The organism is Pseudovibrio sp. Tun.PSC04-5.I4, from assembly GCF_900104145.1.
Lineage (GTDB): Bacteria > Pseudomonadota > Alphaproteobacteria > Rhizobiales > Stappiaceae > Pseudovibrio.
On the sequence record NZ_FNLB01000006.1, the window covers coordinates 721,715 to 779,385 of the forward strand.

Annotated in this window: 50 protein-coding genes (1 of these 50 cut by a window edge); 26 read left to right on the top strand and 24 right to left on the bottom strand. The window is 50.0% G+C overall.

Translation table 11 applies throughout. The features are described 5' to 3' along the window. A protein-coding gene (locus BLS62_RS08395; protein WP_093179299.1) for a carboxymuconolactone decarboxylase family protein crosses the window boundary here: on the top strand, positions 1–259 show its 3' portion. Its footprint begins 62 nt before the window's first position; 259 of the gene's 321 nt are visible here — the last part of the coding sequence; its start codon lies beyond the left edge, outside the window; it ends in the stop codon at positions 257–259. A 143-nt stretch (positions 260–402) separates the two neighbouring features. Here the strand turns inward: BLS62_RS08395 and BLS62_RS08400 are convergent, their stop codons facing one another. Next, positions 403–2,223, bottom strand: coding sequence for an ABC-F family ATP-binding cassette domain-containing protein (locus BLS62_RS08400; RefSeq protein WP_093179302.1), 1,821 nt, complete (start codon positions 2,221–2,223; stop codon positions 403–405). Between the two features lie 386 nt (positions 2,224–2,609). On the opposite strand from BLS62_RS08400, the gene BLS62_RS08405 reads away from it, so the two are divergent. The 4 genes from BLS62_RS08405 to BLS62_RS08420 all read left to right on the top strand — a co-directional run bounded on the left by BLS62_RS08405 (position 2,610) and on the right by BLS62_RS08420 (position 7,984). Then, positions 2,610–4,196, top strand: a complete 1,587-nt coding sequence (locus BLS62_RS08405) for a peptide ABC transporter substrate-binding protein (protein ID WP_093179305.1) — start codon at positions 2,610–2,612, stop codon at positions 4,194–4,196. A 105-nt stretch (positions 4,197–4,301) separates the two neighbouring features. Next, positions 4,302–5,225 (top strand): oligopeptide ABC transporter permease OppB, encoded by a 924-nt coding sequence (gene oppB, locus BLS62_RS08410; protein WP_093179308.1) that lies wholly within the window; start codon positions 4,302–4,304, stop codon positions 5,223–5,225. An 11-nt stretch (positions 5,226–5,236) separates the two neighbouring features. Beyond that, complete coding sequence (locus tag BLS62_RS08415; RefSeq protein WP_093179311.1) at positions 5,237–6,364, top strand: ABC transporter permease subunit; 1,128 nt, start codon at positions 5,237–5,239, stop codon at positions 6,362–6,364. 9 nt (positions 6,365–6,373) lie between these two features. Then, on the top strand, positions 6,374–7,984 hold the full coding sequence (locus BLS62_RS08420) for an ABC transporter ATP-binding protein (RefSeq protein WP_093179313.1): 1,611 nt from the start codon (positions 6,374–6,376) through the stop codon (positions 7,982–7,984). Between the two features lie 79 nt (positions 7,985–8,063). On the opposite strand, the gene BLS62_RS08425 is transcribed toward BLS62_RS08420, so the two are convergent. Continuing rightward, the gene (locus BLS62_RS08425) at positions 8,064–9,131 is read right to left on the bottom strand and encodes a dipeptidase (RefSeq protein ID WP_093179315.1); all 1,068 of its coding nucleotides are present in this window, start codon (positions 9,129–9,131) and stop codon (positions 8,064–8,066) included. Between the two features lie 200 nt (positions 9,132–9,331). After that, complete coding sequence (locus tag BLS62_RS08430; RefSeq protein ID WP_093179317.1) at positions 9,332–9,976, bottom strand: PAQR family membrane homeostasis protein TrhA; 645 nt, start codon at positions 9,974–9,976, stop codon at positions 9,332–9,334. Positions 9,977–10,448: 472 nt separating this feature from the next. Here BLS62_RS08430 and BLS62_RS08435 point away from each other — a divergent pair, with 472 nt between their 5' ends. Further along, positions 10,449–11,915 carry a helicase HerA domain-containing protein gene (locus tag BLS62_RS08435; RefSeq protein WP_093179319.1) on the top strand — a complete coding sequence of 489 codons (1,467 nt, stop codon included), beginning with the start codon at positions 10,449–10,451 and terminating at the stop codon, positions 11,913–11,915. An 8-nt stretch (positions 11,916–11,923) separates the two neighbouring features. Here the strand turns inward: BLS62_RS08435 and BLS62_RS08440 are convergent, their stop codons facing one another. Continuing rightward, positions 11,924–12,793 carry a hypothetical protein gene (locus tag BLS62_RS08440; RefSeq protein WP_093179321.1) on the bottom strand — a complete coding sequence of 290 codons (870 nt, stop codon included), beginning with the start codon at positions 12,791–12,793 and terminating at the stop codon, positions 11,924–11,926. A gap of 177 nt (positions 12,794–12,970) precedes the next feature. Next, on the bottom strand, positions 12,971–13,888 hold the full coding sequence (locus BLS62_RS08445) for a DMT family transporter (protein WP_208990753.1): 918 nt from the start codon (positions 13,886–13,888) through the stop codon (positions 12,971–12,973). Between the two features lie 354 nt (positions 13,889–14,242). Between BLS62_RS08445 and BLS62_RS08450 the strand changes: the two genes are divergently transcribed. Beyond that, entirely contained in the window at positions 14,243–16,426 is a 2,184-nt protein-coding gene (locus BLS62_RS08450) for a malate synthase G (RefSeq protein ID WP_093179325.1), read from the top strand. A gap of 67 nt (positions 16,427–16,493) precedes the next feature. Here BLS62_RS08450 and BLS62_RS08455 read toward each other — a convergent pair whose 3' ends face one another. From BLS62_RS08455 to BLS62_RS08470, 4 genes are all read right to left on the bottom strand, one after another. Further along, positions 16,494–17,162 carry a DUF1906 domain-containing protein gene (locus tag BLS62_RS08455; protein ID WP_093179328.1) on the bottom strand — a complete coding sequence of 223 codons (669 nt, stop codon included), beginning with the start codon at positions 17,160–17,162 and terminating at the stop codon, positions 16,494–16,496. A 195-nt stretch (positions 17,163–17,357) separates the two neighbouring features. After that, the gene (locus BLS62_RS08460) at positions 17,358–18,017 is read right to left on the bottom strand and encodes a DUF1906 domain-containing protein (RefSeq protein ID WP_093179331.1); all 660 of its coding nucleotides are present in this window, start codon (positions 18,015–18,017) and stop codon (positions 17,358–17,360) included. A gap of 120 nt (positions 18,018–18,137) precedes the next feature. Beyond that, complete coding sequence (locus BLS62_RS08465; protein WP_093179334.1) at positions 18,138–19,595, bottom strand: ATP-binding protein; 1,458 nt, start codon at positions 19,593–19,595, stop codon at positions 18,138–18,140. Beyond that, the gene (locus tag BLS62_RS08470; protein ID WP_093179337.1) at positions 19,592–20,320 is read right to left on the bottom strand and encodes a response regulator; all 729 of its coding nucleotides are present in this window, start codon (positions 20,318–20,320) and stop codon (positions 19,592–19,594) included. The genes BLS62_RS08465 and BLS62_RS08470 overlap by 4 nt, the downstream gene beginning before the upstream one ends. Before the next feature lie 272 nt (positions 20,321–20,592). On the opposite strand from BLS62_RS08470, the gene BLS62_RS08475 reads away from it, so the two are divergent. Then, positions 20,593–21,567: an EF-hand domain-containing protein gene (locus tag BLS62_RS08475; RefSeq protein WP_093179340.1), complete on the top strand. Its 975-nt coding sequence runs from the start codon at positions 20,593–20,595 to the stop codon at positions 21,565–21,567. 79 nt (positions 21,568–21,646) lie between these two features. Here the strand turns inward: BLS62_RS08475 and BLS62_RS08480 are convergent, their stop codons facing one another. After that, positions 21,647–23,236, bottom strand: a complete 1,590-nt coding sequence (locus tag BLS62_RS08480) for a SulP family inorganic anion transporter (protein WP_093179343.1) — start codon at positions 23,234–23,236, stop codon at positions 21,647–21,649. A 1,085-nt stretch (positions 23,237–24,321) separates the two neighbouring features. On the opposite strand from BLS62_RS08480, the gene BLS62_RS08485 reads away from it, so the two are divergent. Both BLS62_RS08485 and BLS62_RS08490 read left to right on the top strand, forming a co-directional pair. Beyond that, a complete protein-coding gene (locus BLS62_RS08485) occupies positions 24,322–25,494 on the top strand; it encodes an aminotransferase (RefSeq protein WP_093179346.1) in 1,173 nt (390 codons plus the stop codon). Between the two features lie 55 nt (positions 25,495–25,549). Further along, positions 25,550–26,572, top strand: a complete 1,023-nt coding sequence (locus BLS62_RS08490) for an asparaginase (protein ID WP_093179349.1) — start codon at positions 25,550–25,552, stop codon at positions 26,570–26,572. 42 nt (positions 26,573–26,614) lie between these two features. Here the strand turns inward: BLS62_RS08490 and BLS62_RS08495 are convergent, their stop codons facing one another. The 6 genes from BLS62_RS08495 to BLS62_RS08520 form a co-directional block, all read right to left on the bottom strand. After that, on the bottom strand, positions 26,615–27,985 hold the full coding sequence (locus tag BLS62_RS08495; RefSeq protein WP_093179351.1) for a TIGR03808 family TAT-translocated repetitive protein: 1,371 nt from the start codon (positions 27,983–27,985) through the stop codon (positions 26,615–26,617). Positions 27,986–28,012: 27 nt separating this feature from the next. After that, on the bottom strand, positions 28,013–29,011 hold the full coding sequence (gene meaB / locus BLS62_RS08500; protein ID WP_093179353.1) for a methylmalonyl Co-A mutase-associated GTPase MeaB: 999 nt from the start codon (positions 29,009–29,011) through the stop codon (positions 28,013–28,015). Positions 29,012–29,122: 111 nt separating this feature from the next. Next, positions 29,123–29,443: a heavy metal-binding domain-containing protein gene (locus BLS62_RS08505; protein WP_093179356.1), complete on the bottom strand. Its 321-nt coding sequence runs from the start codon at positions 29,441–29,443 to the stop codon at positions 29,123–29,125. 142 nt (positions 29,444–29,585) lie between these two features. Continuing rightward, positions 29,586–30,344, bottom strand: coding sequence for an ion transporter (locus tag BLS62_RS08510; protein ID WP_093188635.1), 759 nt, complete (start codon positions 30,342–30,344; stop codon positions 29,586–29,588). 130 nt (positions 30,345–30,474) lie between these two features. Beyond that, a complete protein-coding gene (scpA, locus tag BLS62_RS08515) occupies positions 30,475–32,640 on the bottom strand; it encodes a methylmalonyl-CoA mutase (RefSeq protein WP_093179359.1) in 2,166 nt (721 codons plus the stop codon). Then, positions 32,640–34,634 carry a methylmalonyl-CoA mutase family protein gene (locus tag BLS62_RS08520; RefSeq protein ID WP_093188636.1) on the bottom strand — a complete coding sequence of 665 codons (1,995 nt, stop codon included), beginning with the start codon at positions 34,632–34,634 and terminating at the stop codon, positions 32,640–32,642. The genes scpA and BLS62_RS08520 overlap by 1 nt, the downstream gene beginning before the upstream one ends. Between BLS62_RS08520 and BLS62_RS08525 the strand changes: the two genes are divergently transcribed. Together BLS62_RS08525 and BLS62_RS32150 are read left to right on the top strand one after the other, a co-directional pair. Next, positions 34,629–34,955, top strand: coding sequence for a hypothetical protein (locus BLS62_RS08525; protein ID WP_143521532.1), 327 nt, complete (start codon positions 34,629–34,631; stop codon positions 34,953–34,955). The genes BLS62_RS08520 and BLS62_RS08525 overlap by 6 nt on opposite strands. A 440-nt stretch (positions 34,956–35,395) precedes the next feature. Beyond that, positions 35,396–36,097 (top strand): LuxR C-terminal-related transcriptional regulator, encoded by a 702-nt coding sequence (locus tag BLS62_RS32150; protein ID WP_093179365.1) that lies wholly within the window; start codon positions 35,396–35,398, stop codon positions 36,095–36,097. 85 nt (positions 36,098–36,182) lie between these two features. Here BLS62_RS32150 and BLS62_RS08535 read toward each other — a convergent pair whose 3' ends face one another. After that, on the bottom strand, positions 36,183–36,572 hold the full coding sequence (locus BLS62_RS08535; protein WP_208990754.1) for a hypothetical protein: 390 nt from the start codon (positions 36,570–36,572) through the stop codon (positions 36,183–36,185). Between the two features lie 386 nt (positions 36,573–36,958). Here BLS62_RS08535 and BLS62_RS08540 point away from each other — a divergent pair, with 386 nt between their 5' ends. After that, entirely contained in the window at positions 36,959–38,347 is a 1,389-nt protein-coding gene (locus tag BLS62_RS08540; protein ID WP_093179367.1) for a dipeptidase, read from the top strand. 111 nt (positions 38,348–38,458) lie between these two features. Beyond that, positions 38,459–39,040, top strand: coding sequence for an LOG family protein (locus BLS62_RS08545; RefSeq protein ID WP_093179370.1), 582 nt, complete (start codon positions 38,459–38,461; stop codon positions 39,038–39,040). Between the two features lie 31 nt (positions 39,041–39,071). Here the strand turns inward: BLS62_RS08545 and BLS62_RS08550 are convergent, their stop codons facing one another. Beyond that, the gene (locus tag BLS62_RS08550) at positions 39,072–39,977 is read right to left on the bottom strand and encodes a DMT family transporter (protein ID WP_093179373.1); all 906 of its coding nucleotides are present in this window, start codon (positions 39,975–39,977) and stop codon (positions 39,072–39,074) included. A gap of 202 nt (positions 39,978–40,179) precedes the next feature. Next, complete coding sequence (locus BLS62_RS08555; protein ID WP_093179375.1) at positions 40,180–40,842, bottom strand: haloacid dehalogenase type II; 663 nt, start codon at positions 40,840–40,842, stop codon at positions 40,180–40,182. Positions 40,843–41,397: 555 nt separating this feature from the next. Here BLS62_RS08555 and BLS62_RS08560 point away from each other — a divergent pair. After that, positions 41,398–42,270 (top strand): branched-chain amino acid aminotransferase, encoded by an 873-nt coding sequence (locus tag BLS62_RS08560; RefSeq protein ID WP_093179378.1) that lies wholly within the window; start codon positions 41,398–41,400, stop codon positions 42,268–42,270. A 53-nt stretch (positions 42,271–42,323) separates the two neighbouring features. Here the strand turns inward: BLS62_RS08560 and BLS62_RS08565 are convergent, their stop codons facing one another. Beyond that, a complete protein-coding gene (locus tag BLS62_RS08565; protein WP_208990755.1) occupies positions 42,324–43,544 on the bottom strand; it encodes a YbfB/YjiJ family MFS transporter in 1,221 nt (406 codons plus the stop codon). 237 nt (positions 43,545–43,781) lie between these two features. Between BLS62_RS08565 and BLS62_RS08570 the strand changes: the two genes are divergently transcribed. The 4 genes from BLS62_RS08570 (at position 43,782) to BLS62_RS08585 (ending at position 47,612) form a co-directional block, all read left to right on the top strand. Further along, complete coding sequence (locus tag BLS62_RS08570) at positions 43,782–44,381, top strand: superoxide dismutase (protein ID WP_093179383.1); 600 nt, start codon at positions 43,782–43,784, stop codon at positions 44,379–44,381. 141 nt (positions 44,382–44,522) lie between these two features. Continuing rightward, positions 44,523–45,119 (top strand): TetR/AcrR family transcriptional regulator, encoded by a 597-nt coding sequence (locus BLS62_RS08575; protein ID WP_093179386.1) that lies wholly within the window; start codon positions 44,523–44,525, stop codon positions 45,117–45,119. A gap of 278 nt (positions 45,120–45,397) precedes the next feature. After that, complete coding sequence (locus tag BLS62_RS08580) at positions 45,398–46,510, top strand: aromatic ring-hydroxylating oxygenase subunit alpha (RefSeq protein ID WP_208990756.1); 1,113 nt, start codon at positions 45,398–45,400, stop codon at positions 46,508–46,510. Between the two features lie 43 nt (positions 46,511–46,553). After that, positions 46,554–47,612 (top strand): ferredoxin--NADP reductase, encoded by a 1,059-nt coding sequence (locus BLS62_RS08585; RefSeq protein ID WP_093179389.1) that lies wholly within the window; start codon positions 46,554–46,556, stop codon positions 47,610–47,612. Here BLS62_RS08585 and BLS62_RS08590 read toward each other — a convergent pair whose 3' ends face one another. The 4 genes from BLS62_RS08590 to msrB all read right to left on the bottom strand — a co-directional run bounded on the left by BLS62_RS08590 (position 47,613) and on the right by msrB (position 51,439). After that, a complete protein-coding gene (locus BLS62_RS08590) occupies positions 47,613–47,996 on the bottom strand; it encodes a hypothetical protein (protein WP_093179392.1) in 384 nt (127 codons plus the stop codon). It abuts the gene before it with no gap. A gap of 53 nt (positions 47,997–48,049) precedes the next feature. Continuing rightward, positions 48,050–48,415: a hypothetical protein gene (locus BLS62_RS31655; RefSeq protein ID WP_208990757.1), complete on the bottom strand. Its 366-nt coding sequence runs from the start codon at positions 48,413–48,415 to the stop codon at positions 48,050–48,052. A 221-nt stretch (positions 48,416–48,636) separates the two neighbouring features. Then, positions 48,637–50,730 carry a S9 family peptidase gene (locus BLS62_RS08600; protein WP_093188641.1) on the bottom strand — a complete coding sequence of 698 codons (2,094 nt, stop codon included), beginning with the start codon at positions 50,728–50,730 and terminating at the stop codon, positions 48,637–48,639. Between the two features lie 301 nt (positions 50,731–51,031). Beyond that, the gene (gene msrB, locus BLS62_RS08605; protein ID WP_093179395.1) at positions 51,032–51,439 is read right to left on the bottom strand and encodes a peptide-methionine (R)-S-oxide reductase MsrB; all 408 of its coding nucleotides are present in this window, start codon (positions 51,437–51,439) and stop codon (positions 51,032–51,034) included. A 259-nt stretch (positions 51,440–51,698) separates the two neighbouring features. Between msrB and BLS62_RS08610 the strand changes: the two genes are divergently transcribed. Genes BLS62_RS08610 through mnhG form a run of 7 tightly spaced genes read left to right on the top strand, consistent with a single transcriptional unit; the run spans position 51,699 to position 57,619 of the window. Further along, positions 51,699–54,050 (top strand): putative monovalent cation/H+ antiporter subunit A, encoded by a 2,352-nt coding sequence (locus tag BLS62_RS08610; RefSeq protein ID WP_093179398.1) that lies wholly within the window; start codon positions 51,699–51,701, stop codon positions 54,048–54,050. Then, positions 54,047–54,466 (top strand): Na+/H+ antiporter subunit B, encoded by a 420-nt coding sequence (locus tag BLS62_RS08615; RefSeq protein ID WP_093179400.1) that lies wholly within the window; start codon positions 54,047–54,049, stop codon positions 54,464–54,466. The genes BLS62_RS08610 and BLS62_RS08615 overlap by 4 nt, the downstream gene beginning before the upstream one ends. Next, positions 54,466–54,843, top strand: a complete 378-nt coding sequence (locus tag BLS62_RS08620) for a Na+/H+ antiporter subunit C (RefSeq protein ID WP_093179403.1) — start codon at positions 54,466–54,468, stop codon at positions 54,841–54,843. The genes BLS62_RS08615 and BLS62_RS08620 overlap by 1 nt, the downstream gene beginning before the upstream one ends. Before the next feature lie 4 nt (positions 54,844–54,847). Then, positions 54,848–56,434, top strand: a complete 1,587-nt coding sequence (locus BLS62_RS08625; RefSeq protein ID WP_093179406.1) for a Na+/H+ antiporter subunit D — start codon at positions 54,848–54,850, stop codon at positions 56,432–56,434. Then, on the top strand, positions 56,431–56,910 hold the full coding sequence (locus BLS62_RS08630) for a Na+/H+ antiporter subunit E (protein WP_093179409.1): 480 nt from the start codon (positions 56,431–56,433) through the stop codon (positions 56,908–56,910). The genes BLS62_RS08625 and BLS62_RS08630 overlap by 4 nt, the downstream gene beginning before the upstream one ends. Then, a complete protein-coding gene (locus BLS62_RS08635) occupies positions 56,907–57,263 on the top strand; it encodes a cation:proton antiporter (protein WP_093179413.1) in 357 nt (118 codons plus the stop codon). Before BLS62_RS08630 ends, BLS62_RS08635 begins: the two co-directional genes overlap by 4 nt. Then, a complete protein-coding gene (mnhG, locus tag BLS62_RS08640; protein ID WP_093179416.1) occupies positions 57,260–57,619 on the top strand; it encodes a monovalent cation/H(+) antiporter subunit G in 360 nt (119 codons plus the stop codon). The genes BLS62_RS08635 and mnhG overlap by 4 nt, the downstream gene beginning before the upstream one ends. Positions 57,620–57,671: the final 52 nt, after the last annotated feature.

Below are 57,671 nucleotides of genomic sequence, written 5' to 3' on the forward strand. Positions count from 1 at the left end.
CAAAACCTGGAAAACGTTTATTGCCTTTAATACAGAGGCAATGGCAGAAGGTGCGATTTCCAAAAAGAACAAGCAGCTTATTTCACTGGCCGCAGCGCTCACCACACAATGCCCCTATACCATCGAAATTCATCGCGAGAATGCCAAGGTCTGCGGAGCAACAGATGCAGAGCTGTCAGAGGTGGTCTTCATCGCGGCCGCAATTCGCGCCAGCAGCGCAATCACCCACGGCACACATCTGCTTGATGGTGATGAATAGCGGGAAGCGTGGGTCCTCATAGGAACGCAACATTTCCGTAATCCTTGCAAAACAACGCAAACATCAACGCAAATGCAAAAACGCAAAAAGGGCTCTCCTTCGGGAAGGAGAACCCTTTGAAATTCTAAAGCATATAGAGTGCGTTAGCTCTCATCGGCCAGAATTGCCAGCTCCATCCACTCTTCTTCCAGTGTCTCCAGGTCCTTTTGGAAATCCCCAATGGCATTGGAAATTTTGTGGAACCGATCCGGATTGGAGATGAAAAGTCTCGGATCTTCCATCTCCTTCTGATGCTTAACGATTTTGGCTTCAACCTTCTCCATTTCACCGGGAATGGCTTTCAGGCGGTGCTTTTGGGTAAAGTTCAGGCCAGACTTCTTATCCTCCTGCTTGGGAGCAGCCTTCGCAGGCTTATCCCCCTTAGCAGCAGTGGAAGCTTTCTCTGCTTTGGCTGACTTACGCGCCTGCACACCTTCACCGCGCTGGCGCACCATGTCGGTGTAACCACCCGCATATTCGCCCCATTTACCAATGTCATCTTCGTTGGTGATGATGCTGGTGCAGATCCGGTCAAGGAAGTCACGATCATGGCTCACCAGCAAGACAGTGCCGGGGTAATCGGAAATCAGCTCTTGCAACAGATCCAGCGTTTCAAGGTCCAGATCGTTGGTCGGCTCATCGAGTACCATCAAATTGGAAGGCGAGGCGAGGGCGCGGGCCAGTAAAAGGCGGCCTCGTTCACCGCCAGAAAGCACACGCACAGGAGTGCGCGCTTGTTCCGGTGTAAACAGGAAGTCCCTGAGATAACTCATAACATGCTTGGAAGTGTCGCCAAGAATGACCGTGTCACCGCTGCCGCCTGTCATGGCGTTGACGAGATTGTCATTCGGGTTCAGCTTCTCGCGCTTCTGATCCAGTGTGATCATCTGGATGTTGGCGCCAAGGCGTATCGTACCTGAATCTGCCGCAAGCTCGCCGGTCAACATCTTCAAAAGCGTGGTTTTGCCGGCACCGTTCGGGCCAACAAAGCCAATCCGGTCTCCGCGCAAAATACGGGTGGAGAAATCCTTGACGATCGGCCGCTCTTCATAAGACTTGCTGATGCCTTTGGCTTCAGAGACCATCTTGCCAGAGACATCCCCCTCAGTGGCGGCCATCTTCACGGTGCCTTGCGGACCTTTATGATCGCGGCGTTGCTGACGAAGATCACCAAGTTCCCGCACACGGCGCATGTTCCGCTTACGGCGCGCAGTCACGCCATAAACCATCCAATGCTCTTCCTGACGAATTTTCTCGTTCAGCCGCGATTGCTCTTTTTCCTCTTCCTCAAAAACCTTATCACGCCACTCTTCAAACTTGGCAAAGCCTTGGTCCATCCGGCGTGATGTTCCCCTATCAATCCAATAGGTTACGCGAGAGAGGTTCTCCAGAAAACGACGATCATGCGAAATCAGAACAATGGCCGATCTCATTTGTTTGAGCTCAGATTCGAGCCATTCGATCACAGGAAGGTCCAAATGGTTGGTCGGCTCATCCAGCAAGAGAATGTCAGGCTCCGGAGCAAGAGCACGGGCAATAGCTGCGCGCTTACCTTCGCCGCCAGAAAGGGTTTCCGGGTCTTCCTCACCAGTTAACCCAAGGATTTCCAATAGGTATTTTGCCCGGTATTGATCATCGCCCGGCGCTAGTCCAGCTTCAACATACGCAAGCACTGTGGGATAACCTGCAAGATCGGGCTCTTGCGGTAGGTAGCGGATTGTACGTCCTGGTTGTAAAAAATAGTCACCCTTGTCCGGCTCCGCTAATCCCGCTGCAATTTTCAACAGTGTCGACTTGCCAGACCCGTTTCGACCAACTAAGCAGATTCGCTCACCTTCTCCGACCTGTAGCTCTGCGCCATTAAGGAGTGGTGTCGTCCCAAAGTTAAGATGTATGTCTCGCACATGAAGAAGCGGTGGTGCCATGTAAGTCCGTCTTTCCAGAATCCCAAAATAACGTTTTTCAACGCTCAGATTAAATTTGTCGCTAGTGCTCTACCACAAATGAGCTTGCGTTAAAGTTTTTTGCAAACCCTGTGAAAAAACGCCCTTCAAATACGACAAGCGTCATTGTGACGCGATTTGAAAAGATTTAGTGCTCTATTTTGAAATAATTGTTCTTATTTTTGATGAAAATAGAAATTTTACGTCTCCAATCGTCTATTCAGCAAACAGCTTGATACGATATTGTTCGATTGTGGGGAAAATTTGGTCGAGCGCTACTTGCCATATAAACACAACAATGAAATGTTGCTGCCAACTGCCAGCTTCCAAATCTGGCGGAACGTAACTTGAGGAGAGGGGAAATCTGAATGATTAAGTCAATTCGTATGTCGGCCTTAGCTGCTGCTCTTATTACTGCAACATCACTTTCTGCAATGGCTGAAACTGTATACAACCGTGGTAACTCTGCTGACCCAGAAACTCTTGACCAGCACAAGACATCTACAACCTATGAAGCTCATATTCTGCGCGACCTTTACGAAGGTCTGGTAACATACAACGCAAAAGGTGAGATCATTCCAGGTGTAGCTGAAAGCTGGACTGTTTCTGACGATGGTTTGACCTACATCTTCAAATTCCGCGATAACGCTCAGTGGTCCAACGGTGATCCAGTACTTGCAGGAGATTTTGTTTATTCCCTGCGTCGTATCATGGATCCGATGACTGGTGCGAAGTACGCAAACGTTCTTTACCCAATCCTCAATGCAGAAGCCGTGAACAAAGGTGATATGGAAGGCGACAAGCTTGCTGTTAAAGCGCTTGATGATCGCACCCTTGAAATTAAACTCAAGGCTCCAACCCCTTACTTCATCCAGCTGCTGGGCCACCAGTCAGCTCTGCCAGTACATCCAGCATCTGTTGAGAAATACGGCTCTGACTTCGTGAAGCCAGAAAACATCGTAACCAACGGTGCATTCGTGCTGTCCAGCTTCATTCCAAATGATGCTGTAACTGTAGTTAAGAACCCATACTTCCACGATGCCGCTAATGTAGCGCTCGACAAAGTTAAGTTCTACCCAACTGAAGATCGTGGTGCTGCTCTTCGCCGCTTCCAAGCTGGCGAACTCGACACCAACAACGATGCACCGCTGGAACAGATTGAATTCATTCGCAAAGAACTCGGTTCCCAGTTCAAAGTTGCTCCGTACCTGGGTACTTACTACTACGCGTTGAACCACGAATCTGAATCCATGAAAGACCCTGAAATACGTCAGGCTCTCTCAATGGCAATCGACCGTGATTTCCTCGCAGAAGACATCTGGGGCGGCACCATGGTTGCTGCTTACTCACTGGTTCCTCCTGGAATCGGTAACTACGGTGAGCCAGCGTACTCCGAATGGGCAGACATGGATCTCTTGGATCGCGAAGATGCGGCCAAAAAAATTCTTGAGTCCAAAGGGTACAACGAGAGCAATCCGCTTAAAGTTGAAATCCGCTACAACACCTCAGAAAACCACAAGAACACAGCAGTTGCGATTGCTGACATGTGGAAGCCTCTCGGTGTTGAAGTTTCCATGTTGAACACAGATACAAAAACACATTACGCAAACCTGCGTGACCGTGGTGACTTTGACGTGGCACGTGCTGGCTGGATCGGTGACTACTCTGACCCGCAGAACTTCCTGTTTATGGCAGAAAGTGACAATGACGGTTTCAACTACGCTCGCTACAATAATCCTGAGTACGATGCACTCATGGATGAAGCAGCGGTAACAGTTGATCTGGAAGCGCGCGCGGTCACCTTGAAGAAAGCTGAAACAATCTTCATGCGGGATCTGCCATTTGTGCCTTTGATGTACTACGGATCCAAAAATCTTGTTTCCGACAAGATTTCTGGTTTTGAGACCAACCTTTTGGATATACATCCAAGTCGCTTCGTCAAGATTAGCAAATAGTCTTTAACTCTACTTAAAATGCCAGTCATGCAAACTGTGGTGTGACTGGCATTTTTGTGAACTATCGGCAAATAAAAACGATAAACAGCTGGAGAAGCAAGGCCCATGTTACGCTATGTCCTGAGCAGATTGCTCAGCGCGATACCGACCTTGTTCTTGATTATTACCATTTCCTTCTTCCTGATGCGCGTTGCGCCGGGTGGTCCGTTCGATTTGGAACGTCCGTTGGAAGCAAAGGTTATGGAAAACCTGAACAAGATATACAATTTGGATAAATCTCTTTGGGAACAGTACTTTATCTACCTAAAGAGCGTGTTGTCCGGTGATTTTGGCCCGAGTTTCTTCTTCCGAGATTTCTCGATAAATGAACTGTTCGCTCAAAGTCTTCCAATTTCCATTCAGCTCGGCATGTCTGCTCTTGCTCTTGCGTTGGCTGTTGGTGGGTTTTTGGGGGTCATCGCAGCGTTGCGCCAAAACAAAAGCGTCGACTACTCCGTTATGGCAGCGGCGACCTTGGGCGTTACGATTCCTAACTTTGTGGTCGCTCCAATCTTGACCCTCATTTTTGGGGTTTACTTTGGGTGGTTGCCAGTTGGTGGCTGGAATGGTGGTGCCTTCGTCAACATGGTTCTGCCTGTTGTGACCTTGGCTTTGCCTCAGATCGCAGTTGTTGCCCGTTTGACCCGTGGTTCTATGATTGAAGCTTTGCGCTCCAACCATGTTCGCACCGCTCGCGCTTATGGCCTGTCCGGTTACACCGTTGTTGTCGTTCACGCATTGCGTGGGGCCGTGCTGCCGGTTGTATCCTACCTCGGCCCTGCCGCTGCAGCGTTGCTGACTGGTTCCGTTGTTATCGAGACTATCTTCGGTATTCCGGGCATTGGTCGCTACTTCGTACAAGGTGCTCTGAACCGCGACTACACTCTGGTAATGGGTACCGTCGTCGTGGTTGCGTGCTTCGTAATTATTTTCAACCTCATAGTGGATCTGCTTTACGCATTGCTCGATCCGCGTGTGCGTTTTGATTGAGGACTCGTGTAATGAGTGTTTCCTCCGACCAGCTGACAGAAGCCCCAAAAATGGGCCGCTCGCTGTGGGATGACGCCCGTGATCGTCTTCTTGCAAACAAAGCAGCGGTAACCTCGCTCATCGTGCTGGCAGTGATTACGCTGCTATCCGTAGTGGGGCCAATGCTTACTCCGCATCCGTACGATCAGGTTTTCCGCGACTACGTTAAAGTACCAGCAAGCCTGGAAGCATACCCAAAGCAGGATCAGATCGAGCCTGTTTTTGCGACCATTGCAAAACGTGCGCGGATGAAGGTTGCGAGCTATGAGCTAAAAGACGATCAGGTCGTTGCAACAATAACGTCCCGCCGCAAAGTGGATGAGCGTTACGCACGTTATTTTGATCGTTCAGACCTGTTTGAAAATGCTGCAATCAGCGCCATTTCTGCAGACAAGAAGAGCGCAACAATAACCGCAGACGTGCAGTACATGCATTTCTTCTTCGGTACTGATGCAAACGGACGCGACATGCTGAGCCGTACTTTGATTGCTGGCCGCGTGTCCTTGACCATTGGTCTGCTGGCAACGTTTGTGGCGATCAGCATCGGTGTGTTCTGGGGCGCGGCTTCAGGTTACTTCGGTGGCAAGGTTGACCTTCTGATGATGCGTATCGTGGATATCTTGTATTCACTGCCATTCATCTTCTTCGTGATCATGCTTGTTGTGTTCTTTGGCCGTAACTTCGTTTTGATGTTTATTGCCGTTGGTGCTGTTGAGTGGCTTGATATGGCGCGTATTGTTCGCGGCCAGACCCTTTCCATCAAACGTCAGGAATACGTGCAGGCTGCGGAAGCTATGGGTGTTGAGGGGCTTGGCATTGTTAAACGCCATATCATTCCAAACACTCTTGGCCCGGTTGTGATTTACATGACCCTGCTGGTTCCAAAAGTTATCCTGCTGGAGAGCTTCCTTTCCTTCCTGGGGCTGGGTGTTCAAGAACCAATGACCTCTTGGGGTGTGTTGATCTCTGAAGGCGCGCGTAACCTGCAAGGTTCGGCTTGGATGCTGATATTCCCGGCGATCTTCCTCACCTCAACGCTGTTTGCGTTGAACTTCATCGGCGACGGTCTGCGCGATGCGCTTGACCCTAAGGATCGATAAGAGGACAGAATGAGCAAGATTAACAAAAATACTGTTCTTGAAATTGACGGCCTCAAAGTTGATTTCCAAACCAACTCTGGAATGGTTCATGCTGTTAAAGGCGTGAATATCCATGTGGATTCTGGCGAAACCGTCGCAATCGTTGGTGAATCTGGTTCTGGTAAATCCCAGACCATGATGGCAGCCATGGGGCTTTTGGCGGGTAACGGCATCACCACTGGTGAAGTTCGCTACCGTGGTCAAAACATCCTCGGCTCGTCCATCAGTCAGCTCAACAAGGTCCGTGGCGCGAAAGTGACCATGATCTTCCAGGAGCCGATGACCTCACTGGATCCGCTGTACACTGTAGAGCGTCAGCTCTGTGAGCCAATGGTTGAGCACGGTGAGTACACATGGGCAGCGGCGAAGAAACGCGCAGTTGAACTGCTGGAGCTTGTTGGTATTCCTGAGCCTGCTCGTAAGGTAAAAGCACACCCCTATGAGATGTCCGGCGGCCAACGTCAGCGTGTGATGATCGCGATGGCTCTTGCCAACGATCCTGACATTTTGATTGCAGATGAACCAACCACCGCTCTGGATGTGACCACACAGGCGCAGATCCTTGAGCTGATGGCTGATCTTCAAAAGCGCCTCGGTATGGCTATTGTATTCATTACCCATGATCTGGGTATCGTTGAGCGCAATTCCGACCGCGTGTACGTGATGAAGTCTGGTGAAGTTGTTGAAGAAGGCCCGACCAAAGAGATCTTTGGTAACCCGAAAAACGACTACACCAAGATGCTTCTGGATGCTGAACCAACCGGTTCAAAGAGCATGGTTCCGCTCAGTAATCCGATTGTTCTGGATGCAGACAAGGTGCGGGTTGAGTTTGAGACCGAGGGCGGCTTCTGGAAGCCAAACCATGTTCTGCGTGCTGTCGACGACATTTCTTTGGAAGTACGCGAAGGTCAGACACTTGGCATCGTGGGTGAATCCGGTTCTGGGAAATCCACTCTAGGTCGTGCTGTTCTGCAGCTTTTGCCAAACGCCAGTGGTCGCGTCGTCTATCAGGGCAACGATATCACGGGTGCAAGCGCAAAGAAGATGCGTCCTCTTCGTAAAGAGATGCAGTTGATCTTCCAGGATCCATTTGGGTCTTTGTCGCCGCGTATGACAGTTGGTCAGATCATCACAGAAGGTCTGTTGGTTCACGAACCGCAACTTTCTGCGAAGGAACGCGACCAACGTGCATGTCAGGCGCTTGAAGAAGTGTCCATGGACTCTGCGATGCGCAATCGCTACCCGCACGAGTTCTCTGGTGGTCAGCGTCAGCGTATCGCAATTGCTCGGACCATGATCTTAAATCCTAAGCTGGTGGTGCTAGACGAGCCAACCTCAGCATTGGACCGTACGGTTCAAAAGCAGGTGATTGAGCTTCTGCGCAATCTGCAAAAAGATCATGGGCTGACGTATTTGTTCATCTCACACGATTTGGCTGTTGTACGCGCAATGTCCGATACTGTGATCGTGATGCAAAAAGGTGTTGTTGTTGAGAAGGGTCTTGCAGATGAGATCTTCAACAATCCGAAAGAAGCTTACACCAAGGAACTTATTTCAGCGGCTGCTTTGAAGCCTGAATAAGATCCACCAAATGGTGAGAAATAGAAAAAACCCCGGAGCAAGCGCTTCGGGGTTTTGTTTTTTAAATTTGGAACAGGCTCTAAATACCAGCACGCTCCAGAACATTGATCCAGTTTTTGTGAGCTATCTTGGAAATCAATTCCTCTCCAAAATCTGCTTTGCGGAAGACTTCAATTAAATTCGGAAGGCCCGCAACATCCTTGATGTCATTGGCAACCAGACACCCATCGAAATCTGACCCGATCGCAACTCCGTCTTCACCCAGTTTGTTGATCAGGTGGTCCGCATGACGCAGGATGACATCCAACGGCATATCCGGGTCCATCTTGCCATCCGGGCGCAGGAAGAAGACAGCAAAGTTGATACCCACAAGCCCCTTCGTTTCGGCAATCGCATCAAGCTGCTTCTCGGTTAAGTTCCGAGACATTGGGCAGATATTGTAAACATTGGAGTGGCTGGCAACAATCGGCTTCTCGGTGATTTTGGCCAGATCCCAAAACCCTTTTTCGTTGAGGTGAGACACGTCAAGTTGAATGCCGCGCTGATTACACTGACGCACAAGTTCCTTGCCAAGGTCCGTGAGGCCGGGGCCGATATCAGGCGTTTGCTGGTATTCCATGGGAACACCATACCCAAAGATCGTCTCACGGCTCCATACGGGCCCTAAAGACCGCAGGCCGCGATTGTAAAGCAACTCCAGCGCTTCAAAGTCTTTGTCGATACACTCTGCGCCCTCAACATGGAGCATCATTGCCAGCTTGTCGGCAGCCATCGCTGATTTGATGTCTGAGGTGCTTCGGCAAATCCGAACTTCACCCTCTGAGGTGGCTTCTATCTCATAAGCGATATCGGTCAGCTTCAGTGTGTAATCCAATGCGATAGGCTGGGTTACTTCCACAAAGTGTTCAGGGCTTTTGAAATCAACTTCCTTGCCTTCCGCCGGCTTTTTCTGCTGAGAGGGAGTGAACATGGCAAACAATCCGCCTGCAAAACCACCTTTACGGGCGCGGGGCAAATCGATGTGATCGTAACCAGCTTCCTCAAAGAAACTGCGTTCTTTGGGAGTGTTGGAGCGTCGCTCTAGTGAAAGCAGCGTATCGTTGTGTCCATCAAAAACAGGAACAAGGTTGGGCGTGGTCTCGGTCATGATGTACTCCGAAATGGGATAGGGAGCGCTGGAAACACATATCGCGCCCAAAAAAATACGAGATTATAATACCTAGTGAGGGTTCGGGTGCTTTGCAATTCGCTGAGGGATAAAGATTTCTCAACAATCACGTTGACGAACGGTCAATAAAAAAGCGCAGATCAGTTTCCGCGCTTTTCATTGCGAGAGTTAGGGGCTGGCTAAACCAGACCGGGCAGGGCAACATCCACCATGATCATCGCAAAGTGACAGGCCGCCGCTGAAAGCACAAAACCATGCCAGATCGCATTTTGAAAGGGCAGGCTCTTCCAGATGTAAAACAGGGTGCCAACAGTATAAAGGCCACCACCTGTTGCCAGAAGCGTAAAGCCTGATATGGAAAGTTCATTGTAGATCGGAACAATCGCAAAAAAGCTCACCCAACCCATAGCCAGGTAAATCGGGACGGCTAATTTGTCCATCTTGTTGATATGCAAAATCTTAATTGCAGCACCAGCGATCGCACAGATCCAGATGCCGACCAGCATCAAGGTTCCAAGCCATCCGCCAAGAACCATCAGACATAAAGGCGTATAGGTACCTGCAATCAGGAAATAGATCGCAGAATGATCAAGACGGCGCAAAAGACCAATCTTATTGTCTTTTTCCAAAATGTTGTAGGTTGCAGAGCAGATCAGCATAGCCAGAAGTGTACCTACATAAATGTAGATACTGAGTTGCCGTGCAAAATCATTGGCCGCCCACAAAACCATAATAAAGGCTGTTGTTGCAGCTGCTCCAAATGCAATCCCCAAAATGTGGATGACGCCGTCAGCCACTCTCTCTGCGTAAGTTTCTTGCCTCATCCGCGCACAATCCCCCCAACTTTCCCAAACTGTGTTCGACCACATAATGCAGGGCGCGGCCTTTGAACTCAACTATAACTAAGTTGAAATTTGGACATTTACTGGGCAAATTTAAAAACGATAGGCCTTGCCCCTTGGAAATCGGGCATATCCAATTGCCAGTTTCATTCAGATGTGGCATTGCCTCTTATAGTTCCTCATAAGGAGCTGCTCTGGTTTGAAATACCTGCTGGGGCTTGTGGGAAAGAGCAGTCGGGTGATGTGTGCCTTTGCTATTTTCGCAAGAATCGGAGATTTTGCGCTTTCTTCCCAAGGAGCAGACGGAGACATTCATCAGGTTTGGCGTGATTGGCTTGTGCCAACATAATGGATCTGAAGGATGAAACGTCCGCGTAGCGCAGTTGTTAGAGTTAGTAGTGCCGGAACCTCGGTCAATCCCCTGCCTCTCAGGAGGCACAACAAGAGATTTTGAATGACGGTCAGCATCGAAATGGGTGTCAAACCTAATGGCACCTCCTCTGTTGTCGATCTTGAAGAATTGCTTGCAACACGCCTTCTTGTGCAGGGAAACTCAGGGTCGGGTAAATCCCACCTTTTGCGCAGGCTCATGGAGCAGAGCGCACCCTGGGTACAGCAGGTGGTGATTGACCCGGAAGGCGATTTTGTATCGCTGGCAGATGAATTTGGGCATGTGGTGATCGAGGCGACGATGAATGATCGCGAACTCACCATGATTGCTGCACGTGTGCGCCAACACCGCATTTCCGTTATCCTGAATCTGGAACAACTTGAGCCGGACAAACAGCTTAAAGCTGCCGCTGCGTTCATGAATGGCCTGTTCGATTCAGAGCGCCAGTACTGGTATCCAGTTTTGGTTGTGGTTGATGAAGCCCAGCTGTTTGCACCTGCCGCCTCGGGTGATTTTGGCGAAGAAGCCCGACGCTTGTCCCTGATGGCAATGACCAACTTGATGTGCCGTGGCCGTAAGCGTGGTCTTGCTGGCATCATCGCGACGCAGCGCCTTGCAAAGCTGGCAAAGAACGTGGCCGCCGAAGCCTCCAACTTCCTCATGGGACGTACGTTCCTTGATATTGATATGGCCCGCGCCTCTGACTTGCTTGGTATGGATCGCCGTCAGGCAGAGCAGTTCCGTAACCTGGAACGGGGCCAATTCATCTCGCTCGGCCCTGCAATGACACGCCGCCCGCAAAAAGTGATCATCGGAGACGTTGTGACCGGCAGTCGCGGTGGATCTCCCAAGTTGATGCCGATGCCAAGTCAGCCGGTAGAAACTGCAGCAGAGCTGATCTTCACAGCGACTGAAAACGATCCTGTACTGAACAACAACCGGATCGCTGCACCTTCTGCAAAAGATGTGATGATGCAACTGTCTCATACAGCCGCAAGCAACATGCAGGCGCAGCACAAGGAAGTCGTGGAAGCTGAGCCGGAAGATCTTTTCAATCTGGAAGAGAAAAACCAGCAATATAAAGAAATCATTGGTAAAATTCTGGAGGACCCAGAAGCCTCCTTCGCGCCTGTCTCACAGCTCTATCAGGATTTTCAGGTTCGTTGCCGTATTGACCGTCTGAAATCGCAGGACCTTGCCAAGTTCCGCAAACTCCTCTCTGTCGCCCGGGCTGGTGTCGGCAAAAAGGAAGTCGAAGACGTTGACTGGCAGCAGGCTGAAGTCGTTGCCGCCCAACTTCCTGAAGAGATGCGTGGTGTCTATCTCCTGCTCGCAAAAGCTGCAATGGCAGGGGAAGCGTGTCCGGCGGATCTGGATATCGCAAAAGCGTATGGTACGCGCTCACCGGGCAGGGCTCGTTGGTTGCTCACCCATATGGAAGAGCGTGGTTTCATTATCTGTGCCAGTGACTTGCGCGGAAATCGCATTGTGACCTTGCCAGATATCGGCAAGCAGACCGCCACCAAGTAGAGACGCCTCTAGCGGCCATCTGGTAAGGAATGGCCGCCCACAGGTCCTTTGATCTCATCAAAGAACGTCGTTTCTGTGCTGCGTGAGCAGGTTGAGCAAAGGTGCGGCTTGTGAGGCAATGCATACTTCAGACAGCAAGCCTTGCGCCGGGGCGCATACTCAAGTCGGCCTTCATGGTTACGTTGCCGCCAAATAATGCCGCCACTGATCTTCTTTCCCAAACTCGCCAGATAAGCTCGCATCAAACCCGCAACGGCTGCTGGTTTTGCACCATGGCGACGTAACACCAGCATTGGCGAAATGATGGAAACGGCAACCGTGGAATAGAACACGGAGGGCGGCACTTTTCTCTTGCCCAGCTCACGGTTAAACACCTCGATGATCTCTTCAAAACAGATGGATAGCGCGAACAGTTCCGAAGGTCCCTGTGCTGGATCCAGTTCAACATCCTCCAGCATCAGCCGGGGGTCGTAATAGAGCTCTACCCATGGCGACTTGCTATGCAGGATAAAGCGCAGCTCACTGGATCGTGGTGCACGGCCTGAAAGCAGATAGGTGATGGAAAGCCTGTTTAAAATAGCTTGGCTGATGGACTTCATCGCCAGACTTGCTGCAATCTTGGTTGTTTGCGCGCCCTTATCCTCTTTGAAAAAGTGAATAAGATGCTCTGCAACAAGAGAAAAATTGCCATCAAAACCTGAAAAATCACGAAGCTCGGCAACCACCACATTGTGAGTGGGGTGCGTAATTGCTCGTGCAGAAACCAGCTTTCCTCCATCTGGATGAGCAGAGGTAAGCAGACCTGAAAACCGTGCGGGAATCCCGGCGTTTTCAGAGGTTGGAATATTTGGAAGCGGTTGGCTCGACGAACCTGCCAATGCAAAACCTCAGATGCAGGAGTATCGGTAACGAGGCGTGCACGTCTGGCTAATGAGCTGGCTGAACATTACACAACAACACTTGTGCGCTTCTTAGCACAAAAACAAAGTCTACTGGAATGGTAGACTTTGCGCGCTGTGAGTAATGCACCTATTAGTTTCATTGCTTCGTTCGCATCAGGTTTTTTTGAACCGCTTTTCCCAAGCAAATTTCTCAGCAATCCAGATACCACCAAGCACGAGCGTGAGGGCAACACCGTGGTAAAGCGCGAACACTTCGCCCAGTAATAGGATTGCCATGGCTGATGCAAAGACAGGAACGAGGTTGACAAAAACCCCGGCTCTGCTTGGACCAATCAGCTCGACGCCACGCATGAAAGACAACTGCGCAAGGAAAGAGGGGCACAGGGCAATATACAAAATAACCAGCCACCCCTGCGAGGTTGGCCAGGAAAGGGTTTCCTGACTGTATTCAACGCCGAGCATTGGAATGGATACCAGAGCAGCAACGAACGCCATAACCGCAAAGAAGGCGAGGGCTGGAACCTTAGGGCGGTTTCGCAGGGCCAGAGTATACCCGGCATAAAGGACTGCCGCGATCAACATGAGACCATCACCGGGATTGATCTGCATATTGAGCAGAATTGCGAGGCTTCCTTGGCAAGCGACCACAAGAACGCCGACCAGTGTAAGAACAATTCCAAACAACTGAACCAACGTGACCCGTGAACCAAATAGGAAAAATGCCCCGATCACCACGATCATTGGGATGGAGCCCTGCAAAATGCCCATGTTCAGAGCCGTGGTGTTGTGAGCTGCCAGATAAAACAATCCGTTGAAACCGGAAAAGCCAAAAGCTGCCATGAGTGCGATGCTGATCAGGTGAGGCCTGATGTTGGCCCAATGTTCAATCAGGTCTCGCCACGCGATGAAGCCCATCAAAACAGCAACAATCGTCCATCTCAAAAAGACAATAACCATCGGCGACACGTGCCCGACAGCAAGCTGGCTCGCCACGGCGTTTCCGCTCCACATAAGCGTGGTCAACACCAAAAGCAGCATAGGTCTGCTGTAGAGGCCTGTGAAAAATGGCATGAAGTTTGTCCGTTAATGATCCGGCAGAGGAAGAGGCGATGCCAGAATGATGCGTACACAGTTCGCTCCGTTCACGATATTTTGCAAGGTTAATTTCCGCAAGCGCTGTAGAGGTTTCATCAATAAAGCTCAAAATTTTGCCTAAAACCTGCTGAAATTCCATCAAATTGACCAAAACATAGGCTCTGCTGGCAAAAACTCGGGAGGCTTTGAATTTTCATAGCGTTTCGCACTGGTGAGAACCGAATTGATGCATTGAAACTTGAGATTGAATTTGCGAGGGTCTGTGCTGAATGAATTGAATTGCAGGATGTGACGGCTAATCCTGCACAAAAAGATAATATGAGGGGACCCATGTCGCAGAGAGTTAGCGTTGCATCGCTTCAAGTTGCACCTGAACTGTTTAAGTTCATTGAAAAGGAAGCTCTGCCTGGAACAGGTGTGAGCTCTGATCAGTTTTGGGACGGCTTTTCCAAGATCATTAAAGATCTGACGCCAAAAAACCGCGAACTTCTGGAAACCCGTGAAACCCTGCAGACGCAGATTGACGAATGGCACAAAGCCAATCCGGGTGCTATCGATCTGGAAGCCTATAAGGCGTTCCTGAAGGAAATCGGATACCTCCAGGAAGAAGGCGAAAGCTTTGATGTAGATTCCGACAATGTAGATCCGGAAATCGCAGAACTTGCCGGACCACAGCTTGTCGTTCCAGTCATGAACGCCCGTTACGCACTCAACGCCGCAAACGCACGCTGGGGCTCACTTTATGATGCGCTCTACGGCACGGATGCCATGGGCAGCTCCCCACAGGCTGGCGGATACAATGCGCAGCGTGGCGCAGAAGTTATCGCCTTTGCGCGTAAAAAGCTCGACGAAGCTTTGCCGCTGGATGAAGGCAGTTGGGTTGATGTCACCGAATTCGCCATTTTAGGCGGATCATTGGCTTTGACGCTGGTGAATGAAGATATGGCTGGCCTTCAGGATCCACTTGGCTTTGTGGGATACACCGGAAGTAAAGACGAACCTAAATCCATTCTGCTTCAGAAAAACGGTCTGCACTTTGATGTGTTGTTTGACCGATCCAGCCCCATTGGATCAGTAGATAAAGCAGGCATCAGCGACATCATTCTTGAATCCGCAGTCTCCACCATTGTGGACTGTGAGGATTCTGTTGCAGCCGTAGACGGTGAAGACAAAGCACTCGCCTACCACAACTGGCTCGGCCTTATGAGCGGCAACCTCAAAGAGACCGTTAAAAAGGGCGAGCGCACAATTACGCGGCAACTTAATGCTGATCGCATCTATACCGATGCGCAAGGAGACCAACTGGCACTTAAAGGCCGTTCTCTCATGCTGGTGCGCAACGTTGGTCATCTCATGACCAACCCGGCCATATTAGATGAAGACGGCAATGAGGTCTTTGAGGGCCTGATGGATGCCATGGTGACGTCCCTGTGCGCGATCCACGACATTGGCCTGCGGGAAGGTGCTACGGTTCGTAACATGAACTCCGTTTCAGGGTCCGTTTACATCGTAAAACCGAAGATGCACGGACCAGAGGAAGTTGCCTTCGCAAACACACTGTTTGAGCGTGTTGAAGATGTGCTGGAGCTTCCGCGCAATACCCTCAAAATGGGTATTATGGATGAAGAGCGCCGCACCACAATCAACCTCAAAGAGTGTATCCGCGCTGCAAAGTCTCGTGTTTGCTTCATCAACACCGGCTTCCTCGACAGAACCGGCGATGAGATGCATACATCCATGGAAGCGGGCCCAATGATCCGCAAAGCGGACATGAAGCAGTCCGCATGGATCACCGCCTATGAGAACCACAACGTAGATACCGGTCTTGCGTGCGGTCTGCGTGAGCATGCGCAAATCGGCAAAGGCATGTGGGCCATGCCAGATCTGATGCATGCTATGTTGGAGCAAAAGATAGGTCACCCGAAAGCCGGTGCTAACACCGCTTGGGTTCCCTCTCCAACAGCGGCAACGCTGCATGCACTGCATTACCATCAGATCTGCGTGCCTGCGGTTCAGGAAGAACTGTCCACCCGCACACCTGCCAAGCTGGATGATATTCTGTCCATTCCGGTTGCAACCAATCCAAACTGGACACCGGAAGATATTCAGGCTGAGATCGACAACAACGCGCAGGGCATCCTCGGCTACGTTGTTCGTTGGGTGGAGCAGGGCATCGGTTGTTCCAAGGTTCCAGACATCAACAATGTGGAACTGATGGAAGATCGCGCGACCTGCCGCATTTCCTCTCAGCACATTGCCAACTGGCTGCATCACAACGTCTGCTCACGAGAGCAAGCGATGGAAACCATGAAGCGCATGGCAGCTGTGGTGGATAGTCAAAATGCTGGTGACGCTGCCTACCACAACATGGCTCCTGACTTTGAAAACTCGGTCGCCTTCCAAGCAGCCTGTGATCTTGTGTTCAAAGGACGCGTTCAGCCAAGTGGCTACACAGAACCTGTTCTGCACAAGCGCCGCTTGGAAGCAAAAGCTAAGTTTGCGGTTTCTGCATAATTAATTAGGGTCTTGCGCAACTCACAAAAGCTGCGCAAGACCCTCGAGTACGTCTCTGCTTTTCGCATTAAGTTGAAGTGTTCTCCTGCGGCACAAGATGCGTAAAGCCGCCAAAATCTCCATTACTGAGATTGATTGTATTGCTATCAAATTCAGTCCCTGAAATTTTGACCGGTGAGCCTTGGAGAATGTTCCACTTTCTGGAAGCTCTGAACTCCTGATAATTGTGGAAGCCCTGTGACTGGCTCAACCACGTGAAATCCACCAGTCCATCCTTCAACGCGTTTTCACAGATCAAACCATTGGCGTAAACGCCGATCTTGTAAGGATTTCCTGCTGCTTTGAAGACAGCCATAATTGCCTGCAAATAGGGGGCGATGGAGTGGACATAATCGTAGTAGGACGCATCATAATCGACAGTAAAGTAGATGCCTGACCCCTCCGGCTGCGAGATGATTGTCTGTGCTTGACGAAGAGCTTCGCGAGCTTGCTGCTTGCCAGCAGCTTCAGTAAAGGCGGAGGGCTTGTCATTGCTGTCTTCATAAATCGTAATCACGGACAATCCGGCAGAGATGAGTTGCTGTGCCTCGGTCCGTTGCAGCCGTTTCCATTTGGAAAAGGAGTAGTAGCGCCCAACGGCCTTATAGCCCTTTTTTGCGATCGCGCTGGCAAGCACTTCCACATTTGCAGCTGTATCAACGGCAGGTTCGGTCTTGATGCCAAGTTCATCGGTCATTTTTTCTCTGCTTTTTCTTGTTGTTTGCAGAGGTGACGCATGAGGGAAAACGACTGTGAGAGATCGCGATCCGCTATAGTTAGCAAAACGCTACATATTGATTTGAAGTGGGATGGGGAAGTTCACACCCGTGCGCAGCTTTAATCTGACTGCACACGAATGCCCTAAACGGTTAGGCTGACCTCAACAGCAATATCAACATTTCCCAGAGGAAAGCCTGTCAAAGCCGCCATAACTGCCCAAGCTGCTATTCAGGGTATCATTGTCAAATTGAGTGCCGGAAAGGGTGACAGGGGAACCTTGAAGGATATTCCAAAATCCGGCGTCTTTGTATTGCTGATACCCATAGTAGCTTGTTGACTGGCTCAACCAAGTGAGACTGGCCAACCCTTCAAGTTTGGCTGCGGCACATACCAAACCATTACCGTAAATACCGATTTTGTAAGGGTTACCAAAGTCAGAGAAGACCTCGTTGATTGCAGCAAAATAGGGTCGAATGTAATGGGTGAAATCATACATTGATGCGTTGTAGTCAACGGCAAAATAGATGCCGGAGCCTTTGGGTTGAGATATGACTGCATCAGCTTGGTACAAAGCCCGCAAGGCCTGCTGCTCACCGCTAGTGGCGGAAAAATCGTCAGAACTGTCATTGCTGTCCTGATAGACCACAAAAATGGAAAGCCCGGCCGCGATCAATTGTTCAGCTTCAGTTGACGTAAGCTGTTTCCATGTGGACTTTGAGTAATACCGGCCAATGGCGGAATATCCATCCTGAGCAAGGGTCGTGGCCATATCTCCAACGTCACTCGCAGTATCTAGGCCAGCCAGAAAATTTGAGTTTGTTTTATCTGTCATTGCTTCTCTGCTTTTTATTGTTTCTGCAGAGCAATGACGTGACAGAGGAAAAGACCGTGAGAGATGGGCCGTCCCTATGGTTAGGGAAGGATTACGCCTCTCACACTCTGATTGGAGTAGTTAGAGCGGAAGTCGGACGATAGCGATCAAACCTTTTTCCGGTGCGTTCTCAAGGCGAATGGTGCCGCCCTGTGCATGAATAATGCTTCGAGTAATGGCAAGTCCAAGGCCAATACCACCTGTCTGCACATTCCTCGATTCCTCAAGGCGTACAAACGGTTCAAAGACATCTTCTAAGCGGTTCTCGGGGATGCCGGGGCCTTTGTCTGCGATGCGCACTTCAGCATGGTCATCATCAAGGCAAATGAACACTTCAACCTCGCCGCCATAGCGGATTGCATTACCAATCAAATTGCGGAAGGCACGTTTCAGGGAACCCGGGCGGCATTTCAAGACAACGCGGCTTTCGCTTTCCACGCCAACATGGTCGCCCATATCTTCATGGTCGTTGGCAATGCTCTCTAAAAGTCCTCCCAGATCAACAGACCGCGCCTCTTCCTGTGTCGAGGCATCCCGTGTGAAGGAGAGGGTCTCCTCCACCATGGCCTGCATCTCGTCCAGCGTGGCGATCATGCGTTCGCGATCTTCCTCATCCTCCACAAATTCTGCACGAATGCGGAGTGAGGTAATTGGTGTTCGCAGATCGTGACTGATCGCGGCAAGCATACGCGTTCTGTCAGCAATGAAGCGGGTTAAACGCTCCTGCATCTCATTAAAGGAGCGCGTCGCAGCCCTCACTTCAGCAGGACCCGCTTCGGGCAGTGGTTGAACCTCAGCGCCCCGGCCCAGATCATTGGCAGCGGCTGCCAGAGTCCGCAAAGGTTTCGTCAGGCGGTTGATTGTAAACCAGACGATAAAAATGATGAGCAATGCCATGATGATCATCGGCACAACAACAGGGGTGAGAGACCGTTGCGGGAGCTTGAAATTACTCTCGATATTCAGCCATTTGCCATTCATCAGCTCGATAGAGGCAAAAAGCTGAACGCCCTCTAAAGAGAGCCAGCGATAATTCTTAAAATAACTATTTTTGCGGTCATGCATGGCTTCCATGGGGCTGCGCGGTGCTTTGGCATGGTCCTCATTGGGTGAGCCATTCCGGTCACGGCTCTTCATCCAGCGATCCGGTTGGTCGCGTTGATTGTAAAGGACAGAAACACGGGTCCGACGTTGGTTATCAAAGCGCTGCTTCAGAAAGTTGGAGAGCATTTTTTCCATCCGCTCGTCGCCACTACTTTCGGTGACCACTGGCGTTTTGCCGATGGAGAAGTCTGTGCGGTTGTTAGAGACCGTGCGCAGCACTTGTCTCTGTAATTTGGGCGGTGTGGATTCGAGTAATCTGACGACTGCGGCAGTTCTCCAAAGAACGTTGTCACGGGCAACATTTGCCAGAGCCAGCTGCCGCTCTCTTCCCAACAGCATAAAGCTGGCTAACTGAGCAAATATGAGGGCTGCAAGCAGAAGGAGGATGAGCTGCGGAGCTAGACGACGTGGCAGGAGATAGCCGAGGATTTTCATAGAGTGTTTTCCGTGACTTCCCCGGTAAATGTATAGCCACCTCCCCAGACGGTCTTTATCAACTCAGGATTTCTTGGATCTGTTTCAACCTTCCGGCGCAGGCGTGACACCTGATTGTCAATAGAACGGTCAAAAACACCAAGCGAGCGACCTGAAGTCAGATCAAGCAACTGCTCGCGGGAAAGCACAACACGAGGACGTTTCAAAAACGCTGAAAGAAGCTGAAACTCTCCAGATGATAACGGCACGCTGACCTGACCGGGATCAATGAGTTCCCGGCGCGCGATATCAAGCACCCATCCATTAAAGGCGAGCTTTTCTGATTCAATAGGGTCACGCTCGCGCGGCGTACTGCTGGAACGACGCAAAACAGCGCGGATGCGGGCAAGCAACTCTCGCGGATTGAACGGCTTGGTGACATAATCATCAGCACCCATCTCAAGGCCAACGACGCGGTCCGTATCCTCAGCCATCGCAGTCAGAAGAATAACAGGGGCTTGGTTGGTCTCCACTAGATGCCTGCAAAGCGACAGTCCATCTTCACCGGGCATCATGATATCCAAAACAACCAGATCTATGGACGAGTTCTTCAAGGTCTTGCGCGCAGCAGCAGCGCTATCAGCCACAGTCGCACGCATATTGTTCTTCGTTAGATAACGAGCAAGGCTCTCGCGAATATCGCGATGGTCATCAACAATCAGAATATGCGCACTACTATAAGACATTAGTTCTCGCTGCTAACTTGGCTGCTTACGCCAAAAGGGGAGGCACCTAAAATTTCCTGACTAACTTATGCCGCATTCTGGCTAAGCGGAAAAGAGGAAGGCCTATGGAAAATGTATCAAAGTGTCACCACTGCGGTCTCTGCCAGACTCTGCGACAAAACAAGGGGTTTTCTGGTGTAGTTTTGCGACAGATAGCACCTAAGTTCATTTTATCGAAACTCACTCACACATTCCTCCCTTGGCAAGGGTTTTGAATTTACGGAGAATAAGACATGTTGAAGATGAAATCTATTTTTGTAGGGACTATGGCCGTTTTGATTGCAGGTACAGCTCTGGCTCCTTCTGTAATGGCAGCCCCTGGCGCAGGCGGACGCTCTGGCGACAAGATGGGCACTCAGTTCTTTTCCAATTTCGACACCGATAAAAACGGCACAGTCACACAGGCAGAAATTGACGCAGCCCGCACCGCAGATTTCAAAAGAGCAGACGCTGCTGGCAATGGCAATATTGGCCTCGAAGAATGGAAAGCATTCGCAGCAACACGCTCCACCGAGCGCGGAAATGACCGCTCCATCCGTATGTTCCAGCGCTTTGACGTTGATGGCAACGGTCAGGTCACCCGCGATGAGTTTGTCAATCAGACAGACCGCATGACAGCACGCATGGGCCAGATGAAACAGCGGATGGCTGATCGCGGTGCCAAAATGAAAGACGGCAAGGGCAGCTGGGGGCAGGGCTCCCGCGATGGGAAACAAGGCAAGGGCGGTTACGGTCACCACGGCATGCGCGGTGATGGTCCTCGCGAACAGGGTATGTTCGGCAAGGGCATGCACGGCGGTAAAGGCATGCGCGGTGAGATGATGGGCGCAATGAGGGCTCAGATTGATCTGGATCGTGACGGCAAGATCTCAAAAGATGAGATGACCAAACTTGCAGATAAACTCTTTGCAAATGGCCCGGTTGATCTTGCGGCATTCCAGAAAATCGCGACACAATTCAAACAGCCGATGTTTGTTCGTTCATTCCAGCGTCTTGATACAGATGGCAGCCTGACTGTGACACAGGAAGAATTCTTCGCTCCAACTGCAAAAATGCTGGATCGCATGGATCGGAACAATGATGGTGTGATTACATCAGCTGATTTTAACAAGATGAAGAAGCAGTGGCACAAAGGCCAGAAAGACCGCAAAGGTGGCCGTGATGGCCAGCGTCAGGGTCAGGGTCAGGGACAAGGCCAGCGCGGCTAAGCATCAAGCTTAAGCAGAACCTAACAAAAAAAGGCGGAGCTGGTTGGCTCCGCCTTCTCTATTCATATCTCAATTCGTATCACGCGTTATGCGGTTTAACTTCGGTATGCATCTCAGCATCATAGTCAACAGCAATACCGTAGTGCGGATCTTCCATGACAGCGACTTCAACCATGCCGCCAGCTTTGTGCAGCAAGTCTTTACAATCTGGAGACAGGTGACGCAGATGAAGGGTTTTACCAACCTGCTCATACCGTGTTGCAAGCGCATCAATGGCTTGCAGACCGGAGTGATCCACCACGCGCGAATTGATGAAATCAACAATCACGTCATCTGGATCAGACTGCGGATCAAAGATCTCCTGAAAACCAGCGGCAGAACCGAAGAACAACGGGCCTTCCAGCTTGTAAATCTTCTGGCCCTCAGAGTTGACTGTTTTGTGCGCATCAATGCGCTTGGACGCATTCCATGCGTAGGCAAGTGCGGAGACAATCACACCAACCACAACAGCGATAGCAAGGTCAGAATACACAGTCACGCCAGTCACCAATGCAATCACGATTGCATCGATACGTGGGATTTTGTGTAAGATCTTGAAGGTGTTCCAAGCAAAGGTGCCAATAACAACCATGAACATCACACCAACCAGCGCTGCCAGTGGGATCTGCTCAATCAATGAGGACGCAAACAGGATAAAGCTCAGCAAGAACAACGATGCAGCAATCGCTGCAAGGCGTGTTCGGCCACCTGATTTCACGTTGATCATAGACTGACCAATCATTGCACAACCGCCCATGCCGCCAAAGAAGCCAGTCACAACGTTTGCAGCGCCCTGAGCAAGACACTCTTTAGAAGCGCCGCCGCGTGTATCTGTCATTTCAGAAACAAGGTTGAGCGTCAAAAGGCTCTCGATGAGGCCAATAGCTGCAAGAATGACAGAGTACGGCAGGATGATCATGAAAGTTTCAAAGGTCAACGGAACCATCGGGATATGAAACTCTGGCAAACCGCCTGCGATAGGAGCCAGATCACCAACAGTTTGAACGTTAAGACCAAGGCCAATCACGATCACAGAAACAAGAACAATAGCTGCCAGCGGAGCAGGAATTGCGTTGGTCAGCTTTGGCAGGTACCAGATCACAACCATGGTGAGCGCAACAAGACCCAGCATCAGCATCATGTCCATGCCAGCCAGCCAGCTGGTAACGCCGGTTGCAGCATCAACGCTTTGGAACTGACCCATCTGCGCAAGGAAGATCACGATCGCAAGACCGTTTACAAACCCAAGCATCACTGGATGAGGAACCATGCGGATGAACTTACCCCAGCGTAAAACCCCGAAGATGAGCTGAAGAATACCCATCAGCACAACAGTGGCAAAAAGATATTCCACACCGTATGTGACAACAAGAGACACCATAACAACGGCAAGCGCACCGGTCGCGCCAGAAATCATGCCCGGACGACCACCGAAAACCGCGGTGATAATGCCGACGATAAAGGCTGCGTACAAACCAACGAGCGGTTCTACCTGAGCAACAAATGCAAAAGCGACAGCTTCTGGAACCAACGCAAGAGCAACTGTGAGGCCAGAGAGTATCTCAACTTTAATAATATTGGCTGTAAAGCCAGAGTTTTCGGGCGCGGGCGCCTTCGTGGACGAATGCAAGTAGCACCTCCAATGGGGTTATGGGTACTTTTTTGAATACGGGGCAAATCCTAGGCACGCACTGTGAAGCCCGTGTGAAAACAAGTCGTTTTCTGGTTAAGGACAAGAGCGATTAAGCTAGGACACCGCTGAAAAATGAGCGGTCTAAGTCTCCCTTTTGCGGCGCTTATACGTGACTATCGACAAAAAGGCTATCCCATCAACGTATAATAGCTATGCGTTTGAGGAGAGGGAGTGCGCCATGTATTCGTGGAGGATTGAACTCCTGCCTCTGGATCCCGCATCAAGTGCGGGAAGACGCTGAAGAGGATGACATAGTTTTGTTATTCTCTCAGTGTCAACCAAACTACCGCATCAACCAACCCTCCGCTGTCATCCCGGCCCCCGAGCCGGGACCTAGAGCCAAGAGTGCAATCCCTTCGGTCGCGAAAGAGCCCAAGCCGCCGCCATCTAAGCGATCCTAACAAAACCTTATCCCCCTTACCAAAACCTCCGCTAATCTAAATCCTGTGCCCACGAACACGGGCCGTGGCGGGCCGTCAGTTGCGAGTCGTGGGCCGGGTGGGGCTACTGATAAGAGGTAACGTATCTTTTCAGCTGGTCCTGTGAAGCAAACCTTAGGTGAGACTGCATGGCCTGAGGGGTGGGGACCAACCTGTTTGGCGTCTAGTGGTGAAAGTTAACCTCTCTTAGCGGTTAGCTGTCATGACAAGGAGATTTGCCTCGGCAAGAGGACTTGTCGGTCGCGTCTTACAGGATAAGGTCGAGTGCTTCATACCAAAAGCCCGGGCAAGGCGTGACAGCTGCTGCCGAAGACTCACATAATAAACATTGCGCAGGCAACACCTGCACGCCTTGCCACACTCGTTTATCGGGTTCATCGCTCCACACTGCACGGCTTGCCCTGCGGTGGTCTCAGTGCTTGCAGCTCCCAAACAAAAACCACACAAGCACGCATTGACCGCACCGCCGTCATTCCATGTGGAAATACGTGAAATATCCTCCCAATGCAGGCTTTGCAGGCGCAAAGCAAATCGTTAGCTTGTCGGGACGCAAAAGAGCGCCGCAGGCGAGGGAGAGCCCAGATGAAACCGACAAATTCCATATTTAGCGGGTTGGAAACAACGGTGTTTGAGCGAATGTCACGTCTGGCGATGGAACATAAGGCCATCAATCTGGGGCAAGGGTTTCCAGATGTTGACGGTCCGCAAGATATTCGTCAGGTCGCAGCTGATGCCCTGATGGAAGGCCCGAACCAGTACCCGCCTATGCTCGGTGTGCCGACGCTCCGCCAAGCCGTGGCAGACAACAACAAGCGCTTCTATGATCTGGATGTTAATTGGCAGACTGAGGTGATGGTCACCTCGGGCGCCACGGAAGCCTTGGCGGATTCCATATTTGCGCTGGTGGAACCGGGGGATGAGGTGATCCTCATTGAACCGCTCTACGATTGTTATCTGTCACTGGTAAAGCGGGCAGGCGCAACGCCGGTCTTCGTTCAGGTGCGACCACCAGAATGGAAACTGCCGGAGGAAGAGCTCCGCAAAGCATTCACCAGCAAGACCAAAGCGATCCTGCTCAACAACCCGATGAACCCCAGTGCAAAGGTGTTTAGCAAGGCAGAGCTGCAACTCATCGCAGACCTTTGCATTGAACATGACTGCTACGCCATTTGTGATGAGGTGTATGAACACATCGTCTTTTCCGATGAAAAACACACCCCATTGATGACTTTCCCGGGCATGCGGGATCGGTGTATTCGTATTGGATCTGCGGGCAAAACCTTTTCGCTGACGGGCTGGAAGGTGGGCTACATTACAGCTGCACCAAACCTGTTGGAACCGATTGCGAAGGCCCACCAATTCATCACATTTACAACACCGCCAAACCTGCAAAAAGCAGTCGCATATGGCTTGAACAAAGAAGATAACTACTACGCCTCCCTTGAAAGCGAGTTGAAAGCAAAACGCGAATTGATCTCAAAACCACTGCAAGACATGGGTTTCGATGTGCTGCCCTGTGAAGGAACATACTTCGTCACCTGCGATTTTTCTCCGTTGGGTTTTGATTGTGATGATGTGGAGTTCTGCCAGAAACTGGTGGAAGAAGCCGGTGTTGCAGCCGTGCCGATATCTGCATTTTACGGGACAGAGGGTCCACGCACGTTTCTTCGGTTTTGTTTTTGCAAAAAGAACAGTGTATTGGAAGAAGCACTGGGGCGCCTCCGAAAGTGGATGGGCGAAATGGCAATTTCCTGAAGAGGGAACAGCCAGAACCTTTGATTGCTAATCCAGCCTTTGGAAGTGAAAACTGATGGATAATCCTGTACTCGTTGAAGTAACACGCGGCAATGTTGTCGAGAGCCGCCATCGTGGGTCAATCGCGATCGTTGATGCCGATGGCAAGCTGGCCTACAGCGCGGGTGATGTTGAGCAGGGTATCTTTGCTCGCTCCGCGATTAAGGCCCTTCAGGCCATTCCAATGGTGGAATCTGGCGCAGCAGAAGCGCTTGCGTTTGAAGATGCGGAACTGGCTCTTGCGTGTGCTTCCCATAATGGCGAGCATGTCCATGCTAGTTCTGCACGCGTCATGCTTTTCAAGGCAGGTTTGACGGAGGACGACCTGATGTGCGGCACCCAATGGCCAAAGCACATGGACGACAGCGAAAAGCTCATTAAATCTGACGAGAGCCCATGTGCGTTGCATAACAACTGTTCCGGTAAACATGCTGGCTTCCTTGGTATGGCCAAGGTTCTTGGTGTTCCAACTCAGAATTACACAGATTATGACCACCCGGTGCAGCAGGAAGTACGCAATGTTCTTGAGCAAATGAGCGGCGGCATCATTGGCCGCGACACCTGCGGAACGGATGGGTGTTCCATTCCAACCTATGCCATGGAGCAGCAGAAAACCGCTCTGGCATTTGCTCGCTTTGCAACAGGCGTTGGCCTTGATCCAGTGCGCGCTAATGCGGCCGAAACCTTGTATGAGGCATGTGTAAACGAGCCCTACATGGTGGCCGGTAAAAACCGGTTCTGTACGGAGATCATGGACATTTTCAAAGGCCGTGTGTTTGTAAAGACCGGTGCAGAAGGCGTGTTCTGCGCAGCACTGCCAGAGCTTGGCTTCGGCGTGACGTTGAAGTGTGATGATGGGGCGGTACGCGGCGCTGAAGTGATGATGGCCTCTGTTATCAGATCCTTGCTGGTTCTTTCCGATGAGGAAGAAAAAGGCCTGCATACATGGGAGCACCAGCAACTCAAAAATCTTCGCGATATTCTCGTTGGAGAAGTCCGTCCGGTAGAAGACATCAAACGCCATCTGAAAGCGCTATAAAATCTCTGATAAGGCAGGGGAACCTCTCCTGCCTTGTTGCCTCTAACGAGAGCTTACCAGATTGTTGGAGACAACAATCGTTTCAGGCAAGCTATCCGCCAAAAGGGCCAAATCGCCACTTACTTGCTCATCCCAAGCATAACCCGCGATATTCACGTTGCAGTTTGCCAGCATATTTTGAGAGATCAGAGCTGATTGCTCTTTGGCTGCAAAGCTGACGGCAATTCCAATCGGCGCATTTCGGATCGTGTTCTGGCAGGCAATCAGGTTCCGCATATACGGCCCCCATCCAAGGTTGATGCCAGTTACGCGAGCATCTTCGATCACATTACCGGTTACGCTCGTATCCGCTTCAACACCAATCGCCACGCCAAAAGTTGGATTATCTACAGCATAAGGACCGGTGCCAGTAATATCGCGAAGCACATTGTTTGAGCACACAGCGAGGCGTCCACCCTCGCGGAAATTGGTAATGGAGATGCCATTGGCTGCGGTCTCAATCAGATTATTGCTGACAATGGCCCCTTGAAAGCCAAACTCGACAAACAGCGCAACTTCGCCGGACCGCTGGCAGGAGTTGCCCAATATCTGAACATTAGACGCTGCATTGGCCCGTATGGCAGAAAACGCGCAATCGCTGACTTTGTTGTTGGAGATGGTGATATCACCCGCACGAAACACATTGATGCCATTTCCGTTTTGGCCAGTACCACCGCTCTTGGCTGCTATGTTTGCAATACGGTTATTGGAAATGATCGTGCCATCGTGCCCGTCAGACCAGCGGTAGACGAGTATACCCCCGTCACCGCAATCATGGATGTTGTTCCCCTCAATGCTGAGCCCTGTAGCATTGTAGCTGAGGATCGCGGCCTCACTGATCGTGTTGATCTGATTTCCTGAGATGGACCCCGAGCACTGTTCCAGCACGAGACCAGACTTGGAGCTGCCGGTAATTGCGCAGGAGATCACCTCAAGCTCTTTACATTGTGAGAACTGGACTAACCCGGAAGTATCCTCTGAGAGTTTGGACTGGGCACCATCAAGCGTCAGATCTTGGAGGCGTATTGTATGAGCGTTATGGGCAGTGATCAGCTGCTTGTTGCCTGAAAGAATAAGGCGTGTATGCCCGCGAACGCCTTGAACCGTCAAATTGCTGGGGCACTTGAGGCCAGAGCAAAAGTACTCGCCAGCGCCAAGCTGAAGAATAGTCCCACTCGCAGCAGCGTTGTTCATCGCAGCTTGAAGCTCAGCTGTTATGTCACGCGGAGATAAAGGCGCAGGAAACTCCCTCACGACCGGACGCTGAGAAGGGGACGCATGTGCCTGCTTAGAGGCTATGAGAGAGCCCGCACCGGCAACAACACCTGCACCCAATACAGCCCGTCTGGAAAGAGTTTCATGTTCTGATGTCATAGTATCCCCGAGCGATCTTTAAGCCCCTTATATACCGAAGAGACTGGCGAGCTTACTGGCTGCTGCAGTTGCGGGCAGTCTGCCTGATTTAACGGCGGCTTCAACATCCGGCAGTGCAGATTTAATCTCTGGGTTTGCTTTCAAAGCTGTCTGAAGCTTCTCATTGAGCAGGCCCCACATCCACGAAAGCTGCTGCTCAGCGCGTTTTTTATCCCAGTCTCCGTTAGCCTGCATCCGTTCCTTGAAGATGTTGAGTTGGCTCCAGAGATCATCAAGACCTACATTGGCCAAACCGGAAATGGTAACAACAGGCGGAGACCAATGTTTGGAACGAGGTGTTAAAATGTGCAGCGCGGTCCTATATTGCGACGCGGCAAGGCGCGCGCGAGTAAGCCCATCCCCTTCAGCTTTATTGACGGCGATGAGGTCAGCAATTTCCAGAACGCCTTTCTTGATACCCTGCAATTCATCACCCGCACCGGGAAGCATCAGGGCGAGGAAAAAATCAACCATCTGCGCAACCGTTGTTTCCGATTGGCCAATGCCAACAGTCTCAACAAGGATCACATCAAACCCGGCCGCTTCGCACAGCAGCATACTTTCTCGGGTTTTAGCGGCAACCCCGCCCAATGTGCCAGCCGTGGGGGAAGGGCGGATATAGGCATTCCGGTCAACAGCCAGCTGTGCCATGCGGGTCTTGTCACCCAGAATAGAGCCGCCAGTACGGGTGGAAGAGGGATCAACAGCCAGAACAGCAACCTTGTGTCCGGCAGCTGTCAGGTTGGAGCCAAAGGTATCGATAGTCGTGGATTTTCCAACACCGGGAACACCGGTAATGCCAATGCGATAGGCCTTGCCTGTCGCATCCATCACCTTGGTCAGGAGCGCTTCAGCGTATTCGCGGTGCTCGCCCTTTTTGGATTCAACAAGCGTAATCCCGCGAGCAAGCGCAGCACGGTGCCCATTCAGCAATTGCTCAGCAAGAGTGTCAATGTTGTATCGAGGGGAAACGAGGGGTGCGCTCATTAAGGTCAGTCCACTAAGAAGAATCTCTCCTGCCAACCTTGAACAGATAGCGCTCCTTTGCAAGTCAGCGACTTGGAGAAGTTGTGGGGCAGAGACTGCCCCTTCAATCTCTTAGCGATAGGAAACTGCCGTACCAGTCGCCGTCACCATCAACATGGAGCCCTTGCCGCCAACGGTTTCATAATCAATGTCGATGCCAACCACAGCATTAGCTCCCAAACGCTCAGCTTCCTCGGTCATCTCATGAAGGGCAATTTTACGGGCTTTCTGCAACTCTTGCTCATAGGCACCCGAGCGACCACCAACAATATCGCGAATACCGGCAAACAGGTCTTTAAAGATGTTCGCGCCCAGAATTGCCTCACCATGAACAATACCTTTGTAATCGGTAATCTCTTTGCCCTGAATGGTGTTCGTTGTCGTCGTAAGCATATGTAATCCTCTAATGCATCTTCCCGAAAAGCAATAAGCTTTAATCGAACAGCCCGAGCCTATGAAACTCATAGACGCTGAGATTGATGTAAGGAGTTATCTGGCAAATTCCAGAGCATGTGGGAAGCCTTATGGGGGTTGTTTAACTATCAATGGAATCTTTTTGAAGCTGTATTTCGTGTTTTAGCTCTATGATTTCAGCGTGCAGGCCGTCGATTTTCTCAAGCAGGAGTGTAAATTCACGAGGGTCATGAGCTTCGTCACCCTTTAGAAAGAAATTTGCAACAATGGCACCTGTAAGCGAGGCGAAAAGACCAACTCCTATCGTCATCACAAAAGAAGCTATAATACGCCCTTCAAAAGAGACCGGATAAAAATCTCCATAACCGACGGTCGTGATTGTAACAAATGACCACCAGATAGCGTCTTTTAAATTGAGAATATTTGCTCCGCCTACGCCTTTTTCGGCCTGCAGTATCGCAATCGCTGCGAGGATGATCATAAGGATAGAGCTAATGAAAACCAGCGTGAGCATACTGTTTGTCTGACTATTAAAGAGGCTTCTTGCGATCGTGCGTGATGCCCGCAAAGCTCTGAAAATTCTAATGAGCCGGATGATGCGTCCATAGCGAAACGGACCAATGAGCGGAATACTGGAGATGAGGTCTATCCAACCCCACTTCATGAACTCAGCCTTGCTTTCTGATTTCATGAGACGAACGAAAAAGTCGATCAGGAATATGCCGCATACGAGGGTGTCGGCGTACACTAATAAAAGTACTGTTTCAGAATCCAGCGCCATGCTCTCTTGAATTAAAAGAGCTGTTAGAACATAAACTGACAAAATAAGCACAAAAACATCAAACAGATGACTTTTGCTTTTGTTAGTTTTTTTCATCATCGAAAAGTCACCAGAATTGAAGAATACAGTTCTGGACATACATCAATATAAACTGCAATCATACGTAGAATGCAGGAATGTTCCCCAGCTACTCCAGTAGGATGCAACTGGGGATCGGCCTAAGTATTGATCACTCAGCAGCCTTTTGTGGTCCGTATCCAAGCTTTTGGTTGAGCTCGTGGATCAGCCCTTCAGCTGCCTCTGAAATAACCGTTCCCGGAGGGAAGATCGCTGAGGCGCCGGAGGCATAAAGTGCATCGTAATCGTGCGGTGGCACAACTCCGCCAACCACAATCATAATGTCTTCACGTCCCTCATCCGCCAGAGCCGTCTTCAGCGCCGGGACGAGAGTGAGATGCCCGGCTGCAAGAGAGGAGACACCGACGATATGAACATCGTTTTCAACCGCCTGACGAGCTGCCTCTTCTGGAGTTGCAAACAATGGCCCGATATCAACGTCAAAGCCCAAATCCGCAAAAGCAGAGGCAATCACCTTCTGACCGCGGTCATGTCCATCCTGTCCCATCTTAGCAACGAGAATGCGTGGGCGGCGACCCTCATCCTCTTCAAAGGCCTCGACAAGGTTCTCGATTCTGGAAATGTTTTCAGACATTGCACCAACCTCGCGTTTGTAAACGCCAGCAATGGATTTTATCTCTGCTTTATGGCGACCAAAAGCGTTTTCCATCGCCAGAGACATTTCGCCAACAGAGGCTTTTGCACGAGCTGCCTTGACACAAAGATCAAGCAAATTGCCGTCACCAGAGCGCGCCGCGTCTTCCAATGCTTTCAACGCTGCCTGAGTATCTGCCTCAATGCGCTCCTCACGCAAGCGCTCAAGCTTCTCAATTTGTTTGGCTCGAACGTCAGCATTGTTGACTTTCAAAACCTCAAGCTCTTCTTCGCGATCAGGGCGAAATTTGTTCACGCCAATAACGCTTTGGGTCCCGCTGTCGATGCGAGCCTGCGTTTTGGCAGCAGCCTCTTCAATGCGGAGTTTGGGAATACCCTTCTCAATCGCCTTCGCCATACCGCCAAGGCTTTCGATTTCTTCAATATGAGCAAGAGCTTTTTGAGCGAGATCAGCCGTCAAGCGTTCCACATAGTAAGACCCGCCCCACGGATCGATGGTCTGTGTGGTTCCAGTTTCCTGTTGCAGGAACAACTGCGTGTTCCTTGCAATGCGAGCTGAGAAGTCTGTCGGGAGAGCAAGAGCCTCATCCAGCGCATTGGTATGCAGTGACTGCGTATGCCCCTGTGTGGCCGCCATAGCCTCAACAGTGGTGCGAACAACGTTGTTGAACACATCCTGTGCGGTCAAAGACCAACCAGAGGTCTGTGAGTGTGTCCGCAGGGACAAGCTCTTTGCATTCTTCGGTTGGAAGTTTTCCTGCATCAACTTTGCCCAGATCAACCGGGCAGCGCGCAACTTGGCAACTTCCATAAAGAAGTTCATGCCAATCGCCCAAAAGAAGGACAGACGAGGCGCAAATGAATCAATATCCATTCCAGCAGCAACACCAGCTCGGGCATACTCGATGCCGTCAGCAATGGTGAAAGCCAGTTCCAGGTCTGCCGTCGCACCCGCTTCCTGCATATGATAGCCGGAGATGGAAATAGAGTTGAATTTCGGCATATGCTGGGAGGTATATGCAAAAATGTCAGAGATGATGCGCATGGAAGGAGCTGGCGGATAAATATAGGTGTTGCGAACCATGAACTCTTTTAAAATGTCGTTCTGAATAGTCCCCGAGAGCTTTTCGGAGGGAACACCTTGCTCTTCAGCAGCCACAATATAAAGCGCCATAACGGGCAGAACCGCACCGTTCATAGTCATGGAAACGCTCATCTTATCCAGTGGAATGCCGGAGAACAGCGTGCGCATATCGTAGATGGAGTCAATCGCCACGCCAGCCATGCCAACGTCACCAGCAACACGGGGATGGTCACTGTCATACCCGCGGTGTGTCGCCAGATCGAAGGCAATGGAGAGACCTTTCTGGCCGCCCGCTAGATTACGCCGATAAAATGCGTTGGAATCCTCAGCTGTTGAGAACCCAGCATACTGCCGAACAGTCCAGGGCTGTTGAACATACATGGTTGGATAGGGACCGCGCATATACGGCGGCATTCCCGGCCATGTTTTCAGATGGGTCAGCCCTTCTATATCCTGAGGACCATACGCTGGTTTTACAGCAATATCCTCTGGTGTCTTCCAAACCGGTTGCGCGTCAGTTGCAGCAAAAGCAGCACAGTCCTTGTAATCAATCTTGGTATAATCAGGAAACAAGCTCATCAAATTGCCTCCACTTCATCAGCAAGTGAGACGCCGATAACCTCAAAACAATTTTTGAGTTCAGCAAGAATATCGCAGCCTTGGCATAGAGCAGCATCAAGGCCATTCTCAGTCAGTTCCTCTAGAAGATCTTTCGGGCGTCCGGCGATTGTAACCCGCAGGGCGCCAACAGCCTTAAGGCCTTTCAGAACATCAAGAGCTTGCTCTTCGTAAACTTTGTCGGAGGAGCATATACAGGCAATCTTAGCTTCACTAATGCGGAAACACGCCATCATAGCGTCAATGCTATCAAAGTGTTTGTCGCCAGCGTTGATAAAGCCGCCAGTGGCATAAAAGTTACTCGCGAATGTAGCACGCGCAGTATGCTGGGTTACAGGGCCGAGAGTTGCCAAAAAGACTTTTGGCGGATTGCCCTGTGTTTCAGTGTGATCATCAGCTTTATCTCTGAGCAACTCAAATGGAGTTGCAAGGCGAACCAATTCTAACGGAGGGCAATCATTAACACCGACCTGAGGCCGACTCGCCTGAATGTCGACGAGACCCGCACCATCCACAAAGGCTTGGGCGATGGTTTCGATCAACTGACCATCTGGTGTCGGATCTGGCAAATCCCGACGAGAGGCACTTTCACCAATATCATCAACCTCGACGTGCAAGACCTCAACATCAGCTTCACCAAGGTTCGGAAAGGCACTTGTTCCCGTGATTGGATGGCGGCCAGTGGCGACGAGTTGGTCTTCGTGCTGCCGAGCGGCATGGACATCCTTATGGATGACACCAGAACAGAGAGCTTGAAGGATGCCGCCTTCTTTCTCAATCTGCTGGAAGTAATCCCAGGCCGCTTTTGCCAGCTCTTCTGTGCGTTCTTCAATCAGACCGCTGCCAGCAGCAGGGTCACTCACTTGAGCAAGATTGCTTTCTTCCATGAGGATGAGTTGGGTGTTTCTGGCAATACGCCGCGCAAATGCATTAGGTAAGCCAAGCGGCAACGTGAACGGAAGAACATTGACACTGTCAGCTCCACCAATGCCTGCAGCGAATGCAGCTACGGTTGTTCTCAGCATATTCACCCAAGGATCACGCTGGGTCATCATCCGCCAGCTTGTCTCCATATGGATTTTGAGTGGCTGGAAAGGCAGGTCCGAGACATCAAGAAGACGCGCCCACAACTGCCGCATAGCGCGTGCCTTGATGATTGTGCCAAATTGATCTGCACTGGCACTTAAGGATGCAGACACACTGCCTGTCAGATAGTCGGGAGAAACAGCACCATTCTCAAATGTACGCAGGTAGTAAAGTAAGCTTGAAAGAGCAAGACCGAGCTCCTGCACGCTGTTTGCGCCAGCATCGTGATAGCAGCGGCCATCTCCACGAAGGAGCGTGCCTTGAATACGGTTCTTGTGTGCATATCCAAAGAGGTCCTGCGCTCTCAGTTCAAGACGCGTAAAACAATTATTCACACGGCCTGCACGGGCAAACAGGCTAAGCGGGTCAGAAACACCATCAACGGTTAGCCTCTCTGGACTAACCCCTTTTTGCTTACAGGCCTCAACGAGAAGAGCAAGAGCTGCACTGCCCTCATATCCGCACTCAAGGCGGAAATTGATGAGGTCAGGCTCAACACCCTCCAATAATTTGAGGAGGTCGTTCAACCGTTGCACGCTAAGACCAGCACCAAACGCCCGGGAAGAGGAGGGAAGAACAAGCTCGATACCGTCGGCTCCACCCTCAAGATCTTCGAGTATTTGCGTGTTTGCCTCAGGAATATCGGGATGATCACTACGTTGAATGATCTTCCATGGGCGAGAAGCCTCCCTCAATTGCAGTGGAGCACTGTCCATGTGACCTTGGTAGATTGGCTTAATCTCAAGACCACCAGCAACTGATGTATTTAGTGCATCAAGCGTCGCGCCTTTGAGAGCGCGGAGTGCGGATGCTTCCCAGTCGCTTTTCGAAGCGTCTAGAAAATCACTTGGAAAATCAATGTTTTGCATATTCATCCCGTGTCCTTCCAGTCACTTTATACGAAGGAACTTGCAGTAGTTTCAAGCTATGCGTTTGGACAAGATTGGAAAACAACCAAAGAGAATACCGTACAAGTTGAAAAACTATCAATGCTACAAAGACTAGATAGTTTTCGCATTAGTCCAATTTATCCTAAACTTGTCGCAATTGACCCTAGGGCATGTAACGCTGTTACTATTGCTGAGAGCTGGACAATAGTCCCGTATTATTTCGAGAAAAATATGGGACAGAACGCAGAAAAGCTCTCAGTCAAATCTGTTGGAGTAGTGAGTTTTATGGGGCAACAGTGAGAATTACATTCAGAGCACTCTCTGAATACTAGGAGGTAAAGTGGTATCCCTCCCTGAAATAGGACTGTCGGGATTGCAAGGTGGACCATCAGAGTAGGATGATGTCTGCATTGAGATAGCGACAATACCAGAAGATTGACACAATTTGTAGGCTATCGGCAGAAATTCAGTCGTAACTGCTCCTACAAATACGTCAGGAAAAGAGCCTGAGCGATACAGCTCATTCATTGCAAATTGACCGGACCGGCCAAGCAGCAATTAGTAACGAGTTCTAGTCTGATTTTCTGTCGTCGTCTGAGATTTTCCAAATTTACCTGCGCAAACAATGAGTTTGCGAATATTCGTTGGCATACCTCGGTATGTCATGTGGGCAAGTGCGTCTTCAATTCAGCAACGCAAGAGCGAGCGTAACGCTGGGTCGAACCGGGAAGGCAGGGCAAATGAACGATACTTCAGATATCGAAGCAAAGGTAAAAGCGATATCAGATGCAAGGGCTGCAAAACCCGTGCTTGATATTGTGGAATCTTATTTACGACGGTTGGGAGCTTCTCATATCCTGATTACAGGGCTTCCTATGCCGAACAGAACCATCGACAGCTTGGTTCATCGGTTCCGTTGGCCAGATGAGCGCAATGGTGGTGTTGAGCGGACCACTTTAAGCGCGGGCGACAGTGCATTGATGCTAGGGCTCTCCGGTAATCGGCCGGTGGTTTGGCCCGTTTCCAGTTCCGATCCTTCAAGCTCCGAGTTGTTTGCAGCAATAGGAGAGGGCGCGCGGGTCATGGTTATTCCCGTTGATGCGCTTCATCCATTCCAGGCTATGGTTGTTGGAGCTGGTCATCAAATCACACCTGAGCCTTACGATCTGGCATCGCTTGAGATCGTGTGTTCAGCGGCTTTCAGAAGGCTTTTTGAGCTTGGAGTCATCTCCGATCAAAGACCGGGTGACCTTTCTGCCCGTGAACGCCGCGTTCTTGAGCTGACTTCACTGGGTAAAACGGCCCATGAAATTGCAGAGTTGCTCGAAATCTCACAGAGAACTGTGCATGCACACCTACAAAACGCGAGTGCAAAACTGAATGCTTCCAACAAGACCCATACAGTGGTTGAGGCACTTCGTTACGGTCAGATCAAAATTTGATCCTGTTCAGTTCTGACTACCGGCATTAAAGCAGGTCTCCATTTCGGGAGGCCTGCTTTGTTTGGCAGAGAGATTTGGAAAGAGGCTATGTTATTTCCGCCAGTCCGGGAACACGGGCGATAATTTCGTCGGCCATCTCAGGCCCAACTCTCTCGCGCGTATAACCTACGGTCTCTTTCGCGACATCTTGAATTTCCTGAACACTTAAGCCCAAATTTGTCATCTCATTCAATGCAGCTAGCACACCTACACTCGCATTCATTTTGCTTGCAAGGCCGCCAAATAGTCCCTTGTTCTCAGTTGCTTCATCGATAGCGAGAAACCCTTCTGCAGCAGGGAATGCTGCTAAAAGTGCTTCTAGTTCTTCTTTAGTACTGTTTTTTGCAATGAAATTGAGGATGACGCCGACAGCAGGTTCCACCTTGGATGGTTCCAGCCCGGTCTTTTCAGTAATACGATCGACAAGTGTGTGCATAGTGATCTCCAGTCCCCTATTGGATCGAGTGCAACGATCAACGGGTTATTATGATAAAACAACAGCATAGACATGACTTTATGTGGCAATGCTTTCCATTGGTCATAAGGGACTTGTCTAAACCTGCTTCATTCAAAAACGTCACAAACTATCGGACATTTATGGGCGTCCTGCTGTTAATGTGAGTATCTTCTATGCAGATTAAAAGAGTTTAACTGCTTATCACATTCCTTTATCTCAGGTTTACAGGTGGTTTCAGAGGCAAACTCATAGCCTTGCTTGCAAAGTTTATGATAGAGCTTTTATGAATCTCATATTTGCGCAGCAGCCTGCGTGCTTCCCATATTGCAGGTGAAAAATTTACCTGAACTACAAAGGAATTTGTGATGTCGAATGTGGACAAAGTCCTTGGTCGCATTGATCAAAACTTGGATGCGAGCCTGGATAGATTGTTTAATCTTCTGCGCATCAAAAGCATCTCCACCGATCCTGAATACAAAGGTGATTGCCGCGAAGCTGCCGAATGGATGGCGCGCGAACTAACATCAATTGGTATTCCATCTGAAGTGCGCGACACCACCGGCCACCCTATGGTTGTCGGCCACCGCGTTGCTGATGGAAAACCCGGCCCCCACATTCTGTTCTATGGACACTATGATGTTCAGCCAGTGGATCCCTTGGAATTATGGAACGCAGACCCATTTGAACCAACCATGGTCACCCGCGAAGACGGTTCTAAGATGATCGTGGCACGCGGTGCAAACGACGACAAAGGTCAGATGATGACATTCGTCGAGGCTGTTCGTGCATGGATCGAAGAAACCGGCGATATTCCAATTAATATTTCCGTGCTTCTGGAAGGTGAAGAGGAAAGCGGATCTCCGTCCCTGCAACCATTCCTTGATGCGAATAAAGATGAGCTGTCCAAAGATCTGGCTTTGGTGTGTGATACTCAGATGTGGGATAAAGATACCCCGGCAATTTCCGTCATGCTGCGTGGTCTTGTCGGTGAAGAAATCACTCTAAAAGGCCCGGATAAAGATCTGCATTCCGGTATGTACGGCGGTGCTGCTCGTAACCCGCTTCATGTGCTCTCCGATATGATTGCAGGTCTGCGGGATGAGAATGGGCGCATTACCCTTCCAGATTTCTATGATGGCGTTCTTGAACTCCCAGAAGATGTCAAGAAAATGTGGGAGAACATGGGCTTCTCGACCGAGGAATTCCTCGGTGGCATTGGCTTGAAGGAACTGGGCGGCGAAAACGATCGCTCTGGTCTGGAGCAAATCTGGGCACGCCCAACCTGCGAAGTAAATGGCATGTGGGGTGGGTATACTGGCGCGGGCTTCAAAACTGTCATTCCAGCAGAAGCACATGCCAAAGTTTCCTTCCGTTTGGTTGGCGATCAGGATCCTGAAAAAATCAGAGACGCGTTTCATACGTATCTGAAATCCAAAACCCCAGACGACTTTGAATTGGTACTGCATCCGCATGGTGGAGACGGCGCTCTGCGCATGGACTTTGATGCACCTGCACTGGCTAAAGGTCGTGAAGCTCTGACAGCAGAGTGGGGCAAACCAGCAGCATTGATCGGATGTGGTGGTTCAATTCCTATCGTTGGTTGCTTTAAGCGCACACTGAATATGGATAGCCTGCTGATCGGCTTTGGTTTGGATGAGGATCAAATCCACTCACCAAACGAAAAGTATGAGTTAACGAGCTTTCACAAAGGCATACGCTCCTGGGCTCGTGTGCTCGCCGAATTGGCGAAATAAAACCTATAGGAACCTCTCTGGCTTATGACCTGCTTGTCTTTGGTCGGAACAAAAGCCAGAAAGGCCTCCTAAGTTTATAACGCCACAGGCAAAACCGACTGGAGAGAATATATGGCGTCCATCTGCGTATTTTGTGGATCATCTGTCGGGAAACGCCCCGAATACGAAATTGCAGCACGTCTTTTAGGCACAGAAATTGCCAAACGCGGCAACACTCTGATTTACGGCGGGGCTGAGGTCGGTTTGATGGGCATCGTTGCCAATGCCGCGCTTGAAGCCGGCGGTAAAGTTGTCGGTGTCCTGCCCGAGGCTTTGGCAGCGAAAGAATTGGCACATCGTTCTCTGACAGACCTCCACATTGTGGGTTCAATGCACGAGCGCAAGGCAATGATGGCAGATCTGTCCGATGGATTTGTTGCTTTGCCAGGTGGTATCGGCACGATGGAAGAACTGTTTGAGGTTTGGACATGGGGCCAGCTTGGCTATCACAACAAGCCTTGCGCGCTCTACAACGCCAATGGCTTTTATGGCCGTATGCTCGCCTTTTTGGATTTCATGTCTGAAGAAGAGTTTATGAAGAAAAAGCATAGAGACATGCTGTTGGTGGATGACAATCCGGGATCGCTTCTGGACCAGATTGAGAACTACCAAGCACCTCTCGGCCATAAATGGATCACCCGCGCTGAAACTTGATTTTCGATTTTGCAGGGCCGGTAGATTTAAACTAGTCCTGCAAATATCTTGGGAGGCGCGAAGGTTCGTTCATCAAATAGAGCGCACCCAATAAGCATATAAAACCAAGCGCTTGAGCTAGTCCAAGCGGTTCAGAGAACACCCAGAATCCTGTCAGGATCGCTAGTCCAAATTCGATGAAACCGGTTGTATAAGCTGTTTTTCGTCCGGACTTGTCGGAACTACCATACGCAAGCAGAAGCTGCGGCAAGAGACCTGCAACAAGTGCAAGGCCGAAGATGGGCAATGCAATCGATCCAGCGGCCTCACTCTCCCACAGCTGACCGTCAATGAGCATTAGCGGTAGGGCTGCCAAAATCGCACCGGTAAAAATGCAGGCAGCCATAGCAAGAGATGGCAAATAACTGGGAGCTCTGCGGCTGACCAACTGTAATCCACCATAACACAAAGGTCCGATGAGGCCGATTGCAACAGCGATTAGATCAAGATCGGCCAGTGGTGTACTCGCTAAAATAAGAAGCAGTGCAGACGCCACCAATGCAAGGGTTAGTCTATCGCTGCTTCTCAATTTGACGCCGCCGATACGCCTCAAAATTACAAGCAGGGCGGGGTAGGAAAAAAACAGACTGGCAGCTAGAGAGATTGGCAATGCGCTCAAAGCATAAAAGTAGCTCCAGGCGCCCAAACTCATGATCATGCCAAACAGCAGGTATTGGCGACTGCTTGGGCCGGATTTCAAAGCCTGTGGCAAGTAAGGTGCGAGAAGCACAGCAGGCAAAACGTACCTGAGTAAAACAGCAGCACCGGGTGAAATGCCCGCAGCAAAACCAACCTTGGCGAAATAAGGAATGCTGCCGAAGCAAATTGCACCCAACCCAAGCGCAATTAAGCTGGCGATGCGATGCCCAGAACCATCACTGTTAAATTCAGAAAACATATATTTTAGATAGTACCGAGTGCTTTTGCCAAATCTATGAGCCACTTAATTACTATGAAAGCTTTGCCCTTGGAGAGCAAGGTGATTTCACTTGGCTTAGAAGCTGGGTATTGGAACACCACAGAAAACCAAATTGGGGCCAAGGTGTAAGGCTGTAATTGATGATCACAGCCTTACCTACACAATCGGGACTGTCTTGGTTTTATCCCAACGAAGGCAAGCCGCTGAGGTCTTTCAGGACAGCAGAAGGGGACAAATCTGTATATTCATCTGGCATCTGAGCCCGGTTGATCCAAACAGTTCGCATCCCAAACTTTGAAGCACCTGCTACATCCCATCGGTTTGAAGATTGGAATGAGATGGCGTCCGGGTAGAGGCGGAAGTGAGTTGTGACCAGATCATAAACCTCAGGATGTGGTTTGTAGGTCTTTACAGGGTCAACGGAAAACACGGCATCAAAGTAATCCGTAATTCCTGCATTTTTCAAAGCACCATCCATCATCTTCATAGGTGCATTGGAAAGGATCGCAAGTTTTGAGCCTTGCTCACGGAGCTCTTTGAGAACTTGCGGAACCTCTGGATAACAATCCAGCTCCCAATAGGCAGCCAGCAGCTCATCGCGAGCGGCTCTGTTGGCCTCGGGAACAAGATCGAAGGCGGTATCCAGAGCCTGCACAGTTAGTTCCCAAAAGTCGACATATTGGCCCATGAGAGACCGAACCCACGAATACTCAAGTTGTTTTTCCCGCCAGATTGACGAAAGTTTTTTACCTTCAGGGCCCACTGCACCAATGTGTTTTCTGGCTGCGGCATGCACATCAAAAAGGGTTCCATAGGCATCGAATAAATAAACTGAGTGGCTCATCTCTGGTCTCCGGCTCCACACCAAGCATCAAGATTGGCGAATTCCAATACTCCTAAGAAAACCTTGTGTCGGCGGTTCGTCAAGGCTTGGTAAATACGTGTTCCCCATGCTTTGGATGAACAAAATTAACATTTGTTCCCTGTTTGCAACAAATTCCGTCAAATGTGGTGCAGGTCCAGTGAAAGCCTGTGGGTTTCTTTAGCTCCCACGCAATTAAATTGCGGCAATCTCATATGTCTTCACGTTAAAACTGTGCAAAAGAACTGCGAAATTGCTCTATACAAAAAGCAGACCGAGAATATCACAGGGCAATGTTCTTGCGCATTGACATCACAAACCCCGCCACAGCGGCACGAAGTTGCGTTTGACTCTCAATTAAGCATTCGAAAATAACCTCAGGCACACAAGAGCGTGGTGTTTAACTGCTGAACAGCGGTTTCTCACTCTTTGTCGAGAGTATGGTTGACCTCGCGCAATTTCTCGGGTGGACTAATAACTAAGAATTGGGCAGGGGCGTTTGCCGCTCATATGCCGACTATTGAGGAGAGAACAAGTATGGCCGAAATGTCGAAAACTCGGACGTGGGTTGAAGGCAAATGGTACGAGGGTAATCCACCATTGATTGGTCCTCGCACGCACTCATTTTGGCTGGGCTCAAATGTATTTGATGGAGCTCGCGGATTTGAAGGCGTTATGCCGGATCTGGATTTGCACTGTCAGCGCCTGAACCGGTCCGCTGTTAATCTTGGCATGAAGCCAACCATGCGATTTGAAGAAATGGTTGAGCTCGCCACAGAGGGCATGACAAAATTTGATGCAGACGAGGCCGTTTATATTCGTCCAATGTATTGGGCAGAGCATGATGGTCCGGGGATTATTGACGGTGATCCGGACTCCACACGCTTCTGCATGTGTCTGTTCGAAGCTCCAATGCCACCCAAAGGCGCGTCAAACAGCCTGACATTGTCTCCGTTCCGTCGTCCAACTATGGAATCCATGCCCTTAAACGCAAAGGCTGGGTGCCTGTATCCAAACAATGCTCGGGCATCTAAAGAAGCCAAGGCGCGCGGCTTTGACAATGCCATCATGTTGGATGCCCTGGGAAATGTTGCAGAACTCACATCTGCAAACGTGTTCATGGTGAAGGATGGTGAAGTTCTGACACCTTACTGGAACGGTACATTCCTCAATGGGATTACTCGCCAGCGCACCATCAAATTGCTGAGTGATGCCGGATACAGCGTTCATGAAACAACAATGACCTATAGGGACTTCCAGGAAGCCGATGAGATCTTCTCAACCGGCAACTACGGTAAAGTTGTTCCAGTTCACAAGCTGGATGAGCGTAAGTTGGACCACGGTCCAGTGGCAGCAAAAGCACGAGAACTTTATTGGGAATTTGCGCACGCAAAAGTTCCAGCTCTCTAGGCTCCTGTTACAGCTAACATTGAGGGAGGCTTTGGCCTCCCTTTTTTGTTCAGTTAGGCTGGGACAAATCGTTTGATAGTAAGCAGTGCAGCCAAAATGAGCGCGCCTGCTGCTGCAAGCGATGCAGCGGTGAAGTTGCCATTGAGCTCGTAAAGGTATCCGGCAAAGCTAGGCCCGAACATCTGCCCCACACCAAAAGCGGCTGTCATCAACCCAACGATTTGCCTTGGATCAGAGCCTGCGATGCGCCGCGCTTCTATCAGCCCTATGGATGTGATGCCGACGAACGTACCTCCCAGCAAGATTGCTGCACCCGAAAGCCCTGCAATCGTGGGCACAAGCACGCTCAATGCAACACCAACAGCTTCCAGTGTACAGGCTGCTGCAATAGCCCGGCCATAACCAATGCGGACGGCCAGTCTCTCCCAGATAAACACAGAGGGAATAACTGCAAGGCCAACCAAGAGCCAGCCCATTGATTTCATGGGGGCAAGCTCGGGAGTAGAGCCTGCTAAGGCTCCCAAAAAGGTGGCCGTGATGACGTAACCAAACCCAAAACAGCCGTAAGCGATAATAAGCCGCCACGCGCTCAACGTGAGTTTGTTGGCGCTGGCCTTCGTTATTTCAGGCGTTTGGGATGCAGCAGATACCGGAGCCTTTTGAGGTTCAGGCGGCAAGAGAAATGGAACGCACACAGAAAGGGCTAAACTCAAAAACCCGCTTGCCAACCAGAGTTGGGAAGCCGTTTCCAGATTTGAACCCAGCCACTCAATCATCAAGGAGGAGCCTGCAATACCAAACCCGACGCCAGTAAAGTGAATGGGAAATAAATTGAGGCTTTGTCGCTCTGCAAGCCTTTGCATAACAATATTAGCCACCAGAACGAATGCATAGGCGCTCGCCAATCCAGCGATAAAGCGAATGATGATGTACCAGTAAACGCCCAGTGAAAAGGCCATGAGAAACGTAACAAGTGTGCTGATTGCCAGCGCAATGATAAAGATTCGATAAGGGCCTCCGGGCAGGGGCGCACGAGCTGCCAACAAAGCCCCGAGAAGGTATCCAAGGTAGTTGGAAGAGGCGACAAATCCGGCGTTGACCTCATTGAGCGATCCATCCTGCAACATGAATGGTAGGACTGGGGTATAAACAAAACGCCCAATTCCCATAATCGCAGCCATAGCAAAACAGCCACCTACCGCAGACAACAGTGCAAACTTGTCTTTTTGTCCTCTGGTGGATGTTCCCATGAGTTTTCCGGATATTTTTGCCACAAATTGATTCCTTGTAACCCGCAGAAATCAGCCGTTTGTGTCGGGTCTGAAGGGCTCTCTTATATTACTTAGAAGTTCTACCTATAAAAAAACAAGAAGAATATTTGCAAATTATGCTCATGGCCCGTTGCTCATAAGGGAAAATATCACTATTTTGCACCATGAGTTGCAGCGCTGGTCGGCTGTAAAACGAAAAGCCGCTGCTCCCTAAAGTTCCCTTTCCCATGGAGGTTTACCATGTCTTTTGCACTCGAAGACTTGCCATACGCATACGACGCACTGGCACCATACATGTCTGCTGAAACTCTCGAGTTTCACCACGACAAGCACCATATGGCTTATGTGACCAACGGCAACAAGCTGCTCGAAGGTTCAGGTCTGGAAGGCAAGAGCCTCGAAGAGATCGTTAAGGCAAGCTACGGCACCAACGCCGGCCTCTTTAACAATGCTGGTCAGCACCTCAATCACCTTCACTTTTGGAAATGGATGAAGCCAAATGGCGGCGGTTCTTCCCTGCCAGGCGTTTTGGCGAAGAAGATTGAAGAGGATCTTGGTGGCTTCGATAAATTCCGTGCAGACTTCATCAATGCTGGCTTGACCCAGTTTGGTTCAGGCTGGGCATGGCTTGCAGTCAAAGGCGGCAAGCTGGTTGTGATGAAAACACCTAACGGTGAAAATCCAATCGTACACGGCGCAACTCCAATTCTGGGTTGCGATGTATGGGAGCATTCCTATTACATCGACTACCGCAATGCGCGTCCTAAGTACCTTGAAGCCTTCGTTGATAACCTGATCAACTGGGAACACGTGGAAGAGCTGTATTCTGCAGCTGTCTAATCTACATAGTGTTTTATAAAAAGGCGGCTTTGTGCTGCCTTTTTTTGTCTCGATGAGCCAAATTTTATAAATTGTCATTATTGACAATAAATGAAATTTGCCTTACATCTCCTCACATCAGTTACGTGAAAGTGCATAACTATGCCTAGACCTAGTGTTCAATCGACCAGACTCTCAGAAATCATTGATGCGGCTGTAAAATGCGTTGCTCATTATGGTTTGGAAGGTGTGACACTTGATAGGATAGCGGCAGAGACCGGACTGAAACGCCCGCTTATCAGGCACCATGCTGGTAACCGGGAGGAGATAATTAATGCTGTTGTAACGCATGTTCTTTCAGGGTTTGCAGAGCTTACCAAGACGTTTGCAAATGCACTTCCGGCCAAGAACAGGTCCTTCACAGCTGTAGAGTACCTGTTTGATGATCAGACACATTCTGATCCCGCTGAGATGATGGTGTTCCAATCCATCGTTGCAGCATCAGATCGCTTTCCAAAGGAACGCGAGGCACTCTTGCTGTGGCTAGGTGATTTCACAATGGTTATCGTCGAGGCAATCAAACGCGACTTTCTAGATGTAGACAAAGAATCTGCAGAGATTGTCGCGCATGGCATAGTAGCGATCTACTTTAATATTGATTCCTTGGCTCCCCTTCAGCCTCCACAGGAGTGGCGGCGATATGCCAAAAAAGCGGCGCAGCTGCTTTTGAGGTCCTTGGAAAGTCATGTAACTACTTAAAAACATATTCCAGAAAATCGTTGGCTACAGCAAGTGGCTAACTGTCTTCGTCCTTGTGCTGATTGCAGCTTCACTTTGGTATGAGTGGCAATGGGTCTGGGGCGTACTTTTCCTTCATTGGACGGTTAAGGCTTGGCGCAGCAACTCAGTTTATGTGGTTCAGACTCTCCCACGAAGTGAGCATCCTGTCCTGTTCTGGACTGTGATCATCCTTTGGACCTCACTGGCACTTTATCTCATCATTGTCGATTTTATTTAGATGCTAGGAGGCTTCTCTTATGTCTAAGCACAGCACTGGTATGCCTGTTCTCCCCAAAGAAGCTTACACGTCGCAGGAATGGTTTGATCGCGAACAAGAACTGATTTTCTCTAAAACTTGGGCATTCGCTGGATTTCAAGAGGATGTTTTTGAACCGGGGCAGTACATCTCTGTTCCAGCCGGGTTAAATAACATCTTCATCGTCATGGGGCGAGATCACCGCTTGCGCGCGTTTCACAACATCTGCCGGCACCGTGGGACCCAGCTGCTGCGTGCTGAAGGTAAAACGCAAAAAGCGATCACCTGTCCTTATCACGACTGGACTTATGATCTGGAAGGTAACTTGATTTCAGTGCCTGATCAGGAGCAGGAATTTCCAGGCATAGATCTGTCGTGCAACGGTTTAAAAAAAGCGTCTGTCGATATCTGGCGTGGAATGCTTTGGGTCCATCCAGACGAGAATGCGCCCTCTATCGTCAACTGGTTCGGCAAGGTTGAGCCGTATCTTGCTCCCTATGATCCAGCTCAACTCATTGAGACGGAGGAGGGCTATTCAAAGCACGAGATTAAAGCCAATTGGAAGATCATTGTTGAGAACTACATTGATGGCTATCATCTGTCTCACCTCCATTCTCATACATTGAACATGTACGATCACTCCAAAATTGAGTGTGAATTTGTTGGCCCTCACTTTGCCTTCTGGGAACCCCTGGCTGATTTCTATGCAAAGGAGGTCGAGAAAGTTTCTCCAATGCCATTGATAGCGGGCATCCCGAAAGATCGGATGGGAGCATGGGTTCCAATGTTGTTCCCCGGTATTGGTTTGGGTGAATCCGAAAACTCATGGTCAACATTTCACATCACTCCAATTGCACCGGATCGTTCTAGTGTGGAGATCAGAACCAGAGTAGCAAACGAGTCCATGTGGAACTTCACCAAAGCAGCAATGGCTTCAGCCTCGTTCTGGGGGAAACATTTGGGCGCTAAATATGATGGTGATCCTAAAGTGGATCCCATGTCCTCTGGCGACTTCATGGTTGAAGACATATACGCCTGCGAACAGCAGCAAAAGTCCCTGAAAGCCCATATTTTGAACATGGTCCATCCTCTAAACGAGGTGAGAAGCCTGTGAGAGATCACCAACGATTGGTGACTGAGTGGCTGGAGAAGCCCTCATGAGAAATATCGTCTATCCGTTACGTGTATCCGAAGTCACTGCAGAGACAAAGCAGGTGAAAACACTCCGGTTTGATATGCCCGAAGAGCTGCGTCGCGAGTTCATCTGGAAACCCGGACAACACATCACAATTGAGCTGGTGAAGAATGGTGAGCGGCTGAGGCGGCCCTTCACGATTTCAGCTGCTCCAAATGCTGAAAGCGCACTCCAGATCACTGTGAAGCCCAATCCAGACGGTGTTGTCTCTAAGCACCTGTGTTCCGATGTTAAACCGGGAGGTGTTCTGAATGTGATGCCACCGTTTGGCGGGTTTGCCTTGGAACCTCAATCAGATCATCAGCGCACCCTCTACTTCTTTGCAGGTGGCAGTGGAATTACACCAGCTATGGCGATGATAGAAGCAGCTCTCGAACACGAGCAGCGGTCAATGCTATACCTGCTATACGCAAACAGAACTGCGGATGACATCATTTTCAGAGCCCAAATTGAGAAAATGCTCGAAGAATATCCTTCTCAATTGTTAGTGAAGCATATCCTTTCCAAGCCCTCTATGTGGTCCATGTTCTCACCTTGGAAGAGCGGTCGAATTACCTCTGAAGTAATTCAGGAGTATTTGGCCGAATGTAAGCCCGCCGCGCAGGATGCCCAATACTTCATCTGTGGACCGGGAAGCATGAACAGTGACGTACGAGCCGCGCTCCAGAATAACGATGTGCCGTCAGATCGGATTCATGCTGAGAGCTTTGGTGGCAATGAGTTCGAACCAACCATAATCAAAAGCGTTCGAGCGCGGTTGCAACTGGATTATTATGGTGAAGCTATAGAACTGGAAGTTGAAGAAGGGCAAAGCATAATAGCTGCTGTTCGAGAGGCGGGGTTAGAACCGCCATACTCCTGTCAGTCAGGTATCTGTGGAGCATGCCGCGCACAGCTCAAGAGCGGTAATGTCCAGATGCAAGCCAGAATGGCTCTTGAGGATGTAGAGATCGCCAAGGGTGCTATTCTGACCTGCCAATCCTATGCCACAACTTCAGAGCTCACAGTAAGCTTCAGATAGCTAGGAGCCAAACAGCTTGTCGAAGAAGCTCTTCTCATAGCCAAGCTGGCAACGAGATGTGATGATCTGCTCCAACACTCCATTCATCAGGTAGAGGAAGCCTTCACACTCATTTTGGGTTGTGAAGCAGGCTTCTGTTGAAACGTTGTAAGGTTGATTGTCACTCAGTACGCGGCCACCCACATTCGCTTGCCAGACATTTGAGGCACCATGTTCCGCGGCGGAAATTTTGCAATCGTATTGCGTGCCTTTCACTCGGGGCGTGATAGGCCCTGTACGTGGAATAAGCTGGCGCTCTAGATAGTTGGTGCTTGGTGGACGAGTGCAGCTGGCGACCAGAAATGCAGTCGCGGCAATACAGGCAAGTGACTTAAATGTCTTCATAGAGTTTCACGACCTTTGGGCCTTTGTGGCCTCTTCTCGTCTAAGGGTAGAATTTAAAACCAACCAAATAGTCCCTTGTAGTATCCATGCTGGCAGCTGGCACTGCGCGTAAGCTCCAGATAGCCCCGCATAAAGTTCAGATACGCCTCGCATTTTCGCTGCGTCTTGAAACAAGCAACACTTGAGATATTGCGGCTGGGATCACTGAAGTATCCAGTCACAAAGGCCTGATAGACATTTTCGGGACCGTCTTCCTTCACACGTATCTTGCAATCATATTGTGAGCCATAAATGCGAGGAGCCGACCGAAGGTCATTCGGCAGAAGGTAATTAAAGGGGTACAGCTTGTTGTTTATTTGAGCTGATGCAGGCAGAGACATCAACGCAATTGCCAGCAGCAATAGGACAATGGCACGCAAGGGATCTTCCAGACTTTGTTATTGTTTTTATGTCTTCTAAATTAAGTGCTCATCAGAGACAAACTCTGGAACAGCTCATGACAGTGTAGTGCTGACAGGTTCCGGCAAAGCTAACAAAGCCTTACAAGCTGCAAATAAGGTTAAGGCAAACCTGCGCTCTTATTAAATAGAAAAGGCGCCCCAATCGGAGCGCCTTCTAAAGCTTTGAAGGGTTTAAAGGTCTACGCCTTGCCGGTTTGTTTCAATGCAAAGGCGTAAACCAGAGCAACTTCTTTCAGCCGATCAAAACGACCTGATGCACCGCCGTGTCCCGCATCCATATTGGTGCGCAACATCACCAAATTGTCGCCTGTCTTTTTCTCGCGAAGGGTTGCAACCCACTTGGCCGGCTCCCAGTATGTCACGCGCGGATCTGTAAGGCCGCCAAGAGCAAAGATCGCCGGATAGGCCTTAGCTTCCACATTGTCGATAGGGCTGTAAGACGCGATGTAACCATAAGCGTTTTTATCGCGGATGGGATCACCCCATTCTGGCCATTCAATCGGCGTCAAAGGCAAGCTGTCATCGAGCATAGTCGTCAAGACATCCACAAACGGCACCTCAGCAATCATAGCTGCAAACGCCTCGGGAGCCATGTTGGCACAAGCACCCATGAGCATGCCGCCAGCAGAGCCACCATGGGCAACGATGCGCTCATGTGAGGTAAAGCCTTCTTTCGCGAGGTAGTTGGCGCAGGCAATGAAGTCGTGGAATGTGTTCTTCTTAAACTCACGCCGGCCATTCTTATACCATGCATAGCCTTTGTCTTTGCCGCCGCGGATATGCGCAATGGCGTAGACAAAACCACGATCAACTAGCGACAGAGCGTTGGTCGAAAAGCTCGCTGGTACGGAGATGCCATAGGAGCCATAGCCGTACAGCAGGCAAGGCGCACTGCCATCCAACACGGTTGAACGCTTATAAAGCAATGACACAGGAACGAGCGTGCCATCGTGAGAGGGGGCCATCAAACGGCGCGTGATGTATGCGGAAGCATCGTGGCCAGAAGGAACTTCCTGCGTTTTGCGCAGGACCCTTTCTCGCGTGAGCAGGTCGTAATCATAAACCTTACTCGGAGTTGTCATGGAAGAATACGTAAACCGGATAGCGGTCGTGTCGTATTCATACCCGCTGGCGAGGCCAAGGCCGTAAGCCTCTTCATCAAACTCAATTGAATGAGAAATGCCGTCAGCAAAACGATGGATGACAATACGCGGCAAGCCGTCAACCCGCTCCAACCACACCAGATGGTCTTTGTAGACAGCATGCGTCAGGATCAAACGCCCCGGTTGATGAACAATCATGTCAACCCAGTGGCTGCGACCCGGCATGGCCATTTGCGCAACAAGAGGGACGCTTACAATCTTGAAATCTTCTGCATCATCTGCATTGGTCAGGATGAGGAGGCGATCTCCATTGTCTTCAACGGAGTATTCAATGCTTGTTTCTCGCTCAGCAACCAGACGCGGCTTGGCAAGCGGATCATCAGAGGGGATGAGCCAGACTTCAGAGGTCTCATGATCGCCAGAACCGATACAGATAAACCGGCCTGACTGGGTTCTGCCCAAGCCAACAAAGAAGCTCGTGTCTTGCTCTTCATAAACCAGAGTGTCTTCAGAAGGGGCGGTTCCCATTTTATGACGGAACAGCTTTGAAGGACGATGGTTTGCATCCACCTGCACATAAAACAGGTATTGCCCGTCTTTAGACCAGACGCCACCAGCCCCGGTATCGGGAATAGTGTCCTCCAGATCTTTACCCGTCGCCGTATCGCGAACCCTCAAGGTGTAATACTCAGAGCCTTTATCGTCATAGGCCCAGGCAAGGTATTTGTGGTCGTCGCTATGAGAAGCGCCGCCAAAGCTAAAAAAGGCTTTGTCCTTTGCTTCCAAATCGCCATCAACCAAGGTGACAGGATCACTTCCGTCTCGTTTCGTACGGATAAACTTTGGGTGTTGCCCGCCTTCTACAAACTTTGTTGAGTAAGCGTATTCGCCATCTGGAGTAGGAACCGAACTGTCATCCTCTTTGATGCGGCCCTTCAGTTCTCCAAAAAGCGTATCCTGCAGGTCTTTGGTATCCTGCATTTCGGCATCGGTATACGAGTTCTCGGCTTCCAGATAGTCCCGGATAGCTGGATCCAGAACAGATGGATCGCGCATCACCTCCTGCCAATTGTCCGCTCGAAGCCAGGCGTACGGCTCATTGCGTGTTATGCCATGATGGCTTGTTTCGTGAGAGCGGGCTTGCACTTTTGGAGGTTTCATCTTGTTCATCATACTTGGTTGGCTCGGCAACTTCATAGTTGAGGGTTTAACGCGAAAGTCTGGAGTGGATATTTTTAGCCCACTCTAACAAATACTGAAAATCTATAGATTTCATTTTTCGACATTTATTCTACTCGCTTTGGAGATGATCTTTATGGTTTTAAGATTTACCAAAATGTGGTGTTTCTAAAATGTGTGAAGCTGAGTAGTAACAATAATATAGAATCATGTGTTCTCTTGTTGTTATTCCACAGTTTTTAAACGTGGCTTTTGATCTTCGCAGAAACACATAGAAACCATTCTGATTAACTTATTCGTCAGGTGTGAATATCATTGATGTTCCGTTCATGCAGTAACGCAAACCGGTTGGTGGAGGGCCATCGGGAAACACATGGCCCAAATGGCCACCGCAAGAGGTGCAACAAATTTCAGTTCTGGCCATGCCGTGACTTGCATCTTTGTGCTCCGTCACCACATCAGGGGCTACCGCTTCGAAGAAGCTCGGCCAACCGCAGCCAGCATCGAATTTCGTGTCAGATTTGAATAACTTAGCGCTACATGCCGCGCAGCTATATGTGCCCAACTCAAAGGTATTCCAGTTAGGTCCGGTAAATGCTCGTTCAGTTCCTTTTTGCCGCAGAACATGAAACTGTTCCGGGGTTAATGTTTCCTTCCAGTCTGCCTCGGTCATGTCGTTGGGTCGTTTTTTATCAAACATGATATATTTCCTTATTCATCGGACCATACGGTAGGGCCATGTTAAGATTACCAAGACATAAACAAACAGCACATACCTAAATGGCAAGTTACAAATAGGTGAGGATAGAATTTACCGTAACCTAGCAAATATAGAATGTGTTGAACTTGCTCTAAAGTTAATGGCGGACTATGTAATTTATAGGTCGGGGAGTTGTGTCTTTGGGTATTGCGCCTCGGTCTTATAGAGTAAACTACGAAAATAATTTACGGAGTGCTACATGCCTTTATTTGGTGTCGAGGCAACGTTTTGGGCGCTACTAGCTCCTTTTGTTGCTGCAGCGCTTAGCCCATTTTTGACGAGAAGTTTAAAACACAACGCTTCATGGGTTTTGGCTATATTCCCTGCGTTGATTTTCCTTCAGTTTCTGTCATTTGTTCCAGATGTCGCAAACGGGCAAACATACAAGGCAAGCCTTGAATGGGTTCCTTCATTCAATGTGAATTTTTCCATTTACCTTGATGGACTGTCAGTGGTGTTCGCTCTGCTGATCTCGGGAATTGGCACATTCATCACTCTGTATGCAGGTGGCTACCTTAAGGGGCATCAAAACCTCGGGTCATTCCTGTCCTACCTTTTCCTCTTTATGGGCGCCATGCTTGGCGTGGTGGTTTCTGACAACGTCATTACCCTGTTTATTTACTGGGAACTGACGTCAATCACTTCGTTCTTGTTGATCGGTTTCGACCATTTGAAAAAAGCCTCACGTCGGGCTGCAGTTCAGGCACTTATTATTACGGGTGGCGGTGGGCTGGCGTTGATGGCAGGGCTGCTTCTGGCTGGATTTGTGGGCGGCAGCTTCGAAATGAGCGAGTTGCTTAATTCAGGAGACGTCCTTCGCGACAGTGCTTACTATACACCAATCTTCATATTGGTGGTTTTAGGCGCATTCACCAAATCAGCTCAGTTCCCATTCCATTTCTGGCTTCCCAACGCCATGGAAGCTCCAACCCCTGTTTCAGCCTACCTGCATTCCGCGACCATGGTGAAAGCAGGTGTTTACCTGCTGATGCGTATGCATCCGGTTCTTGGAGACACAGAGCTTTGGATGACGGTGCTGCCGGTGTTTGGTGGGATCACTCTGATTGTTGGTACCGTTTTAGGGATCCGGCAGACAGATTTGAAGCTTGTTCTGGCTTACACGACAGTGGCCTCGCTTGGCCTTCTGGTCATGCTGATAGGGACATCCGACCCGATCGCTATTCAGGGAGCCGCTGCATACTTGTTCGCTCACTCACTCTTCAAAGGCTCACTGTTTATGATGGTCGGCACTGTCGATCATGAAGCTGGCACAAGAGACCTAACCAGAGTAGGGGGCCTGTTTTCCGCCATGCCGGTAACAGCGATAGCCGCTATCCTTGCTGTTTTGTCCATGGCAGGCCTTCCGCCGTTTATTGGGTTCATTGCCAAGGAAGTGCTTTATGATGGCACATGGCATGCTGTAAATGGCGGGTTGTTGACTGGTGTTGCAGTTCTCGGCAACGCTATGATGTTTGCGCTTGCAGCAACAGTGGCAATCAAACCGTTCTTCGGTGCAAAAGTTAAAACACCGAAAGTCGCCCATGAGGGGCCGATCTTACTAATAGCCGGGTCAATTACTCTTGCAGTCATAGGCGCTGTTGCAGGCCTTTTTGTCTCCCCCGTCGGACAGGAATTCTTGTCACCTATGACCTCTTCCATTTTGGGGGAGCCATTTGATGCGTCGATGCACTTGGTGCCGACAAGTTTGTCACCAGCGCTTTATCTGTCACTCACGACAGTTGGCTTAGGTCTATTGATCCTCATGTACATGGATAAGCTTCGGCCTATTGTGGCGGAGGTTTTGCGTGCAATTGGATGGGGACCTGACAAAGGCTTCGATCAGGCAGTGGATGCTATTGTTCGCTTTGCGACTGCAGTAACTCAAGGTGTTCAGACTGGGAACATGGTCACCTATATGCGGGTAACGTTCTCGGTGATCGCTCTGGCACTGATCATTCCAATGACTTTAAGTGGAAACTGGCCTGCTCTAGAGGGTATTGGCAGCCTCTATGCTTACGAATGGTTTATCATCGCCATGGTTGTGATCGGTGTTTATGCCGTAGTGACAGCGACATACCGGGTGACCGCGATTGTTCTCCTTGGCATTCAGGGTTTTGCTGTCGCACTGATTTACCTTCTCTTTGGTGCACCTGACTTGTCCTTCACTCAGTTCATGGTTGAGACATTATCAGTGGTTATTCTGGCTCTTGTAATGACCAGGTTGAACCTGAAACCGACAGATGCAAGGTCATCTAGAGAAAAGATATTCGATATCAGTCTTGCCGTTATCTGCGGTACTGGCATCAGCATGCTGCTTATGACAGTTGTACAGATTCCGTTTGACCCGACACTGTCGGAGTTCTTCACTCAATACAGTCGAACCATCGCGCATGGGCGAAACATCGTAAACGTTATTCTCGTGGACTTCCGAGGCTTTGATACGATTGGTGAGATTTCCGTTGTCATGGTCACAGGTCTGGCGGTTTTAGCCCTCATCAGAGTGCGCCCTAAATCCAAAACGAAAACAAAGACTGAGGGCAATCGCTCATGAATACGCTCATATTCAGAACTGTCGCCCCGTACTTGACAGCGTTGACAATGCTGTTCTCCATATTTGTTTTGTTGCGCGGACATAATGAGCCGGGTGGCGGGTTTATTGGCGGACTAATCGCTGTGTCCGCTTTTGCAATCTACGGTATCGCTTGCGGTGTTTCAGCTGTTCGCAGGGCAATGAAGTTCCACCCGATGTCGATTGCAGCTTCCGGCCTGCTTCTGGCTGTACTTTCCGTACTGCCAAGCCTTTTTCTTGGAAAAGCTGCAATGACGAGCCAGTGGTTAGCAGTCCCGGTTTTGGGAACTGTCGTTGACTTGTCTACCCCGTTGTTCTTTGACGTTGGCGTATATCTGGTTGTTGTCGGGGCGATTTCCTCAATTGTTCTTTCTCTGGAAGAAAGGGCGACAGACTAATGGAAACGCTTTTTGCAGTTCTTGTCGGGATTTTGTTTGCAGGCTCAATTTACCTGATGCTTTCGCGCAAGCTTGTTAGAATTTTGCTCGGCATTGCCATCCTTGGCAACGCTGTGAATCTTCTGATCTTTACGGCTGGGCGGCTGACACGTGATGTCCCACCAATCATTCCGTTAAACAGTTATCTTCCAGTTGAAGCAACGGCAAACCCGCTGCCACAAGCGCTGGTGCTGACCGCAATCGTAATCTCGTTCTCGTTTCTGGCGTTCTTTTTTGTGCTTGGATATCGCGCCTATCAGGAACTGGGAACCGATGATCTGCTGGAAATGCGTGTTGCAGAACCGGAAGAACACACAGAACCGCCGCTGGGGTACTAAGTAAATGGCTGGAACGAAACCTGCATACGATATCGCGGCGGCGATGATTACCGAGGCTGTACCTCTTGCAGACTGGTTATTGGTAACGCCGATCTTGCTCACAATGGTGGGTGGTGCAATCTCCATTATGCTCCGCAAAAAATCTGCGGTTCAGCCATGGATCGCTATTGCAATCATTTCCCTTGTGGTTTTATCGAACATCGCGCTCTTGAACCATGTTCTACAAAATGGCGTCGTGACGATGGTCATGGGCAACTGGTTGCCGCCATTTGGTATTGCATTTACTGCAGATGCTTTAGGTGCTTTGCTTGCATTGACCTCTTCAGTCGCAACCCTTTGTGTGGCTATCTTCGCAATGAGTTCCATTGCTGCCAATGAGCGGCGCTACGGATTTTATCCCTTCTTGCTGATGTTGTTATGTGGCGTCACAGGTGCCTTCCTGACAGGTGATATCTTCAACCTCTACGTCTGGTTTGAAGTCCTGTTGATCTCGTCCTTCGGTATGCAGATCCTAGGAAACGAAAAGGGTCAGATTGACGGCGCTATTAAATACGCGGTTCTGAACCTCATTGCGACAACCCTGTTCCTGGCAACAACCGGCTTGCTCTACGGGTTGGTTGGCACGTTGAACATGGCAGATATCGCTATTAAGGTGAAGGCACTGGATAGCTCCGGCCCTGTGCTTGGCCTTGCAACGCTTTACTTCCTTGCCTTCGCTATGAAAGCTGCTGCGTTTCCAGTCAACTTCTGGCTTCCTGCATCCTACCATACTCCGCGACTGGTGGTTGCGGCGATCTTTGCAGGTCTCCTAAGTAAGGTTGGTATTTACGCGCTTCTCAGAGTGATGGTCCTTTTGATGCCTGAAGGACGTGAATGGTTGTCCTCCCTGATCGGCATTGTAGCCATTGCAACGATGATAACCGGTTCTCTTGGCGCATTGGCCCAAACTGATATCCGCCGTTTGATGGGATACCTTGTTATCGCTGGGATCGGCGCCATGCTTGCAGGCATTGCCGTGGGGTCGGAAACTTCCATCTCCGGTGCAATCTTCTACTCAATGCATTCAGTCCTGATCATGACGGCACTGTACTTGTTGGTGGCCTTCATGTTCCAGATGAGCGGCACATTCTCACTGCGTGAAATCGGTGGGCTCTATGCAAGGACACCACTTGGTGCAGCTATAGCTCTCATCCTGTTGCTTGCTGTCGCAGGTTTGCCGCCGTTCTCCGGGTTTTGGGCGAAACTGTTGCTTGTTGCAGGAGCGTTGGAAGCGGACCGCGGATGGGTCGCAGCTGGTATCCTGATTTCAGGTTTGCTGACGACCATCGCTGTGGGACGTCTTTGGATCTTTGCCTTCTGGAGAGGCGGCAATGAGCATACCGTGGATGGAATTCAAGCGCTTCCGATTGCTGGTAGTGCGGAGGCCTCAGAAGTTTCAACCTCTGTTTGGTTGCCACTTGTTGTCTTGACAGGTTTGATTGTCGCAATTGGACTTCTTCCAGAGGGAGTGATGAGGATAGCAGATGTTGGCGCAAAAACTCTGATCGATCCGGCTGCCTATATCGGTTCTGTCTTTGGAGGTACCCAATGAACAACCAGATATTTCTTATGAATCTGCTACTGGCTGCAGCATGGGGTGCTGTTACCGGTTCATTCTCGCCGCTCAATCTGATTTTTGGATTTTTGCTGGCAACGCTGGCGTTGTTCCTGATCCGCGAACAGGTCTCGTATAAAGAGTATGTTCAACGGGCAGGGAAAATTCTCCATCTTGCTGCGAGCTTCTTTACGGAACTGGTATTATCTTCCTGGCGGGTGTTGATGATAGTCATCCAGCCAAAAATCAAACTACAACCAGGTATTATCGCAGTTCCGCTTTCCGTTTCTGAGGACTTCGAAATTACTCTCCTTGCCAATATGGTGACACTTACCCCTGGTACGCTGTCAGTGGACGTCTCAGAGGATCGGAAGGTCCTGTTTGTGCACTGCCTGAACGTGCCAGATCCGGAAGAAACCATCAATGACATTAAAAATGGCTTTGAGCGCCAGATACTGGAGGCGTTTCGATGACCAGTTTTGAAGTTTTTGCGGCAGATTTTCTCTATGCGTGCGTAAGTATTGCTTTGTTCATTCTGGGGCTGACGTTCTTGCTTATCGTGTATCGGATCATCAAAGGCCCGACCTTGCCTGACCGTATTGTGGGCTTGGATCTGCTTGTTGTTGTCGCAATAGGCCTGATAGCAACAGTTGGCGTTGGATCTTCATATACGCTTTATATTGATATCTCGCTGGCACTCGGTTTGGTTGGCTTTCTGGCAACAGTTGCATTCGCAAGGTTCCTTCTCAACAAAGGGCAAGCCAAAGACGCTATTATGATGCATGAAATTGAAGGGTCTAATGATCTGGAGGAAATGGACAAATGACAGCTTTCATCTCGATCATCACAGGCATCATGCTCATCATCGGCGCAACCTTTGCAGCCGGTGCTGCATTGGGCATTAACAGGCTACCAGACGTCTATACGCGCATGCATGCTGCGTCTAAGGCGGGTACATTGGGCTCCGGCCTGATGGTGCTGGCACTGGGGATCTATTCTCAGCAGTGGGATGATTTTATGCGTGCAGTTGCAACTGTATGTTTCTTCCTGCTGACCGCTCCTGTATCTGCACATCTGATTGCCAGAGCAGCATATGTGGTTGGATACAAACCTTGTGAAGAAACTAAATTGGATGAGTTAAGAGTGGCGAGGAAAATACCAGATCAGCCTACATCAAAATAAGATGTCAGCCTTAATCAAGGTTTATGGGCTTTAATCAATTAAAGAAGTCAAA

What these genes read in the sequence shown, in the direction of transcription:
- BLS62_RS08400 (WP_093179302.1), bottom strand. Translation starts at nt 2,223, where the DNA reads ATGGCACCACCGCTTCTTCATGTGCGAGACATACATCTTAACTTTGGG.
- BLS62_RS08405 (WP_093179305.1), top strand. Translation starts at nt 2,610, where the DNA reads ATGATTAAGTCAATTCGTATGTCGGCCTTAGCTGCTGCTCTTATTACT.
- oppB (WP_093179308.1), top strand. Translation starts at nt 4,302, where the DNA reads ATGTTACGCTATGTCCTGAGCAGATTGCTCAGCGCGATACCGACCTTG.
- BLS62_RS08415 (WP_093179311.1), top strand. Translation starts at nt 5,237, where the DNA reads ATGAGTGTTTCCTCCGACCAGCTGACAGAAGCCCCAAAAATGGGCCGC.
- BLS62_RS08420 (WP_093179313.1), top strand. Translation starts at nt 6,374, where the DNA reads ATGAGCAAGATTAACAAAAATACTGTTCTTGAAATTGACGGCCTCAAA.
- BLS62_RS08425 (WP_093179315.1), bottom strand. Translation starts at nt 9,131, where the DNA reads ATGACCGAGACCACGCCCAACCTTGTTCCTGTTTTTGATGGACACAAC.
- BLS62_RS08430 (WP_093179317.1), bottom strand. Translation starts at nt 9,976, where the DNA reads ATGAGGCAAGAAACTTACGCAGAGAGAGTGGCTGACGGCGTCATCCAC.
- BLS62_RS08435 (WP_093179319.1), top strand. Translation starts at nt 10,449, where the DNA reads ATGACGGTCAGCATCGAAATGGGTGTCAAACCTAATGGCACCTCCTCT.
- BLS62_RS08445 (WP_208990753.1), bottom strand. Translation starts at nt 13,888, where the DNA reads ATGCCATTTTTCACAGGCCTCTACAGCAGACCTATGCTGCTTTTGGTG.
- BLS62_RS08450 (WP_093179325.1), top strand. Translation starts at nt 14,243, where the DNA reads ATGTCGCAGAGAGTTAGCGTTGCATCGCTTCAAGTTGCACCTGAACTG.
- BLS62_RS08455 (WP_093179328.1), bottom strand. Translation starts at nt 17,162, where the DNA reads ATGACCGATGAACTTGGCATCAAGACCGAACCTGCCGTTGATACAGCT.
- BLS62_RS08460 (WP_093179331.1), bottom strand. Translation starts at nt 18,017, where the DNA reads ATGACAGATAAAACAAACTCAAATTTTCTGGCTGGCCTAGATACTGCG.
- BLS62_RS08465 (WP_093179334.1), bottom strand. Translation starts at nt 19,595, where the DNA reads ATGAAAATCCTCGGCTATCTCCTGCCACGTCGTCTAGCTCCGCAGCTC.
- BLS62_RS08470 (WP_093179337.1), bottom strand. Translation starts at nt 20,320, where the DNA reads ATGTCTTATAGTAGTGCGCATATTCTGATTGTTGATGACCATCGCGAT.
- BLS62_RS08475 (WP_093179340.1), top strand. Translation starts at nt 20,593, where the DNA reads ATGTTGAAGATGAAATCTATTTTTGTAGGGACTATGGCCGTTTTGATT.
- BLS62_RS08485 (WP_093179346.1), top strand. Translation starts at nt 24,322, where the DNA reads ATGAAACCGACAAATTCCATATTTAGCGGGTTGGAAACAACGGTGTTT.
- BLS62_RS08490 (WP_093179349.1), top strand. Translation starts at nt 25,550, where the DNA reads ATGGATAATCCTGTACTCGTTGAAGTAACACGCGGCAATGTTGTCGAG.
- BLS62_RS08495 (WP_093179351.1), bottom strand. Translation starts at nt 27,985, where the DNA reads ATGACATCAGAACATGAAACTCTTTCCAGACGGGCTGTATTGGGTGCA.
- meaB (WP_093179353.1), bottom strand. Translation starts at nt 29,011, where the DNA reads ATGAGCGCACCCCTCGTTTCCCCTCGATACAACATTGACACTCTTGCT.
- BLS62_RS08505 (WP_093179356.1), bottom strand. Translation starts at nt 29,443, where the DNA reads ATGCTTACGACGACAACGAACACCATTCAGGGCAAAGAGATTACCGAT.
- BLS62_RS08510 (WP_093188635.1), bottom strand. Translation starts at nt 30,344, where the DNA reads ATGATGAAAAAAACTAACAAAAGCAAAAGTCATCTGTTTGATGTTTTT.
- scpA (WP_093179359.1), bottom strand. Translation starts at nt 32,640, where the DNA reads ATGAGCTTGTTTCCTGATTATACCAAGATTGATTACAAGGACTGTGCT.
- BLS62_RS08520 (WP_093188636.1), bottom strand. Translation starts at nt 34,634, where the DNA reads ATGCAAAACATTGATTTTCCAAGTGATTTTCTAGACGCTTCGAAAAGC.
- BLS62_RS32150 (WP_093179365.1), top strand. Translation starts at nt 35,396, where the DNA reads ATGAACGATACTTCAGATATCGAAGCAAAGGTAAAAGCGATATCAGAT.
- BLS62_RS08535 (WP_208990754.1), bottom strand. Translation starts at nt 36,572, where the DNA reads ATGCACACACTTGTCGATCGTATTACTGAAAAGACCGGGCTGGAACCA.
- BLS62_RS08540 (WP_093179367.1), top strand. Translation starts at nt 36,959, where the DNA reads ATGTCGAATGTGGACAAAGTCCTTGGTCGCATTGATCAAAACTTGGAT.
- BLS62_RS08545 (WP_093179370.1), top strand. Translation starts at nt 38,459, where the DNA reads ATGGCGTCCATCTGCGTATTTTGTGGATCATCTGTCGGGAAACGCCCC.
- BLS62_RS08550 (WP_093179373.1), bottom strand. Translation starts at nt 39,977, where the DNA reads ATGTTTTCTGAATTTAACAGTGATGGTTCTGGGCATCGCATCGCCAGC.
- BLS62_RS08555 (WP_093179375.1), bottom strand. Translation starts at nt 40,842, where the DNA reads ATGAGCCACTCAGTTTATTTATTCGATGCCTATGGAACCCTTTTTGAT.
- BLS62_RS08560 (WP_093179378.1), top strand. Translation starts at nt 41,398, where the DNA reads ATGGCCGAAATGTCGAAAACTCGGACGTGGGTTGAAGGCAAATGGTAC.
- BLS62_RS08570 (WP_093179383.1), top strand. Translation starts at nt 43,782, where the DNA reads ATGTCTTTTGCACTCGAAGACTTGCCATACGCATACGACGCACTGGCA.
- BLS62_RS08575 (WP_093179386.1), top strand. Translation starts at nt 44,523, where the DNA reads ATGCCTAGACCTAGTGTTCAATCGACCAGACTCTCAGAAATCATTGAT.
- BLS62_RS08580 (WP_208990756.1), top strand. Translation starts at nt 45,398, where the DNA reads ATGTCTAAGCACAGCACTGGTATGCCTGTTCTCCCCAAAGAAGCTTAC.
- BLS62_RS08585 (WP_093179389.1), top strand. Translation starts at nt 46,554, where the DNA reads ATGAGAAATATCGTCTATCCGTTACGTGTATCCGAAGTCACTGCAGAG.
- BLS62_RS08590 (WP_093179392.1), bottom strand. Translation starts at nt 47,996, where the DNA reads ATGAAGACATTTAAGTCACTTGCCTGTATTGCCGCGACTGCATTTCTG.
- BLS62_RS08600 (WP_093188641.1), bottom strand. Translation starts at nt 50,730, where the DNA reads ATGAACAAGATGAAACCTCCAAAAGTGCAAGCCCGCTCTCACGAAACA.
- msrB (WP_093179395.1), bottom strand. Translation starts at nt 51,439, where the DNA reads ATGTTTGATAAAAAACGACCCAACGACATGACCGAGGCAGACTGGAAG.
- BLS62_RS08610 (WP_093179398.1), top strand. Translation starts at nt 51,699, where the DNA reads ATGCCTTTATTTGGTGTCGAGGCAACGTTTTGGGCGCTACTAGCTCCT.
- BLS62_RS08615 (WP_093179400.1), top strand. Translation starts at nt 54,047, where the DNA reads ATGAATACGCTCATATTCAGAACTGTCGCCCCGTACTTGACAGCGTTG.
- BLS62_RS08620 (WP_093179403.1), top strand. Translation starts at nt 54,466, where the DNA reads ATGGAAACGCTTTTTGCAGTTCTTGTCGGGATTTTGTTTGCAGGCTCA.
- BLS62_RS08625 (WP_093179406.1), top strand. Translation starts at nt 54,848, where the DNA reads ATGGCTGGAACGAAACCTGCATACGATATCGCGGCGGCGATGATTACC.
- BLS62_RS08630 (WP_093179409.1), top strand. Translation starts at nt 56,431, where the DNA reads ATGAACAACCAGATATTTCTTATGAATCTGCTACTGGCTGCAGCATGG.
- BLS62_RS08635 (WP_093179413.1), top strand. Translation starts at nt 56,907, where the DNA reads ATGACCAGTTTTGAAGTTTTTGCGGCAGATTTTCTCTATGCGTGCGTA.
- mnhG (WP_093179416.1), top strand. Translation starts at nt 57,260, where the DNA reads ATGACAGCTTTCATCTCGATCATCACAGGCATCATGCTCATCATCGGC.